This window comes from Legionella gratiana (assembly GCF_001467695.1).
In the GTDB taxonomy this organism is placed as follows: Bacteria; Pseudomonadota; Gammaproteobacteria; order Legionellales; family Legionellaceae; genus Legionella; species Legionella gratiana.
In genome coordinates, this window is record NZ_LNYE01000022.1 from 493,484 (window position 1) to 551,154 (window position 57,671).

Genomic DNA, 57,671 nt, shown 5'->3' on the forward strand with positions numbered 1-57,671 from the left:
ATGCGTATCAACGTTACCAAGAACGATATAGCAAAAAGAAAAATTTAGAAAAAAAAGAATAAATAACTTTTGTACCAAGTGTAACTGATCATAAGCTACAATTAAGGTAAGCGTTCACGCAATATCACGAAATGGTGTCAACTTAAGGATGAGGTTCGGATCAACTTTAAGTTTTGGAAAGAACATCGCCTTCCTCCGTTTTCGCGAAGGGTGACGATATGCCAAGAGGAGAAGATTCGTCCTTAAATTGACGCCATAGAGCGTTCACGCCTCATGTACCGAAAGGCGGCATTTAGCACATCTTGCACGAAAATACCATCTTTCATCAAGAGGCAAGCAATACGAATTAAGATTTAATAATCTTTAAAATGATTAAGCAAAGGAATGAATCATGCGTATCAAATTGGCTCTTTTTCTCTTTTGGATGTTCTCTTATGCTGATGCAGCTGATCAAACAAACATCGGAGCTTGGACGCAAAACCTATTAATAGAAACGCTTTCAGCAAGTTATAAAGATACTCCTTCTGAAATTATGGCGGTACAAAAAAATTATCTTCCCTATGCATGGGGTCCTATGCATCAATTTTTTCTCGATAAGCGTGTTGAGATCAATGAAAAAATGCTAACGTTACATCCAGAGCCTTTAACCTCTCCCCAAATAATAGAAAATAACGATTGTGAATCATCCCCTTGTTGGCGCGTGATTCAATCGTTTAATATCCCAGAATTATCGCTTAATATTGACTTATCACTTCAAGTTATTCCAGGAAAAATTGTTAAAGGGTCGGATTCTCCTTATGTTGTTCAAAGTCTCTCGATGATTCTACGTCATTATTGAGGATGACATCATGCTTTATCTCTGTAAAGCTAATAAATAATTCACTTTTAAATCAGTTCCCAATGATGCTTTTCTTAAAAAAGGGTTATAATCCATTCCTTTCATATCAATCAATTTAAATCCAAACGAACGAGCCATAGCAAGTAATTCACTAGGCTTTATGAATTTCTTATAATCGTGTGTTTGTTTGGGTAATAAATTTAATAAATATTCCGCAGCAATGATTGCAGTAACATATGCTTTAACTGTTCTACTAATTGTTGATACAAATAAAAAACCCCTTGGTTTAAGCAGTCGTCTGCAATGTTGCAAAACCAGCTCAGGGTTTTGTACATGTTCTAGCATTTCCATACAGGTTACTACATCAAAATGTTGATCTTCATATGCTTCTACAGAAGTACAAAAATAGTCAATGTTTAGATAGTTTGTTTTTGCATGCTCCTGCGCCACAAGAATTGTATCAATTTCAGCATCAATACCCGTAACTGTTGCTCCGGCATTTGCCATAGCTTCACAAAGAATACCGCCACCACATCCCACATCTAAAACAGTTAAATTAGCCAATTGAACGTGTTGCTGTATAAAGTCAAGACGGACTCCATTGATATCATGTAATGTTTTCAATGGACCTTCAGTATCCCACCATAATTGAGCATGTTGGGCAAACTTATTGATTTCTTCAGGATTAACAGTTGTTTCTATAGTACTCATGATGTAATAAGTCCAGCGGTTTAAAAAAATGAATCACTTCGGGATTAGTAATAAAGCTGACATTATAGGGATGTTCAGCGATAAGACCTATAGGTAATTGATCAGGAGCAACCGTTTTTGCAATTTTACCGAACAAAATCAGTTGAATATCTGGTTTTATTAGTGCCAGTTGTGCAAAAAGACTTTGCATAAACGGCATCCACTTACGTGCATGATAAGGAACCCTTCCTTCACTATAAACTAAACAAGCATTAAGTAATAAAATACCTTTTTGCATCATCCTTTCAAACAGTTCTTTTGCGGTTTGCACCAATGAACTTTTGTCAAGCAGGGCAATACTTTTTTGCGATGTATCGTCTTTGAGATCGCCACGTGCTCTTAATAACATTTTAATTATATTACGGAAAGAAGTTGCTCTATTCACCGTTTTGCTAAGTCCATTTAAGCTCCATAAATTTTCGACCGAGTTATCCCAAAAAGCATATCCATTTGCTGATTCCTGCCGTGGATATGGGGACTCTCCAAGCAAAATATATTGTGTTTTTATAAGTGGCAAACTAAACGCTGCAAATAATCGCTCTTTTCCAGGCAACCAATCTTTATCATCCATAAGTTGATATAAATAATCTTGATCCATAGTTTCTAAAGCATTAATTAGAATCTCGTACCATTCAGAATGACAATTACGCAAAAATTGACTTTTCACCTTTTTATCCTGTAGCGAGAAATCAAATAACACTTCCATCATGACTCCTTTTTAATTACAATGTCAATATATTAAACAATTCCTATGGAAGTTATGAGCACTAAAGCAACACTTCAAACACCATTCACTAGTGATGTACTCCATAATCGTAACTGCTATGCCTATTTTCTTCAATTAAAACCAGTTATTAATCGACAAATTAATGGTTTATTGCCTGTTTTTGCCGAATTACAATCAGTAATGAATCAAGAATATAATGACAGCTATCCTTACGGCGATTTATATTCTTCCTGTATCGCGTCCCTAGAAGAGTTTATCGACACTAATTCAATTGAAAAAGTAAAAATTCTTGATAATTTAGTTCAGGCCATCTATCACAATGATAATCATATTCTTGAAGAGTCATCGGGATGGATAAATGATATTAGTGCAAAAACACGTCCTCAAAATCCCACAGCTAACAAAATTAAACAAACAATAAAAGATACTCACAACAGTATTAATCAGCAAACTCCAAATGACATGGGCGGTTTTTTAAATCGTTTATATTCTTTATTCGCAAGTAATTTTAAACCTCAATATGGAACGAATCTACCGACAATTAAAAATTATTCTTATAAAAATACATTAGATCCTATCGAATACCGTTTCAGTACCCAGGCGCAACGTCATAATGGCAAAACCAGAGTTAGCCCTCTTTTTAAACGTTGGTTACAAATAAATGCGGAAAAAAGCAGTTCAAAACAACCAATATGTCATATCTATTTTAATAATCTTGCTTTAGATCGAGGCGATCTAAACATAGCGGGTTCTAAAGAAAAAGAGCTCACTCTTGAACTTCATAAACTTGAAAAAGACCCCAAATATAAAATTTTAGTGATTACTCTTCCTGCACATAAAGGTTTAATGGATTCAAACCATTATAAAGTCAATAATGATCAACTTCCCACTCTCTCTGTATTTAATGAATTTCTCGAAGTAGCAAAAGGGAAACAACATAAAAGTGGGATTTCTGATTTTAGGATGAGTCGTGAAGCACAAAAACTATTATTTGGTACTTCTAAAAATAAAGAGCTAATCTTAAAAAGGTTACTTAAAGAAAGTTTTAAAGCACAAGGACTTGATAAGAATCACTTTATAACCACAGCTCAACAACAAGCAATTTGGGTGCATTTTATCAAATACGAACTCACAAGATATATTATCGATACAATTCAACCTAATAGTTTTAATTTTTCATGTAAAGATGCTATAGATCGTGGTGCACTCTCTTCCTCTTATTATAATTTAATTCGATCCTTTGAGTTAAACAAACCTATAACTCGAGAAGAGTTTGAGCGCTCTATAGATGCTGCGGCTGCAAGTACCAAAGGACGTGGCATGAATTTTCATAGAAAAATTATTTGGAATGCATTAAATGTCTACGTTAATGCAAACTATACAGAACTGCTGGCTAATCATGAAAAATCATGGTTGATTTACTGGCGTGATATGAATTGTCCTCATAGCCAAGCAGAGAGATTACTTAAAATGAGACTCAAACAAACAATTCAACAATTAAAACAATTACCCGAAGATGAAAAAAATAAGAATCCCAAAAGATTAGGTCTGAAATTGTTGTATACTGTTCATGAGTTAAATGAACAAAAAGCCAGTGGTAAACGTCTCTTACTGGAAGCAGTCTCTCGAACTTCTGAGTTAATTCATTCCTCATCAAGAAAATCAATAAATGAATACAAAAGCTTAGCAAATGAGCTCAGAATAAACCATCCAGTTTTATATGTACTTGGTGGTCTCATGGAGCTATTATTAGGTGTGCTCGTCTACATCCCCTCTTTAGGATATTCGCAAAAACTGATTGATCATGGACGAGCTACAGCGAATACTGGTTTTTTTGCCCATAACCGAACAAAATTAAGTGATGAAATACTCGCATTTTCCTTGTTGGAAACTCACCATCCTAAAAGCAACCAGGATGAATTATCAATACCTCTTATTAAAAACAGATCTGATTGTATTGTATAGCTCCAACTCCAACCCTGAAAATCAGTCTCTAAGTGTTGTATTAAATAATTCCAAAAAAACAAACTTTTTACTTGCTTATTCATTCTTTGTGGTTAAAAATAGAATCCACAGGGAGATTATTAAACACAGGGAGTGCGCATGTCTAGTAATGAACAAGAGCTTCAAGAGAACTTTAAAACCGAACCAAATTCACCTACCAAAAATAAAGTCCTTGTTGAAAAAGCATTAGCACAAATGAATTTTTCAAATGCGGCAAAACAATTATTATTAGATCCTAATAGTCCTACAACAGACTTGAATAGCTTACAAAGTATTGCATTAACCCAAGAACACTTAACACAGGTAAAAAAAAGTTTGGGCGCAATTGTAGACAGCTTGCAAGAAAACCCGAGCCTTATTTCACGCGCTGCCAAATTTTGGGGTGAGATCCCCTTATGGCAAAGAATTTTAGGTGGTGTTGCTATATCCGGACCAACATTTTTAATAGGGGCTGCTGCCCATATTGGCTTTTTAGTCACAATTAGCGGTGTAAGTGCCTTAGCTTATACCACAAGTGGTATTATTCTTGATGATCATCATTATCATAGCAAAAGTATTGCTCAAAAATTAAAAGAAGGAATTTTTGGTGTTGCCGAAGTTCTCGAATTAACTATTGGCGCATTAGACTCAATTCGAAAAAAATTAGCTATTGAGGTGGAACGATTTAAAGAAGAAAATAACAAGCTTGCTAATAATATTACTCAATTAAATGAAGAAGTTGAAACATTGAGTATGCAGGTAGAAACCTATGTTAAAACCGAAGAGTTATTGCGAAAACAAAAAACAGACCTTGAAAATATAGCAATAGGATTAAGAAAAGACATAGAAAAACAAGGACAACTCTTTGAGGCGAATCAACAAGAGCTTGCTAAAGTTAAAGAATGGCATGAAAAAAGCGTGTTGCAACTTTCTCAAAAAGCTTCTGAGTTGTCTGAAGTAAGAAAATCGATGAGTACTGAAATAGAAAAAGCTAAAAAAATCGCCTCTACTTTAGAAAAAACCGTGAAATTTTTATCCAACACAGGAATTAATGACTCCAGTCAACGAGAAGAATTTCAAAAAAAACTCGATAAATTTTTATCAGAAAAAAACACCAGTTTTGATGAAATTACAGAACGAATGAGTAATGCTGAAAAAGAACTTTCAGAAGTTAAATCTGAATTAAAAGCCAGTAATGAACGTTATAAACTACTGTTAGACCTTCAGGAAAAACTAATTTGTCGCCTGGAACTCCTTGATCAAAGTGTGGACTCAAGTATGAATCCAGAATCAATCCCTGTACCCAATCAAGAACAAGTAACAACTGGAGGACTCCTGAGTGTTTTTGGATTTTTGGCGAGACCACTGTGGTCAGGAAATACACCTAAAACAGAACAAAAAGATCACGAAATCAGTGAAGACAAAAAGCCCAAGGAAGATATAAAAGAAACAAAATTTGCCCAATCACTATAAAACTTTCAAAGAGACTTACGATTCCCTCGAATCTTAGATGCGAGGGATAAAAACTTTAGAATTATGAGTTACTTGCCTCCACATACACCAAACACATTGTGAAGCATCCTAATTTAAGCTATTGTGTATTCTTTAGTTTTAAATCTAAAAATCATGATAAATACCTATAAAACACTAATAACTGCAATAAAAAACAGTCAACGAACTATGGTAGAACAACTCCACCAGTTTTGTGAGATTAATTCTGGCACATCAAATTTGCCGGGATTAACACAAATGATTGATGTTTTACATACCGCATACAAGCCAATCGCAGATACTATTCAGATAAAAAAGCTTCCTCCAATCCCCGTTATCGATATGTCCGGAAATACTCAAGCAAAAATCAGCGGCGATGCACTATTTATTAGCAAAAGACCTCAGTTAAAAAGACGTGTATTGCTTAGTGGACATATGGACACTGTTTATTCTCCTGAAAGCTCTTTTCAGAAATTAACGTACATCAATGATAATTGCATTAACGGGCCAGGTGTTACCGATATGAAAGGAGGACTTATTGTCATGCTGCATGCCCTATCCGCTTTTGAACAAAGTGATAACGCAATAAAGCTGGGCTGGGATGTTCTGATCAATGCGGATGAGGAAATTGGCTCCCCTGCATCAAGTGTGCTTTTTGATGAATTAGCCGCACGTTATCAGGCCGCCTTAGTTTATGAACCAGCAATGACTGAACAAGGAACTTTAGCTAAAAATCGTAAAGGAAGCGGCAAGATAACGTTCATTGCTACTGGGAAGTCTGCACATGCAGGTCGTGATTTTTCGGCAGGTCGTAATGCAATTTGTTATTTAGCTGAGGCCGTATGTGCCATTAACCTACTTAATGGAAAGCGCGAGGGAGTGACCATTAATATCGGTAAAATTTCAGGAGGCCAAGCCCTTAATGTAGTTCCTGATAAAGCCGTAGCTCAGATTGATATTCGCATTAATCTACCCGAAGATGAGCTTTGGGTACGAACAGAGTTGGATAAAATCATTCAGCAACTCAAACGTCCAGATTACTCTCTGAATTTATATGGTAGTTTTGATAGGCCCGTTAAACGTATCAATTCGGGAACAGAACGTTTATTTCATCGTATTCAACACATAGGAAAAGAACTGGGCATTTCTATAGATTGGAAAGATAGTGGTGGTTGTTGTGATGGTAACAATTTAGCAAAACATGGGGTTCCCGTTTTGGACACACTTGGAGTCAGAGGAGGTAAAATTCATAGCGAAGAAGAATATATATTGTTAGACAGCTTACCAGAACGTGCTGCACTGAGCACTTTACTTTTACTTGACTTAGCGCAAGGTGGTTTAGAGGATCTAAAAAAATGATATTGTTTCGAAGCGCTCGTGATAATGATTTAAATGCCATTCACCGTTTGGCAGAAGAAAGTGGGATTGGAATCACTACGCTTTCTAAAGAAAAAGAAATTTTGCAAAAACGTTTGTGTTGGGCTAGTGATTCCTTTAAAAAAAATATCCAAGAGCCAAATAATGAATATTATTTATTTGTCTTGGAAAATCAGAATGCAGAAATAGTCGGTGTTTCGGGGATTGAATCACGTACAGGACATGATACACCTTTTTATTCCTATAAAATTTCCAAACGCACACGTGTTTGTCGTTCATTAAATATTAGAAGTGATTATGAAGTTTTGAGTTTAGTGAATGATAATCAAGGAAGAAGCGAAATTTGTACTTTATTTTTGGCGCCCCAATATCGCAAGAAAAATTACGGTTTATTGCTTTCTAAAGCACGTTTTCTATTTATGGCGCAACATACGAAACGTTTCGCGTCTACTGTAATTGCTGACATGCGTGGTATTTCTGATAAAAAGGGTATCTCTCCCTTTTGGGAAAACGTAGGGAGACATTTTTTCCATATGTCCTATGCTGAAGCAGATCGCCTCACCATAGCAACTGATAAACAATTCATAGCAGATTTAATGCCACGAAATCCTATATACATTAAATTACTTTCCGCAGAAGCCCAGGCAGTCATAGGTCAACCTCATCCTTCCACTGCTGCAGCCATGCACATCTTGCTAAAAGAAGGATTTAGATATAACAAATACATTGATATTTTTGATGCTGGGCCTACCCTTGAAGCCCCCCTAACAGAAATAAAAACTATAGAGTTAAGCCGGATTGTAACAATTAAAAGTATTAGCGATGAAGTGAGTAGTTCTGATTATTTATTGTCTAATACTCAATTAGATTTTCGAGCAACAGTGAATAGCGCGCTGGTAAATAATGAAAATGATAGCTGTATTATTAGCAAAAAAACTGCTGAATTATTACAGGTAACCTGCGGCGATCAATTACGCATAGCTCCTTTACAATTTGATCATGAGGAATAGGATGTCTAAAACAGCAATAATGCAAGGAAAAGGTCAATACATTAATGGACAATGGATAAGTGGAACTGGCGCCACTTTGGATTCGATCAATCCAAGTTATGGATCTTTGTTTTGGCAAGGAGTGAGCGCTACGGAGCAAGAAATTACTGCAGCCTCTCACGCAGCACATCAAGCACTTAACTCATGGTCTGCTCTTGATTTTGTTCAACGTGCGAGCTATACCCAAAAATTTGCCCAGCAAGTTGAAAAGAGTCGAGACCAATTAGCTTACTTGATTGCCTTGGAAACAGGAAAACCTTTATGGGAAGCCCACACTGAAGTTTCTGCAGTCGTTGGGAAAATTAATTTATCCATTCAGGCCTATCATGAACGTACAGAGAGTAAAATAAGCGAGGCACCTGAAGCAAATGCTTGTCTTCGTTTTAAGCCGCATGGTGTTGTGGCGATTCTTGGCGCATTTAACTTTCCTGCTCATCTCAGTAATGGGCATATAGTTCCTGCTCTATTAGCAGGCAACACTATTCTTTATAAACCGAGTGATCTCACTCCTGCTGTTGCAGAATTTATCATGCAGTGTTGGCATGATAGCGGGTTGCCTCCTGGAGTAATTAACTGTTTGCAAGGTGATGCAGCTTGTGGGAAAATATTGTTATCACAGGACATACAAGGAGTCTATTTTACAGGAAGCTATCAGACTGGTTTGCGAATACACCAACAATTTAGCAATAAACCTGAGGTCATTTTAGCACTTGAAATGGGGGGAAATAATCCTTTAGTAGTTGATAAAGTCGATGATCTCACTGCCGCGGTCTATCATACGTTACTGTCTACTTTAATTACCTCTGGTCAACGATGTACTTGTGCGCGTCGAGTCATCATACCTGATTCAGTTCAAGGCGATGAATTTTTAAAACAGTTTATTAAAGCATGCGATTCCGTTAAAGTAGGACCTTTTGATCAGCAGCCAGAGCCATTCATGGGGCCCATAATTGGTCATAAACAAGCGCTAAAACACTTACAAACGCAACAACAGCTTATTGAGTCAGGAGGTAAACCCTTATTGTCTATGTCCTTACTTGCTGAAAATACAGGCTTACTTTCACCTGGTATTATCGATATGACTTATTATTCTAATCCCCCTGATGAGGAAATTTTTGCACCATTGGTGCAAATCTATCGTTACAGTCATTTTGAACAAGCGATAGAACTTGCAAATCAAACACGTTATGGCCTAGCTGCAGGATTATTAAGTAATGATGAACAGCATTATCACCAATTTTATCAAAAAATACGCGCTGGATTAATTAATTGGAATAGACCAACTACAGGAGCTCCAAGCAGTCTTCCTTTTGGCGGGGTTGGTTTGAGCGGCAATCATCGACCAAGTGCTTATTTTGCCGCTGATTATTGCTCTTACCCAGTAGCCAGTATGGAACAAACTCATTTAACAAAGCCAGCTCAGATTTTACCGGGTATTGTATTAGAGTAAAAATTATTGATTCGCTTAAGCTCTGTCAACAGATCCTAGTTTCCTCTTAAAAAAGAGAAAACAGAACATGGAATATGAAAATGAATGCATATGAATTAAATTTAGACGGTCTAGTCGGACCTACCCACAACTATGCAGGTCTCTCAATAGGTAACGTTGCCTCTACATCTAATGCCTTAAGTGCCTCAAATCCTCAAGCAGCCGCGCTTCAGGGGTTGCAAAAAATGCGTCTGCTTCATGAAATGGGTTTAAAACAGGGGTTGCTCCCACCTCATCAACGTCCTAATCTCGAAGTACTTCATCAATTAGGTTTTAAAGGCACTCCTAGTGAACAAATTAATAAAGCATATAAAGCGGCTCCAGAGCTTCTAAGTGCCTGCTATTCAGCGTCAAGCATGTGGACAGCTAATGCCGCTACCGTTTCTCCCAGCATGGATACTCAAGATAATAAACTTCATTTTACAGCAGCAAATCTTATATGCAATTTACACCGTCATCATGAAGCTGATTTTTCAAAAAAAATTCTCGAGATGGTTTTCTCTAATCCTCGCTATTTTCACCATCATCCGATTTTACCGCGATCATTGATTACAGGAGATGAAGGTGCGGCAAACCACAGTCGTCTCTGCCAAAACTATGGATCATCAGGAGTTCATCTTTTTGTTTACGGGAAAAAAGCTTTAGGAACGAATAACATTGGACCAACAAAATATCCTGCCCGACAAACTAAAGAAGCATCTGAAGCTATAGCTCGCCAACATCAACTCATGTCACATCAAGTGGTCTTTGCTCGCCAAAATCCAGATGCAATTGATCTTGGTGTTTTTCATAATGATGTGATTTCAGTAGCTAATGAATCGGTTTTTCTTGTTCACGAACAAGCATTTGTGGAACAAGACACTGTATTAAATGAATTACGTGAAAAAACTAACTTTCCATTAACAGTTATTGAAATTGCTCAAGATGAACTGAGCATCCGTGATGCTGTTGAAACGTATTTATTTAACTCACAGATAATTAGTTCAGGTGAGCGACATTCTATGGTGCTCCTTGCCCCTTATGAGTGTCAAACCAATCTCCGCGCTCACGCCTGTATTGAACGAATACTCTCTGAGAGCAGTAACCCCATCAACTCCGTTCATTTTCTTGATCTCAAACAAAGCATGCGCAATGGCGGCGGTCCGGCTTGTCTTCGATTACGCATTCCGATTAATGAGGAAGAACTTCAAGCCATGCATCAGGGAGTTTTAATTAATCATGAATTATTAGATGTTCTCGAAAAATGGGTAGTAAAGCATTATCGTACTGAACTGACTGCGAACGATTTAGCAGATCCTAACCTGATCAATGAGGTCTTTTATGCTTTAGATGCATTAACACAAATCTTAAAATTGGGTTCAATCTACCCCTTTCAATTAGAGAAGACAAGCTAAAATGTGGCAAACAAAGATGGGGACTTGCATTTATACCTCTCCTTCTGGTTATAAAGTATATCAAAATTTATTTTATCGCTGGTTAACTTTGGGAAGCGATGCATTACAGACTGTGATCAACAGACGTAATCCTCATAAGCCTATTTTATATTACCTTCCTGCCCTAACTTTAATGGCGCGCACCAATCCTGGAACCATTTGTCTTTTAGGACTTGGAGGTGCAGGAATTCCATTAATGTTACACGATAGGTCTTTGATTGCTGTAGATAATAGCGAAGAAGTTATTGAGATTGCAAAACGTTTTTTTTGGACAGATCACTTAAAGCACTTAACCATTATCCATGAAAATGCAATGGACTACGTACAAAATTGCAAAACAACCTATTCGCATTTAATGGTTGATCTATATAATTCGAATCATTTTCCGCCTGAGTGTGCTCATGAGGCATTTTTTAGTTCCTGCAAAAGAATAATCACCGAAAATGGTTTTTTTGCGATTAATTTAGCTAATTTAAAAGAGCAATATCCTCTTTTTCAGCTGCTTAAAAAACAGTTTAAAAACACCTTTATTATACCCATAAAAAATAGTGCCAATATGGTCATTTATGCAGTAAAAAGCGGCAACATGGAATCATTTATCAATAAAATGGAACAAACAGCGGCATTTAAACGAATCATTTGGGTCGACTCCTGGGGTTATGTAGGGGATTATAAATAGCAACTTACCTCATCTGGGACCACTACTAATATTCAGACACTCATTTATAGTCTCTAATTGGCTCTTTCTTAGCTCTTTTACCTCATTCTTGTAACGAGATGCAATGATAACAGCGGGAATTATACCAATAATCGTTGCAGCAAGGGCCACGCAGGCTATTTTGGTTGCGGTCGTTAAATAGGGTTGCTTTTTAACATCTTTAGCATATTCTTGATACAGTGCGTGTTTTTCTTCAGGTGAGGATTCTGCTTTTTCAATAAATTTTCGGGTTTTTTCCAAAAAATTAGCCGGATTTTCAAGTAACTTATCAGATAAAATTGTATCTCTCAATTTTTTTAGTGGTTCGGATTTATTAGGCTCCTTTTTATAACTATCTATCAGTCTTTGATAATTATTTGTCGCTATTTCTAATGAATTTGAAAAATCAAATCGACGTTCAATAGATTTAGAATCCATTAGAAAGGGAGCAAAGCCCTGTGAGTTTCCAATTTGGCCGTTAAACATGACACAACAATCCGTGCACGAATCGGCATGATAAATTCTTTGGATCACTTGTTCATTCTCAAACTTTCTCTCATGCAAAACTCTTTCAATCTCGGCGACTGACGCACCTATAGAACTATAACCTGGATAATGCACTAATTCCAGATTATCTTGAAAACCTTTATTCGTGCAATGAGTAATGAAATCCTGTAATCTTTCTTTTGTCAATCCACCTGCAAAATGCAGCATCGCAATTTTTGTGATCTCTCCTTTATCATCTCTTTCAATCATCGCGAGTGCATGACATTCACTCATACCTCCTGTATGTAAACCTGTAATCCTATCCTCTTTCTTTATAATGACACAATCATTCTCATAGTTAGGGTCTAAACCTGTATAATGCACCGACTTGAGACGAATCTCACCTTCCATATCTACAACAGGCATTTCCGTATTACAAAAAGATAAAGGGGGTAATACTACCCCATCTTTTGCTTTAACAAACTTTGGCATCGCACTCTCCACTTATTATCTTTCCTAAAATAAATATCGCATGTGGAGATGATGACAAGATTAGGTCACCTCATCGTATTTTGTATAGCCTCCGCAAATCATGTTTATAAACACGGGAAAGTTTAATATGAGATCAATATGATAAATGTTTCCCAATAGGTATCTTGACAAGCCCATTATGATTCACAATAATGTTTATTGCTTTTTTAGTAATCAATCCGCTGCAAGGATTGCCGGCACTAACTGGAAAAAATATGAATAATAAAATAGTTATGTTGGCTCTAATCTCTTTGGCTATTATTTTCTCTCATAACTCTAATGCTGCTAATTCCCCTATTAAGGGCTTGTCAGTGAGTACTTCCGTGGGCGTTTTATCAGGTAAAGCTCAGGAATATGTTTATTATCCAGGAACAGATAGAAAGTTAAGTCAACTCGATTGGCGCATAAAAAATGCTGCCATACTCAATGGGGAACTAAATTACAGCTTTGTAGATTGGCTTGGTGTTGTTGGTAGAGGCTGGATTACGCTCGCAAAAAATACTGCAGCTATGGATGACTATGACTGGCTTAACCCATATCAAAAAAACTGGACACACTGGTCTCATCATGAAAATACACATCTTAATTATGCAAATGAGTTTGATCTGAGTTTAAGAGCTTGGTTGCTCCAAAAACAAGATTATAAGTTAGGAGTGGCTGCTGGGTATCAAAGAAATTCTTTTAGCTGGCAAGCAAATGGCGGGTGTTATCAATATGATAATGGTACGCACGTTGGTTGCTTTCCGAGTAGTGAACCCGGAATTGGATACCAACAAAAATTTAATACGCCTTATGTGGGTCTAACCAGCAAATATTCTATCAATAATTTTGAGTTTAATGCCTTTATAAAATTTAGTAATTGGGTTTCAGCCCGCGATCATGACGAGCATTATGCGCGCAACTTAACGTTCAATGAATACGGAAATAACGCCAGATATTATGCTGCAACAATTAATTCAGGCTATTTTTTAACAAATAACGCTAAAATTTTTGTTGAAGCATCCTACAATCATTATTCACGAGCACGGGCTGATAGTGAAGTAATAGATAATGATACTGGCAAACATGTCTACGACAGTGATTCATCGAGCTTATCCAATAAAAATTATACCGTTGCCCTAGGCTTGCAGTATCTATTTTAGAAACTGTTCAATGATTTTTTCATCACTATGGACTATTATCTTAAGAAGAGTTCTCTATTTTAGAATTTTTGATAGGTTAGTGATAAGAGTTTTCAAACTTCGTAGCTAATAATTTTCCAAGAAAAAACCCAATACAAGTATTTTATTAGCGAATTATTGGGGGATTGAAATGCAGATTGACTTTCTTAATCGTGAAGAGTTGCAAGAATTTATTTTTCAATTTGAACAAGCTCTTTATAACCATCAACAATGGTATAATTCAATTATCCGTTCTCTTGTTTGCAGATTACCCTCTGATCAACATGATATTAGTGTTAATGCACATAAAGAGTGTCGTTTTGGTCAATGGTATTATGGACCAAGTTCTCATAAACTCAAACAACATCCCGCATTTATTGCACTTGGAGAAGAACATCAGTACATGCATAAAGCGGCAACAACCTTATTGGTTTCAATAAATAAGGACAATAATATATCACCCCATGATTATGACATTTTTTCAAATAGCATCGAAAAATTACATTTAGAGATATCGGCTTTGCAGCGAGAATTGAATGAGTTACTTTATAGCCGCGATCCACTTACGGGGACTATCAATCGCAATAACATGCTACCTGTTTTACGTGAACAACAAGAACTCGTTAAGCGACAAGTACAATTATGCTGCATAGCAATGTTAGATTTGGATAAATTTAAAACTCTTAATGATCAACACGGCCATCCTGCCGGTGATTGTGTATTAGCCACTATATCACGATTTGTTATTGAGAGTATGCGTCCTTATGACAAAGTTTTTCGCGTTGGTGGTGATGAGTTTTTACTCTGTCTTCAGAATACTAACACCGCTCTTGCTTTAGAAATCATCGAACGTATTCGTAGTGGAATCGCAAAAATGACCATTAATATTAACAGCCATGAGTCTGTTCATATCACTGCATCCTTTGGTCTTACATCACTTAAAGCAGACATTTCAATTGAACAAGCTATTGATCAGGCGGATCAAGCGCTTTATAAAGCCAAAAAGGAAGGAAGAAATTGTGTACGAATTATTTAATCTAAAACTCTAGAATTTTCGTAACCCCCACAAATTTTGTGGGGATTGCTTAGGTCGTGGGGAGTTTTTCACTACTCATTTCCAATTATGCCATTCAGGCAAAATTGGGAATAATCTTTTGAACTGCAACCTTAGCTAATAAATACCTAATGTTTAGAATGCACTGTTTACGTTCTTGTGAAGCAGGCACTGTAGCGGTTTCTGGTTTTTTAGAAAGATAATCATAGTGCTTTAAAATAGGGAAAGAACTATCTGATGAACCAGAAAGTTCACATATAGTTTCTTGCATCTCTTCATCGCTCACATGAAGCATATCCACAGGCCTTCTTCCTTTATAATCAAGAGCGTCACAATCAGCTCCGCGCTTTAGTAATGCTTTAATCAATTCAGGAGAGTCACCTCTTAAGCAAGCGATATGTAACGGGGTCATTCCATTTCTTAAATGAATACAATTCACTTCAAGCGATTTTTTAGCCAGTAACGCTTCAATAATTGGTTTTTGAACTAAGGAGTGCTTCCTAGAATCAACATGATTCCACCCTTTGCATAAAGCAAGTAAAATGGGTGTATAACCAAACTCCATATTGTAATCGTTAATATAATCACCATCGTTTATATAATGGAGTGCGGTATTAGTCCGTGAATTAGCTATATAATATAAAAGCTCGGTTTGTGAACTGATAAGACCTGCGCTCAAATTGTCACGTTTAAAACAGCGTCTAGGTATCATTAATGAAGAGTTTCGTATCAGCGGCGGATGGATGATGACGCGTTCATCATAAACATCGCATTCGGGTTGACTGTTATCCTTAATACCATGGAGTCTTATTTTCTTGAAATTAGAATCATATGTTGTGTGCACAATATTTACTTTTTTATTTTTTAATAAATTACAAAAATACACATAATGCTGATAATCCCTTTTAACCGCTTGATAAAATTTCTCTAATGTAGCGTCTGGTATCAAATCTTCGTTGATCTGTTGCATGTAAGGAATTACACGTTTTATTTTACGAACATATTCTCTTTCACTAAGTATTTTATAAAATTGACTTAGCAATTTATCAGAATATACTTCTGCTTGCTCCTGGCTCAGGATACTGCTGAACTGAATTACCTCATTCCTAGTTTCCATCTTATTCACCTTAGTAAAAACATTTATGTAACTTCAACTATTTTTTTGATATTGCCAAAACTCTTTATTGAATCACATTATGAGCATTACGATTACTATTTATCCAATTCATTATTTTTATATATCATATTAAATATTCAAATAACTTATTACTTTCAATTAGTTAAATAATTATTTCGTCACCAATCAATTGACCTATTACTCTGAGAACTTCATGCAATTCATCGAAAATTCACGATGCATTTCCAAGTTCTTAATTAATTTTATCAAGTCAATCTTAAGGAAAGTTGTTTCAAAAAATCGGATTTTGCATGGGTTATTTAAATTTTGAATAACCCAGATTTTTGTTACTACTCGCCTAATTTATTCACATTAGTAAAGACCTTTATATAACTTCAACTATTTTTTCTCATACTTTCATTATAAAAATTTATAATTAAAATAAAGTTACTTCGGAATGAAGAGTTGGAATAGAGTATTCCTAATAATAAGTAGATTCGACATAAAAAGCTTAGAAATGCCTTTTATGTCATTAAACGAACGTTAGTTGACAAAAGAACTATAACCGAATTTCACGATTCCAAGACGATACGTCGGCAGTAAACTCATTAAGTGCGCTCATTTCCTTTGATGTTTTAAATAAACCATATGCAGTGATACCCCCAGCTGCTACACCAATTGTTATGCTTGACGCAGCAACAGCTACTGCAGCACTATAAGCTCCAATAAAACCTGTTACAAAAGCTCCAGGCCCTGTCCAGCTCCCAAGGAAAAAGCTTATGCTAAAACCAATAAATGCAGCAGCAATAGTTACCGCTGCAGCAACAGCAACCGTAGTCACGGCTTTAAAAACATTAGGATGTTTTCCTTCCAAAATTGTTTTACAATTATTTGTAAAATGTTCAATTGCATCAGTCTTAGTTGATGAAACAACTCCAAGCTCATCAGATTTAGCTAATAGTACTTTTGATAACTTTTCTAATTCTGCTTTGATTAGTTTTTCCTTATTAGGGGGTAGTTCATTTAAACTAACTAATAAATTCTGAACTGCTCTATTCCATAGAGACTCGTTTAAACCTTGACAATGTTTGGTAATCTCCGCATAAAGCTCATCTATTCCAGTTTTTTCTTTTGCTGAAGTAACAATGTAATTGCTGAACAGTTCACTCGCGATGTTCTTTTTAAATAGCTCTATATCTTTGTGCGGTAAGTCTGATTTTGTTCCTACTAAAATAATAGGCGCGTTTGGGCAAATATCACGAAATAATTGCACTTCATTATTAATTTGATCTTGGTCAATTTCTCTTGTTAAATCAATGCAAAGTAAACCGAGAATCGCACCTCTATAGTACGAACGATATAATTTTTTATAAATCTCGCTACCTGCAATATCCCAAACATGGAGTACATGATTATCCTCCATTTTTCGACTTAAATATTCAACACCTACTGTTGACGAGGCATTTTCTTCATAATTACCTTTTAAAGCAACCTGATGACTTAGTTGCGTTTTACCACTACCTTGTTTACCAAAAAGCACTACTTTAAATCTTGCCATAATAATCCTCTCAATTTTAGGGGGCGCATTTTTAAAATAACTCATGATCAGAAATTATAAAAATGTTAGATTTTATTCTTAAGTATGAAGAGGAAGCCCTTTCTTAATTCTCATTTATAACTTAAATGTACACGGAATAAAATAAAGAGATTGGTTTAAACTAAAACTACTGGGTTTAGATCAGCTAGATTCCGGTAAATAGTACTTGTTGCACTTGAAAACTTGATTTTGTCAGCTAATAAGCTTACCAGAACTCTGCTTACTTTTTTTACTGGCTATTTTTAAATGATTATGTTCTAAATCTATTGATTACATTGAAACTTATATAAATGTGTTTATAATTTCAACTCTTTAATTAATAACTGAGTACTAATAATGAAATTCGAAAAAATCGAACAATTTCTTCATCAAGCAGGATTCCAGTTTATTCAGGAAGGCATAGGATTTGGAGCAGTGAAAGGACGTCCCTCTTATCTCTATCAAAAGAATATTTCAGGTAGTACCCCTCAAATGGTTCAATTAGCTACCTCAAGCGAAAATAAAGACGACGTATATCCAATTTTTAGCATCAACGTACCTCAGAAAGTCCGTGATTCAATTTATAATATTCTCAATGATAAAGTGATAGAACAGGAACATATTATGGGATTTAAATAATAGGTGTAGTTAGCCCGGTTGCTCACAACCGGGAATGGTGTCCAACTTTGAGCTTATCGAATCCAACCATGCTATTAATTCGAGTCAATTAGTCAGTAAAACTCATCTTTGTTTCTATTTAAAGTCCACCCTTTATATGATCTATTTGTTTCACGTTCTCGACAATAAATCCTGAAAACTTAACTTATAAAAATGATTTGCGTAAAGGCTATACAAAGTCCAGTGAAACGCCCTAATCTTCTCATCATCTCCACATGCGATATTTATATGAAAGAAATACTATAGGAGTTGTTATGTCGTATGCAAAAGTTGACGAATTATTTATAGACGCATTTGTGAAAGGCTTTATTGCTCATTTAAAAATTCCTTATGACCCATTAAAAAATGATGAAAATTCAGCCCAAGGAATGATAGCACAAGACTCTCCTGGAGATTATGGCAAAATTTCTCGGGTCTTTGATCAATTAGCTTATTTTCCTTCAATCACTATGGATGAATTTATACAAAGACGACAAGAAGCAGGAAGCATTGAACAATACATGAAGCCTATAATGGACCAAATTGCACCGTATTTAATGACAGACGATCAAGCTAAGCTTAAAGACGAGGTTATCGAGGCAATTGGAGTTGCTAACTATTGTCGTTTAGTTAATGGAAAAAATATTGGCAAGGATCCCGAAATTAATATTGTAACAAACCAAGAGCCATTAGCCGAAAATCCTACAAATGAAGAAATAAGACAGTTTCAAGAACAACAAGAAGAATTCCAAAAAAATGAAAAAGACTTAGCTCAACGCTTTCTTCAAGCTGTTTTGACTTGTTATTCAGCAAGTTTAATTGCACATAATATACCTGAACAAGAAAAAGAACGAAAAAAGCTTAACGAAATATGTACCCCTCTTATGAATAAAATACAAGAAATTGATGGTGTAAAAGGAGATTTTAAAGTTGATAAGGATATTGTGGCACCGTCCTATGAAGAGATTACCATTGATAATTACAGTGAAAAAGCACAGGAACTTACAGAAGAAATTCAACATGCCTTGCAAAAAGAAGCACCTGATAGAAATGAACTCATGAATTTGTATGTAAAGGCTAATGCCTTAGATCAAAGAGGTTCACAACTTCCTCTTATTAAGGACTATACCAATCAAATAAGAACAATTACCGTAGAAATCGAAGGTATATCTAACCAGATATTAAAAGGTGAATATTCAATAACTGATCTAAAACCTAGCGTCAGCAATGCTGACTCTGGTAAGAGTTTACAGCCTCTAAAAGATAAAATTGATTCTATGTATGATCTATTGGAAAACGTGCATCTAATTAACGGTAAGACTCAAGAAAAGTTAAATGAAATTAAAATAACTTTATCTCAGACTAAGGAGGATCTTAATCTTTATATTGAATTGGAAGTTTTACCTGCTAATCTTAAAAGCGAAATAGAAGATACATATGATACTGCTCTTCAAAATCTTAATTCCGCTATAAAAGACGCAAATCCTGGTGAATTATTTGCTCTAAAGGAAATTATTGAATCGCTCCATTTTGCCCCTTCCCAAGAAATAGTACAAGAGAATAGCCCCTTTAAAAGTATTTCTGAGTCCATCAAGCAACTCAATGAGCTTTTGAACGAAGCAGAACGATACCTCACTGGCACTCCTGCTGCACGACAGGTGGCTCAGTTTAAACAAGAATTAAATCAAAATGTATCGTATCCTATATCTTTTTATGAACAAATGGGATTTACAGATGATAAAATAAAGGGAGTAGAAAAAAAGTACGAAGAGGCTACTAAAACATTCCTAGGTTCTATTGCAAACGCATCAACATATGAAATGAGTCGCTTAAAAAAAGTTATTAATTTCCTCACTTTTGGATTAGCTTATTCTGCCGATAAAGCCAGACAAGAAAAGTGTAAAGAAATAAAAGCTGAATTATTAACTATTAAAAGTCAGATAAATAGTGACAATCAGATACAACAAGACAGTATGCGAGAACTTAGCGAACAGGAGCATGAGAATAGAATACCGATGTTAGCCCCCGCTAAATAAGTGTATTTTTCCCTTTATAACTTTGTATTACTTTCAACTCATTGGTAACACTTGTTACCTTTTCGTTATTTCTGCACTGTTGATAAGCTTAATTTTTCCGTATAACTACTGTAAATGGCATGAGATTGATGTTGATTGTAAGCCCAATAACGATCCCCATAAGACCAGTGCCAATATTCAGTAGGGTAATTGACAAAACCAACTCGACTTAATACCTCACTCATAATATGCCGATAATACTTTGCTTTTTTTGAAATAATATTGGAATTTGTCAATGATAATGTGCCATTTAAGTCAGTCATCCAATCTTTAGGATGAATTCCCATATCTATCTCCTCCTCTTTGTCGTTGACTAAATAGACATCGATGGCACCACCTGTGGAATGAGGCGGAATATTTATTGACGAATCCAAATTAATAACTGGTGAGACCAATTTAGTGGTTTCATCAAACAACTGTTGATGCGACCAGGAAGGATGCTGTGTTTTAACTTTTGCATATCGTGCATCAAATAACATTTTTTGCAGTTGCAAGCTTCGATATCCTTCATACAAACGAAAACGTAATCCTTCGGGTAATAACGTTTGTGCTTGTTTTAATTTTTCATAGACTGTTTTTCTTAATTTTGTGTAATCCGTATTATTCGGAATTTCCGGTGATGGACCGTAAGCAATCTCACGTTGGTCTTTTAAATCAATCATCGTTTCGTCATTATCTATGATGGGAATAGCAAGTATTTTGGGGTCGGCAATTAATAAAAAGGTGTTTTGAACAGCATTGCTTGGCATCATAATTCCCCATAACACACTTATTACTACATATTTTATTGCACCAAATTTCATTTTTCTATCCCATTGTTTTAGAGTCAATTAATTGAATTAAAAAATACACAATTATGCAATGGAGTAGTACAATCATCCAAGGAAGGAAAAATTTTCAGAGAGTAGAACGATAATGTACTTAGAACAACATACGCTAATGCTGAATACAACAGGTCGAGGTACTTTTGACATCACGGACAAAATCAATCTATTGTGTGCAAATTTTTCTTCTCCGAATGGACTAGGTCACTTATTTCTACAGCACACAAGCGCGTCCTTAATGATCTGCGAAAACTATGATAAACAAGTTCGCGAAGATTTGGAAAGTTTTCTGAAGAAGCTTATTCCCGATGGCGATCCCTTATTCAAGCATATCGTAGAAGGTAAAGATGATATGCCAGCCCATATTCGGACTATATTAACTCAAACAAGCCTGAGTATTCCTATTCAAAATAACAAGCTTGCATTAGGAAATTGGCAAGGAGTATATCTGTATGAACATCGCTATGCACCACAGCAACGTCATCTGCTCATTACATTAATGGGATAAAAATTCGTCCTGACAGGCACTCGAACTTAAAAAAAACCGTAAAATCGATTGGCATTACATTTTTTACCTCACATCGAAAAAAGAACTATTTTTCATGTTCATTCTTTAAAGTAGATATAAATCTCATTTACGATTATCAATAGGTACAATTTGTTGTATTTTACCACTAAATTTAGCCCCTAAGGTTAAAAGAGTGGGAAACTGTTGAATGAGAGGCAGTAACAATACCCTTCCCCATGGCTTTATCATTGCCAAATGTGCAAAAAAAGCAGAAGTACGGATTCGAGGAGCAAAATATTTATGCCATTGCTGTGTATAATATTCTCCGACATCGTTTTGATTTTTATTTTGTTTTATATTGAATTGAATCAAACTCTGTGAAAGCAGCCATGCAGATTGTATTGCCATACTAATTCCCTCAGCAACAATTGGATGAGCTTCGCCAGCAATGTTACCCACAAAAAAAATACCCTTTTTATAACAGTTTCGAATACCAGGCTGGATTGGACCTGAGGCCAACCATTTTTCTTCATTTTGTGCCTGATCAAATGCTTCCCGAACCCCATGGCAATGAGTCTTAATGTACTGAAACACTGCTTCACCAGCGGGTAAATCAGGAGATTTCAGTCGCAAATTTTGCAAAGTGTCTCGCCGAATACAACATGAAAGCGTAACTTGTTGCTCAGTACTATGCACCATTCCTCCATAGCCCCCAGGGAAAGCCAATAAGGGCATCAGATTCGTGGGTAAACTGCAATTGTTGAAATGTGTTTTAAATGCTAAAAGATCCGATGATTTATGTGTTTTGACATCTGAAGAATCAATTTTTTTGCCCCAAGAACCATGGGCTATAATAACAAGTGACGAACGAATAAGATCCAACGTTTTATTCTCTTTTTTAATAGTACAAAAAAATAGACCCTGTTTATGCTGTACGTCGATTGCCTCACAAGGTTGCCAAATATAGACTCCATTTAATTTAGCTTTGTTGACTAATGCCGTATCTAGATATTCACGTCCAAATGCCCTTCCATATGGGTTTGTTGCAGTTAGGCGTGGCATATTAGCCGTTAAAATTACATCACCAGCATACAATCCTACCTTGGTTACTTCGGGTCCACCATTTTCAGAGCAAAATTGCTCCAGTCCTAGTCTTTGTAACAGTGGTAAGCTGGTAGCAGAAATGAATTCTCCGCAAACTTTTTTACGTGGAAATTCTTTTTTTTCAATTAAACCTACGGACCACCCTGCTTCGGCAAGTAAAATAGCGGTTGTAGCGCCAGCAGGCCCTCCTCCAATAATCAGCACATCCAATGTCATCGATTTTAATCCTTACTCTTTTAAAATAAGAATACTCCACCAAAAGGGAAAGTGCCATTTGATCCGGTAATTGTTAATATTTGCTTGTTTCAATAAAATTTTTAACTCTTTTCGAGTAAAGCCTTTCTGAATCGAAATAAGTCCATCATGAGTAATTAAACGATTATTAAAGAGTAAGGGACTGACGATTTTATAAAACCAATAAGCAAAAAAATTTCGATGCAGATCATTGATTATTACAGCATGACGAACCGCATTTTTTGCCTTAATTAAAAAATGAGTTAATTCTTCATCATCTAAATGGTGGCATACCAAATTGAGTAAAATGATATCCACGCTCTTTGACGCCAATTCTAACTCGTGTTGCTGCTGTAACTGAAATTCAATAAAAACATTGCCGTTTAATTGCTGCCAATTCTGCAATTCATCTTGGGCCAGTTGAATAGCCTCTTTAGAAACATCTATACCTAATAAACTCATATTGGGATAATATATGCCTAGATTTAGCAAAAATAACCCGCCACCACATCCCACATCGACTAATACAGCATTAGGAGCAAATTGCTTTAGCAAATGGATTGTATTTTTAAAAACACCCATTAGTTGATTAATTTTAAATAGTTTCTTTAATGATTGGGTGTATTCCTCTGGCGTATAATAGTCTTGGCCTAGATCAATTAATTCCTTCTCTTTTGATCGTTTTGTGAATTGAGTCATATTATTTTGACAATAGGTAAATTTTCATTTTGCAATGAATAAATAAATAGTGCAATTACCCTTCTTTCTCATAATTTATGATATAAATTTATTTATCTCAAGGAACTATTTTAAAAAGGGAAAAATGCAATCAAAAATTACCGCCATTGGCATAGCAAACCCGCCCTTTAAACGCACTCAGGGGGAAGTCGCTACACTGATTGGCGAAGCATTCCATCTTGATGAAAACCAAAAAAAAATAATGCAAAAAATTTATAAGTCATCAGGAATTAACACTCGATATAGCATCTTAAGCGATTATTGCAGATCACCGGGGGAGTTCGAATTTTTCCCAAATGATCTCAAAGATCATTTTCCTTCAACAGCAAAGCGAATGGATTTATATAAAACACACGCGCTTCATTTAGCCCTCGCTGCAATCGAAAACTGCCTAAATAGCATCAAATTTGACAAAAATAATATCACTCATTTAATCACAGTAAGTTGTACGGGCATGTATGCTCCCGGAATTGATATTGAAATTATTCAAAAGCTCAATTTGAATCCCTCTGTAAAACGCACAGCAATAAATTTTATGGGCTGTTATGGAGCCTTTAATGGCCTAAAGGTGGCAAATGCGTTTTGTCAAACGGAACAAAACGCCAACGTATTATTAGTTTGTGTGGAACTATGCAGTATTCACTTCCAAAATAGCTTTAATCTAGAGCATGTTGTTTCCAATGCACTTTTTGCTGACGGTGCTGCATCTGTGCTAATTCAAAATCACTCGAATTTAGATAAATACTTCCATATTCAATCGTTTTATTGTGATCTGGTACCACAGACCAGTCAAGAAATGGCATGGAGTATTGCTGATTACGGGTTTGATATCGTCTTGAGTTCTTATATACCTGAAGCGATTCAATCAGGCATTTTTATGTTTACTGAAAAATTTCTAAAACAATCGCATTATTCATTTAATGATATTCATTATTATGCCATTCATCCTGGCGGTATTAAAATCCTGCAAGCATGCGAAACTGCATTAAAAATCTCTGCTCAAAAGAATGAGTATGCTTACGAAGTCTTGAGAAATTATGGGAATATGTCTTCTGCAACTGTATTGTTTGTTTTGAAAAAAATTTGGGATAACTTAGATGTTAAGGACACTAATAAAAATGTTTTTAGTTGTGCATTTGGACCAGGCTTAACCCTAGAGGCGATGATATTAAGAACATATTGTAATTAAAAAAGGAAGCCTAGAACTAATGACTTCCATATCGATAAAATTTAACTTTTTGTCTCAGTTTCCGCATCCTCTATCACTCTGATGGAGAATCATGATCTAGCATTTGCAGTCTGCGAAAAGAAGTAATTCAATGAATAGTTCTAACTCCATGATACGCTCTTCTATAGAGAGTATTCTTTAACTGTCTAATTGAATGTTAATATCGCGAGCATCAGATTGACCCTGATTATCGACTGCTCGAACAACAAACTTACCGGGCTTAGCTTTCCATAAATAAGACTCCCCGGCTTTAGTTTTTGCAATGAATGTTTCATTGATAAACCAATATACATAAGCAACCCCCGCATCCGTCACAGCAGTAAGAGGGATAGTATTATTTTGCTGAGAATCAGCACGAATAATATAAGTAATTCCATTTTGAGGGGAAGTTATATGTGGATTAATACTCGTATTTCCAGATAACATGCAATCAGGTTCAAAAAAAGGGGGTGAATGTCTTTGGATTCCAGCTTTCTTAAAGATATTAAGTAAATCAGAAGGCCAAAATTCAAAAATTTCGAAACGAGTATTTTCATCAATATGACACGTTCGTAAACCTGTTTTGCTATTAATTGCAACCTCTCGATAAATGGTGTCAGTCTTTATTGGTGATGTTCCTGGAATAAACCAACTCCATTCAGTATCTTGACAATAACGCGTTGGCAACATTCCAGAGGCTTTACAAATTTCAATTTTTTTTAGATTCATTTGTTCTGGTTTTTTATCGAATACAAGCAATGGTCCTCGCTCTTGTCTTAATGCATCGACAAGTTCAAAAAACAATGGAGCAGCAATATCTTTACCAACAAATGCAGGATTAGCTTTATTATCAAAATTTCCTATCCATACTGCTAAAACATAAGGACCAAATACACCCACTGTCCACGCATCCCGATAACCTGATGATGTTCCGGTTTTCCAAGAAACTGGTAACTGCGTCGCTCCTCGAGATAGATAATCCAAATGCGGCGTATTTTTTAGCATATCTAATACAAGAAAACTCGCCTCAGGACTTAACAAACGAATACCTTTAAGTTTTACTTCATCTTTTTTAATACTGCGAATGGGATACCAAAGCCCATCATTAACCAACATGGCGTATAGTCCAACTAATTCCTTCATGGTTAGCTCAACACCGCCTAAACTTAAAGAAAGACCGTAGAAAGATTCTGGTCGAAGTTGGCTTATTTGTGCATTCTCTAATAATTGATGCAGCGTTGGATTACTCAATTGACTCGAAAGATAAATTGCAGGGATATTACGACTGAGAACCAATGCATCTTTGGCTTTAACCGGCCCCATGAAATCATAATCAAAATTTTCCGGATTATAACCATTAAAGCTATGAGGTACATCTTTTAAAACAGTATTTGGATGAATTAAACCTTGATCTAAAGCCAAGCCATAGATAAAGGGCTTAAGCGTCGACCCCGGTGATCGTTTGGTTTCTGTACCATTAATTTGGCCACTAATGCTTTGGTTGAAAAAATCAGCTGAACCCAACATCCCTTTAATCCCCATATCTCGGGTGTCTAAAAGTAAAATAGCCGCATTATTAACGCCCAAGCTCTTTTTTCTCGCAAGATAATGGCGGGTAATTCGTTCGATAATCATTTGCGTGCGATAATCTAAAGTTGTATTAATATCTTGCTGCTTGAGCAATCCATCTTGTAATAGAGTATTCGCAAAATGTGGGGCATGAAACGGGAGTGAACGGATGTTTTGCATGACTAAAGGTAAATCAAACATCCCCTTTTTATTGATATCCTCAGGATGTTTCTTTAACCAACGCGCTAATAGATGTGCCCTAATTTTTCGCAACTCTTTATTGTTTGGTGTTCTTTTACCTGGGTTTTGAGGAATGATACTCAAAGTTAAAGCTTGTGGTAAAGTAATTTTATTTACTGAAGTTCCAAAATAAACCAAACTTGCAGCACCTACTCCTTCAATATTGCCGCCATAAGGCGCCAAATTTAAGTATGCTTCTAATATTTGTTCTTTGCTATAATGCATTTCAATTTGTAGGGCGCGAATTATTTGTACTAATTTCCCTGTTATTTTTTTTGAATTTAAACCATACTGCATACGTGCAACTTGCATCGTAATAGTTGAAGCACCGATTCTTCGTGATTGCACACCATAAGTTTGCCAAATTGCTTTTATTGTCGCCCAGGGGTTGACTCCATAGTGCCAGTAAAAATATTGATCCTCTTGTAATAAAGTCGCATCAATGAGTTGTTTTGAGATTTGTGGTAAAGGTGTAAAGAGTCGATATTTCTCGTCTTCGCTTAAGGTCAATCTTAATAATTGATGATGATCATCATAAACTGCTCGCGAAAAACTGGTGCCTTCCAACAGCATCGGTTTGGGTAAAAAAAATATTATCAAATATGCACTGACAAATAGCCCAACAAAGATTATGCTAAAGAGTTTAAATGTTTTATTCATAGTCGCTATTATGCACTAAAAAGTATAAAATAGATGCAAAAATTTTCAATCAGTTTTCACCATATGGGATAAACTATGACTAAAAGTCCACTCTCTTTAATTCTAAATGCATTTTCATCTGTATTTGGCAAATTAAATTGGCGAAGCCCCCCATGGATGAATTATCTATGCAATAAGTCAAAATCATCGCCTAAAATGTTTTGGGGAAGTAGTCTTATAGTAATTCTCATTTTAATTGCAGCGGGCTATACAGTCCATTGGTATAATAATTTACCCAAACCCATTTATACTACGGCACAAATTACAGTACCTGATATCACACCAAATACTGAAGAACAATTAGTACCCAATAATTTAATCATTGATTTTGGAATAAAAAACAATGGATTTATTAATCAATCTGTTGCGCCTCTCAGTCAAATAGGCAAAACAGTCACTCGAGGTATAGAAATGACTCCCAATATTCCAGGAACGTGGACTTGGAATACAGACAGTCAATTAGTCTTTACCCCCTCTGAAGACTGGCCTGCAGGACAGAAATTTACGATTCATTTTGCATCAGATTTTTTTACGAAAAATGCGAATTTAGAACATTATGATTATTCATTTTACACCCATCCTTTCAAAGGAACAATTATTGAATTCAAACTTTATCAAGATCCAGTGCATGCTGAAATTAGAAATGCGGTAGCTGCTATAGAGTTCAATTATCCAGTAAACCCCAAAACCTTAGAGAAAAATGCGTCACTAGTGTACCAAGCTAAGCCTGGCTCAACTGCTGCCAAGCTGCCCTTTACTTTGACTTATGATCAAAATAAGCGCGTTGCCTACCTACATTCCGAAACAATAAAAATAGATAATGTCGCCCGCTACTTACGTTTAACTTTAAGTAAGGAAGTTACATCCTCAACTGACTCCGCTCATTTACAACAGGAGCTCACTCAAAATCTCTTAATACCTAGCGCCCAAGATTTCTTAAAAATTATCTCTGCATCTGCTTCAATTATTCGCAATGACAAAGACAGGCCGGAGCAAGTTCTCACAGTTGAAACATCTTTAGGCATCAATGAAAATCAATTTAACAAATCCGTGCATGTTTTCTTACTCCCTAAAGACAGACCTGCAACCGTTTCAGAAGAAGCAAAAGAAAACTATCAATGGCAAAATCCAGGCGAAGTGACCCAAAGCGTACTTGCTTTAGCGACTCCTTTAAATAAAGAAGCTATCCCTTCAGAACAGAACTACTCAACGCTGCATAGCTTTAAATTTAAAGCCGAAACACCACGGTACATTTATATAAAAATTGATAAAGGAATGTCAGGATTTGGGGGCTTTACTTTAGGAAATGAATATGCCGCAGTCATTCCAGTTCCTACTATTCCTAAAGAAATTAGTTTTTTACATAAAGGGTCATTATTAGCCTTAAATAGTGAGAAAAAACTTTCAGTACTGGTTCGGGGTGTACCCGCTGTAAAATTTGATTTTGCTCGGGTTTTACCTGAAAACGTCAATCAATTAATCACTCAAACTCAAGGTGATTTTAATAATCCCTACTTCATTAATCCCACCTTTAATCAACAAAATATCAGTCAAATTTCTTCAGAAATCCAAGAGTTTGATACTTCTGATTTAGCAAAACAACAGTATACTGCTCTTGATTTTAATAAATATCTCACAATGAGCACCAATACCCTTGGCCCACAAGGGCTCTTTTTATTACAAGCGACTGGATGGGATGTTGCGAATAAGACCACTTTAGATGTAAAAGCAAGTCGCATGATACTGATTACCGATCTAGCATTGTTGGTAAAAGATAATAATGACGGTAGTCATGATGTTTTTGTTGACTCTATAACTCAAGGAACGCCTGTTCCTAATGCCACTGTGACTGTTTTAGGTAAAAACGGTTTACCTATCTTGTCTCGCGTAACAGATATTCAAGGTCGTGCCACCTTCCCATCACTAAAAGATTTTGTTGATGATAGGGAACCAACCGTCTATTTAGCACAATTGAATAATGACGTTTCGTTTATTCCTTATAATAATGCAAATCGACAATTAAATTTCTCTAAATTTGATATTGGAGGACTTTATACTTATAACCAAGAATTACACAGTTTAAGTGCTTATCTTTTTTCGGATAGAGGTATCTATAGACCAGGTGATACCGCTCACATTGGCATGATAGTAAAGCAAGCTTATGCACAACCCCAACCCGCCGGATTACCTTTGCAAGTTACCGTAGTTGACTCCAGAGGAACCACCATAAAAGATGAAAAAATTACTCTCAATGATTTAGGTTATATGGATCTTGATGTGTCAACCAGTGCTAACTCTCCTACGGGTCAGTATATGGTTAATTTATATTTAGTCAAAGATGGTTATTCGCAAAATCTTCTCGGTTCAACAAGCATACGTGTTTCTGAATTCCTACCCGACAGGATGAGAATTACCACCCAGTTATCTCCAAAGCCTTCTTTGGGATGGAGCTCACCTATTGGATTAAAAGGTGAAGTTAATCTTTGGAATTTATATGGTGCGCCGGCTGCTCAGCGAAGAATAAGTGCTAAAATTTTACTCGTACCTCAGAAAGTTGAATTTAATGAATATCCTGATTATGTCTTTATTGATCCCTTATTGGATCCTAAAAAGCCTCCTAAAGTATTTACGGAAACTTTATCCGATGCTACAACAAATGATAAAGGTGAAGCCGAATTTGACTTAAACCTTGACCGTTATGAACAAGCAACTTATCAACTTACTTTTTTTGCAGAAGGTTTTGAATCAGAAGGTGGCCGTAGTGTAACAAGCCAAGCAAAGACATTAATTAGCCCTCTACCCTATTTTGTTGGATACAAACCTGATGGTGATTTATCATTTATCAAACAAAATAGTACGCGTAGTGTTCATTATATTGCGGTAAATCCCCAATTAAATAAAGAAGAAGTAACCGATTTAAAGATCCAACTCATTTCCTTACAGCCTATCACAACTTTAGTTAAAAAAGCTGACGGAACCTATCAATACCAATCCGTTATTCAATCTAAAGTTCTAAATACCACTCCATTTAACATTGCAGAACAAGGCACTGACTATAGTTTACCCACTCAACAAATTGGCAATTTTTCTTTAAATGTATTAGGCAAAGATAATACCATTCTTAATCAATTAAAATTTAGTGTTGTAGGAGCAAGTCAACAACCTTTAGCTAAGAATGCAGAGCTATCGATTAAATTAAATAAACCTGAATACCAAGCCAATGAGAACATCGAAATCCAAATCACGTCCCCCTACACAGGATCAGGTTTAATTACAATTGAGCGTGATAAAGTTTATGCAGCACAATGGTTTAAAACGGATACAACCAATTCCATACAGACTATTCATATTCCTGCTGATTTCCAAGGAGATGGATACATCAATGTTGCTTTCATTCGCGACTGGAACTCACCTGAAATTTTTATTAGCCCACTCAGTTATAATGTTGTTCCATTTACTGTCAATCATGACAATCACGATATAAAAATCGAGTTGCTTACCGAAAAAGTTGCTCGTCCTGGCGAGCCTTTTACCATTAATTATCATACGGATAAACCTGGAAAGATTATTGTTTTTGCAGTAGATGAAGGCATTCTCCAAGTCGCACGCTATGAAACCCCTGATCCATTAGCATTCTTTTTTCAAAAACATGCACTTGAAGTTTTGACGCAACAAACAGTAGATCAAATAATGCCCAAATTTATTCAAGACCGAGAGATCTCTGCTGTGGGTGGTGATAATGGTGAAGAAGGCATGGCAAGCCGCCTTAATCCTTTTAAAAGAAAGACTGAATTACCTGTCGCTTATTGGTCAGGTATTCTAGATACTGACTCCAGTAAGCATCAATTAGATTACCAAATTCCAGATTATTTTAATGGTACATTACGAGTTATGGCTGTTGCTGTATCCTCCGACTCTGTTGGTTCCCAAGAAACTTCCGCCGAAATACGAGGGGATTTTATTATTAATCCCAATGTCCCCACGTTTGTGGCTCCAGGAGATGAATTTGAAGTATCTTCATCGATTGCTAATAATGTCAAAGATTCAGGAGCACATGCATCCATTCGTGTTGACTTAAGCGCCTCACCTGAAATCAAAATTATCGGCTCAACGACACAAACTTTAGAAATTGCTGAAGGCCATGAACAAACGGTACATTTTAAACTGAAAGCAACATCTCAATTAGGCGGAGCAAAGCTCAACTTTAAGGCGAGTATGGGCGATAAATCCAGTACAATGAGTGCTACACTTAGTGTTAGACCTGCAATGCCTCTCAGTACCTATATCGAGAGCGGCAAATCGACAGAAAAGCAAAAAACACTCGATATCATGCAAACCCTGTATCCTGAATATCGTAAAGTGAGTGCTACTGTTTCGACAAGCCCAATGATTCTGGTTTTTGGATTACAACGTTATCTTGATAATTATCCTTATGGCTGCACAGAACAATTAACCAGTAAAGCTCTGCCCTTGTTGGCCATGAATAACCAGACTGGATTTGGTGAAGAAACAAAACAAGTGCATGAAAAAGTAAATGCCACTGTCCAAATGTTAAGCCAACGCCAGATGTCTAATGGAGCGTTTAGTTATTGGCCTGGACTTGGTGACAATCATGGCAACGACTTTTCAAGTGTTTATGCAATGCACTTCCTCACTGAAGCAAAAACTCAAGGATTTAACATCCCCAGTGATTTATTCTTTAGCGGTATTAATTATCTTAAAACATTAGCAAGCCAAAATGTTGCCGATATGGAAGCTGCTAGAATTCAAGCTTATGCCATTTATATTCTAACGCGTAATGAAATTGTCACTACAAATTTTCTAGCTAACTTGCAATTATATTTAGAAAAAGATAAAACAAAAGCATGGCAAACAGATATTACCACAGTCTATATTGCTGCTTCTTATCAATTACTACAAAGTCATGACGAAGCAAATCAATTGATTGGTTTGTATAAACCGCAGAACAATCAAGCATACATGACTGATTTTTACAGTAGTGCCATAGCTGATGCTCAATATTTATATATTGTAGCGAAACACTTCCCTAATTTATTGCCACAAGTAGGTGAGCAATTATTAATGCGATTAATTGAAGCCATTAATAATAATGAGATCAATACCGTATTGTCCGGCTATACAAGTCTTGCATTAGGTGCTTATCATCAAAACCTATCTACGGAAACCGCATCTGCTTTGTCAATGACAAAGATTATGGCGAATAATCAGGAAATGAATGTATCCATTACTAACACAAATTATCAAAAAACTGAAATTGGGGATGACGTACAAAAAATACGCTTTGATAATCCTGATAAAAAACCATTTTTCTATCAATTGATGCAATCTGGTTTTAATCAAGTCATTCCCAATACTCCTTTAAAACAAGGCCTGGAAATCTTCCGGGAATATAAAGATAGCAAAGGAAATGTAATTAATTCAGTGACATTAGGAAGTGAGATTGAAGTACATATCAAAATTCGTGCTTTAGGTAGCGATTATTTATCCAATATTGCAATTGAAGACCTTTTACCGGGGGGATTTGAAGTAGTAAACGACTCTGTCAAAAATAATACTATGGACTATGTAGATGTACGTGAAGATCGGGTAAATTTCTTTGGTGGCATAGATTCTTCTGCAAAGGAAATTGTGTATAAAATAAAAGCAGTTAACATTGGAAAATACATTGTTCCACCTGCTTATGCAGAGGCAATGTATAATCCTAATACGAAAGCTCAAGGTGTGTCTTCAGTAATTACAGTTACTGAAACAACACCTTAATGTGATTACAACGGCTTCATATTTTAAAGTGAGAGCGAGCTTTCGGCTTCTTGAACTGAATGTTCAAGAAGCTTTTCTTCTGAGGTTTTCATACCAATTGTTTCTTGAATCTTTTGTACTAACTTAGAAAGGAAGGTAAAAAACCATCCATCATTGAAAGAATGAACCTTCAAAGCACTTCGTTTTCCAGAATCATCCATATATTCAGCATGATCTCTTCTATTTTCTGAATTTGCTTCAACGTCCAATATGGGGTTTATCTCATTAAGCAATTTAGTCAATACGTTACCACACTCGCCATCTGATAAAGTGCTGATGTGACTTTCAAGACGTCTAATTTTTTCTTCAGCGGTACCAATAGGAAGATACTTTTCTTGTTCTTTTTTCTTTGAAAGGGAAAAAATTTCCTTAGCAAAAGTTTGAATCAAGCTATCTATAACCGCTTTTTTTGCCCTCAAATTTGTAACGTCCGAATTACTTAAAAAAAGCGAACCTGCAAAATTTCTGTTAGTTATTATGCGTTCTTCATACTCAAGCCCAGCTTGAGCTATCAAAAAATCACGAGCAATTTTCTTTAAACATTCATCTTTAGTCATAACACACTCAATATTTAGGCATTTAGATTATATTATAACCTAAAATTATTAAGGTAATATGATCACCCCCCTAAACTACAATTTTTGTTTTCTTAAGCCAAGCTCTAACTTAGATTCAAAGATTCGGTTTGTGTTGGTCCATCTTGTTCACGAATATTTTGCAAAACATCTCGCATTGATTGTTGCTTTTGAAAAAGTACTGGTGTGGCATTTTCTTCATTTTCAGCATCTTGGATCTCTTGTTGAATAGTAGCACTATCCAATTGATCAAAACCGAAAGTCGCGTCAGTCTCTTCTGAAGATAAATTAACATTTTGCTCCGTGTCAGAACCAATTTTGTTCTGAATCTCACTATTTGAACTCATTTCCTGGATAAATAATTGCTTAACCATAGGCATTGATTCAATTTTATTTAATACAATGCGTTCCTCTGCTTCACTGAGTCGCGAAAAAAGCCCTTTGGTGCTCGGACCAAGTACATCGTTATCAAAAAGATTAGTTTGTTTTGTAAAAATAATATTTAATACCTGCTTAATATGTTCTTCATCTGTATTGCTTTCCAAGAAATTAAGAACTAATAAAACATCTTGCGCAGTGATAGTATTGCCATCATTTATGGATATAACATCAATGCTATCTATATTTCTGAAAAATTGCTTCTTCTGTTCTAAGGTAAAATCTACAGGATTGATAAATTCCAGAGCTTTAAAAAGATCACTAGTATCTAAAAGCCCCATTTCGTCTTCACTATTAGACCAACTACTTGTTCTCAGAAACGACTCATTCAATGCTAATTCTGGAGAAACAGTTAGCTCTAAGTGTGGGTGCGCATACTTTAGTGAGATAATTAGCTTATCAACATCAACTGGTTCTTTGTTTGGGTTGACTTTGTGAATATTATCCTTAATATTTTCTAATATTTGAGCAACTTCTTCCTTACTGGCAGCAAATAAATAAGGTTCTAGATGTTTCATGAGCGCGTATTCTGATATCCATATATCTCTCGTCTGAATTGAGCCACAATCTGCAAAAAAATCTTGATTTAATATTAAGTGGTTTAAAAAAACATTAAATCGCTCGCGCAAACTTAAACGTTCAATGTAATCAATACAACCACCTATGTTCTTAGATATATCTTTAGACTCTAATAAATATTGTCTAAAAAGTTCCATTTCCTCTTGTAATTTGGTTTTATTTTCTCTGAAAAAGGCAGCTACTTTTTCTGGCGATGAGTCACGCTCTTTAAGTAACGAAAACCAAATATTCAAAGCTGGAAATTCTTGTGTCGCGTTGATTAATGAATCATATAATTTTACATGCCAAATAACCGCTTGATAAAAGGGAATTTTTGCTAGAGAAAGACCCTCTGAAAAACTTTGATTACCTGTAAGCATACAAACTGGCTCGGATGCCTCCATCAATGCTTTCATGGATTGTGGATTAATGGGAAAAGGATTAATAACACGAATCACTTTGTTTGCATCGCTTTTTTGCGCCTCAAATTCCTCTTTAGAAAGCGCTTTGGCTACATACTCAGTACCTTCTTGCTGATACACATAATATTTAGGTTGCTCAGAACTACCCGAATGAGAATAGCAAAGCAATACAGTGCCACAGCTTTTTAAGTTATTTCTAAACGATGGGGACATTAATACATCAATTGTATTTTGTCTAGCCACGTTTTTTTGAGGTTGAGGCATCAGTGGCATGACCACATCAATATATTTCATTTCAGGATTTTCATGTGCAGCATAAGTAACAAAATTAGCAGGACTTGCACCATTTCGAGTTTGAACCAATTTATTAAAATATCCAAAATATAAACCGCTATTTGGAGTTAAATCCTCAGGAAACTTGTGCCTATCATCCGAATGAATTCGTGAGAGTAAATCCTCTTTATTAGCCTTCTCCTCTTCAATATAAATCCCAATATTATCTCGTCCAAATCCGGTACTTATAAATATTGTACCAGGAACTGTATTTATAAATTTATTTTTACTCTTCTGATTATGAGCCACATCATGTTCATACTCCGGCATAGAAAGAACTGGTTTTTGAGTAGCTCCAATGAGATTTGCTGTCTTCGCAGTCATAAAGTGCGGGGTAGGATAAAGTAGAATAAAATCCGCATCGCTCATGGCGTCCTTTAATTGCTTCTCTCCTTTATCTGATTCATATCCATCTATGAGTTTATGATCGCGTTGTTGAAATAAAGCGTGTACTTTTTCTTGATGAGGACATGATTGCACGTCAACAAGTACCTCTATTTGGACTTCCTCTCCCTTTTGTTTCGCTTGCTGCAATAAAACCTCTTGTAGCTTCGCTGCAGAACTAGGATCACCTAAGGTTCCTTGAGGGGCATGAGTAAGAATTACAACCTTTTTCATATACTACTTCCAAAAATCAAAATGATTCATTAGGAATATTGTATGATTGACAACATTAAGTATTCCTTAGTGCTATTCATCAAATTTTAGAGTCACACCACAAAACGCTCATAGAGAAATAATGAATGGATATCGTAGTTGGAAACAAGTCTTAGGCAGATATTGCCCGCGCAATAATTACACTGGGTTTGCTACTTATTTTGTTACCAATCGTAAAACAAACTATTGTTCAGCCTGATTTTAATGACAACAACACATTGCCACTGCAGGGGATTGTCACGTTTGAATTATACGTTATAAGAAATATAAATTAATATTCACTGGTCTGTTGATTTTAACTTTACACTGACCATAATAAGCGAATATATTATTCAGAATCAGTTTGATCAAAAGATCACTCATTGTAGTTGATCATGAAATTCAAGTTTAATCGCTGAACCATCAGGTGTATCAATCATACCCACCGACTGGAATCCTACTTTTTCATAACAGCGTTTGGCACGTAAATTATTTGGATCAACCTCTGTAATAATTTTCTTAATCTCAGGATATTGTTGACATAAGAACCTTATAAATTGTTGAATAAGCAATGTGCCATAACCTCGGTTTAGCCAATCTTCTTCACCAATGAATTGATCAATACCTACTGTATTCTTATCCTCATCTGGCCACCATCCTTCCCCCACTTTATTTGCCCAATAGAATTGAATAAATGCAATGGGTATCCTACCTAAATATGCAATGAACGGACAAACAACTGTATCTCCAATACGTTTGCCATATTTTTCCTCGATCTCATCGGGCTTAAGCGCATCCCCCCACCATTCTCGTACGTGTGGTTTAGCAAACCATTGACAGAGTAAATTGAGATCAGAGTTCTTCAATGGCTTGAAAACAAATTGCTTCATTAAATATTCAGTGCGTTTTAGTCGGTATAATGCATGTCTCTCGAGTTTATGTCCTGAGAGCTTAGGGTGGTTAAAATCATCCTTTGGATCATACTGTAACCCGATTTTTTCCATGACTCGGCGAGAGGCTACGTTTTTTTCTGTCGTGAAGGAAACAACCTCCTCTAGTCCTAAAATGGTAAATGCATAATCCAAAACAGCCTTTGCCCCTTCTGTAGCATATCCCTTATTCCAATGTGACGATGCCAAGCGCCAGCCTATTTCAACAGCAGGAGTGAAATGAGCCTCAAATGAGGGAGTGATTAGTCCGACCCAACCAATCATTTCATGGGTAACTTTTAGTTCGACAGCGTAGAGTGAATAACCTTTTTGCTGCTCATGACTCATAATGCGCTGTATGCCTGCAGTAGTGTTGTCACGTGTACCAAGAGCAGGCAAGAATTCACAAACTTTAGGATCTGCATCAATAGAAGCCATAGCGTCTAAATCGGTCATTTGAAAGGAACGTAAAATAAGATGCTTGGTTTCTAGAGTTTTCATAGGGATATATTGACGCTATCAATTTTTTAAAGAAAATTTGGCACTATCGAATAGACAAAACTTGGTCTCTTTTTTAGATGCTACATCCAAGCTCCACCTGTACTTCATAATTTGAGTTTCAAGCTTAAACAGACTCGAAGAATTGTTATTATATCATTTACGCATGAAGATATAAACAAATGCTTGATTAATGTCCAGCTCTACAAATCAATGGTTTGATAAGTAAATACTCATTAGTTCTTTGCTTGAATCACATTCAAGTTTTTCTTTAAGTTGCGCAATATATACCTCAACAGTACGGTATGATATATCCATCTCGCGAGCAATTTCTTTTGCTGTATTACCCTTTGATAAATACTTTAAACAAATTGCCTGTTGCTCGGAAATACGAACAGGGATATCCGTATTGTATTTAAAATAAATTAGCTCTTTGTCTGTGAGACCTGTTGACTTAACTGGGTTGAGCTCATTCTGCTTTAGATACTCAATGACCATATCAATATGCCTATCGACATCTCCATCATCTGCTGGCAAAACAACATCACTTATTTCATTATAATAATCATCGCGATCTTCATGCAAAGTCTTAAATAAATCCTCATAGTTTTGATCAGCAATAAGCGGTTCACGAATTCCAGAGCGTCTGACTTGTGTCTCAATAGTTGTTTTTAGAAACACAACACACGCTTTACTTAAGTATTCATGTACCTTGGGTGTATTTCCAATGTAACAATCTAGCCCAACTACAATGCCAGACTGCTTGGACAATGTATCATATATTTTATCCTGTATTCGCTCATACTGTTCAAGCCCAGCTTGCCCAAGTATTTCCTTAATTGGTAGCCCTATTCTATGCTCAAAGCCCATATCAGCATCAATAAATTGATAGTCAAGTTTATCAGCTAAACTTTTAGAAAAAAAAGCCTTACCTGCGGCAGGATGTCCTAATACATAGATGCGTTTTACCTCGTTCATTATTTACTCCTAATTTTTTTATTTACATATAGTAGTATATTGTTCATATTGAACAAATGATATACGAATTAATACTTATATAATGAACAATTCTCGCTTATGTACTATCCTTTTTGCTCAAAAACTTATGTGTTTGCAATAGCAAACTCGTACACCGTTAACAAAGTTAATTTTTTTGAAGCATCATCATTTATTTTTGGATACTTTCTGCAATGGATCTGGCTAACCAAGCTAAGAGATAATTTTGCTTTAGCCAGCAATTTGCGAAAACCGATTAGTCCGTATATTATGGGTTAAACTAGTTTGACACTTTATTAAACGGAGAAATAGATGTTAAAGCATATAGTTTTATTACAATTTAAATCCGATATAACTCAAGAGGAAATTAATAATGTCTTTTTGGAAATTGCTCAATTGAAAAACAGCATCCCAGCAATGAAAAGCTACACTTATGGAGTAAATTGTAGTATTGAACAATTAAATAAGGGATTTACACATGGGTTCGTTATGGATTTTGAGGATATCATAGGACGAAATAATTACGTCAATCATCCTGAACATAATAGAGTCGCTCAACAGGTTATATTGCCAGTTCTAGAACATGGTTTTGATTCAGTAATTGTGCTTGATTATGAGTTTTAGGGCTTTAAATAATAAACTGATTGTAATAATTGAGTGCCCTTACTCTTGCCTCATGATGATTAATAATGGGCGGGGGATAATTTGTCTTTAAATAAAACCTATTAGAATCAATAGACTCCCAAGGAGCATGGATTGTTTGAATTTCTACTTGAGAAAGCTCCGGAACCCAATAACGAATATATCTGCCATCAGGATCAAATTTTTGACTTTGTAACACTGGATTGAAAATTCGAAAATAAGGTGCTGCATCTGCACCACATCCGGCCACCCATTGCCAACTTGCACTATTGTTTGCTAAATCAGCATCTACAAGAGTATCTAAAAACCAATCGGCACCCAGACGCCAATCAATGAGTAACCCCTTAGTCAGGAATGACGCGACAATCATACGGACACGATTGTGCATATAGCCTGTTGCCCATAACTCCCGCATCCCCGCATCTATTATTGGATAACCAGTGAAGCCCTTTTGCCAGCATGATAATAAATGCTCATCGTTGTGCCAAGGAAATGCATCAAACGCATTTCTGAAATTCTCAGATGGAAGTTTTGGAAAATGATACAGTAAATAAACAGAAAATTCCCTCCATCCGAGCTCCGAAAGGAAACATTCCACTGATGATAAATCACAGTTAGGATCACGCTTCGCGAGTTCAATGGCTCTTAAAATTGTCCATGGACTAATTTCGCCAAAATGCAAATGAGGCGATAAGCGTGATGTTGCATTTTTTATAGGAAAATCTCGATTTTTTTTATAACCATTAAGATGATGCTCGATAAATTCTTGAAGTTTATGTTGGGCACCACTCTCTCCTGGGGTCCAATAGTCGTTAAATCGTGCAGCCCAATTGATGGTGGGTAATAATTTCCACTCCCAAAGCTTATCACTTTGAACGTCAATTCCAGCTGGACGATGATCTAAATGCATTACCGGTTGAATATTAAGAATTTGTTTACAGTGTTTCCAGTAGGCAGTAAATACTTTAAAATAATCACCGCTTTTATTTCTAATCATCCAAGGTTCATGGAACAAACTTCCATTAGAACTATGGACTTCAATAGCCTGAGCCAACAAAGTAGCTTTTATCTTTTTATCACGCAATAGAGCAGCAGGCTCATAACAGCGATTCCAGTAGACTGAGTCCACAGAAATTTTCGTAACCAAGTCTAAAATAATCTCTAAGGGATCGCCCTTGCGAAGAGTGAGATATAATCCAATCTGAGTTAGGGAGTTGCTTAAAGAAGTAAGGCTATGATGAAGCCACCAGGCTTGTGCTCCTCCTAAAACACTATTTTTTTCGTCATAAATATATAAAGGAATTACGAACCGGTGATGTGAGCAAGCATCGATAAACGCGGGATTATCATTCAATCTTAAATCATAGCGAAACCAGACTAATGCAATAGTCATATAAATCTCAAGCAGAAAGTAAGGATCAAATTTATCAATTTATCTGATAAACTCATAGAAATGAGTAAGTAACGCCACCAAAACTAGCGCTACTATGCAAATAAATACAGAATCCGACTCAATCTTACTCATCAAAAAATAGGACTTCGCCAGACGAAACATCGTACAAACCACCAACTATTTTCATGGTGCCTTGATCTTTTAGCTCTTTTATAATACTACTTTTACCCTTTCGCAACAAATCAATTGCTTGGTCTGGGGTGATATTATGTTATTAATCCTCATCATCAAAAAGTATTGAGACTGTTAATAGGGATTATTTGCTCTAATTTCAAGGTGATTTTTAAATATTTTTAGGCAAATTACCATTCCATCATATCCATAGTAGACATTCAGAAATTATTACTCTTCATTTAAATTTTAACTCAGATTGATTTGTTAAATCAGGATTAGCAGCAGTGTTTTTAACTGCAAATAAACCAAATTCGCCTAAAGCAAAATAGTTCCCTTCCAATCTCCTAATTGCTGTGTCAGCCTCTAAATCAATTCGCATTTTACGATGCTCATAAGCCTCTTTAACTAAAGGACGAATATCAAACCAACAACGACGAGAATATATCTTAGTTAGCTCTAACTCCAACTCAAGACGATGGATTGTAACATCTTCTGGAGTCTTCAGATGATCCGCAAAAGATATTTTTATATCATTGATTTTTTTAATACGTGACTCGACTTCTTGCTTCTTAAGCTCTTCTAATTGTTGTTGAGCAGACTCTTGAATGATTTGATTTTGTCTATTTATGGCTTCTAAAATGACCGATAAATGTTGCCCTGCTGCAACACCTAAAATTTGCTTCGCTTGCTCTAACTTTTTAGAGTTTATAACGAATTTTAACAGATTTTCTGACAATTCGTGGGAGTGAGCAATAACATTTTCATGTATGGTAATATGATTAAATGCAACTGGAAATGCAGCAATTTCTTTAGTAAATTCGATAATTACGTTTTTAGCCTTAGTGATACGCTTATTTTGCGCGGCTTCTTTCACCTCATTTATTTTATCTAGATATGCTTTATCAACAGCAGGAAGAGACGGCAATCCTAGAATTTCTTTAGTTTGATACATGATTTGATCACTCACTATGCCATGGAGCTGCTTTAGTAAAAATTCTTCATATTTGTTTATTGAATCAATTGAAGTTAACTGAGGTGATTCAAAAGATATTACAAATTTATTAATTTGATTCACGTAGTGCGCAATAACCATGTTTGCTTTTTGTACTTGATCTCCCAAACTGGGTTCGACGGAAAGAAATGAACTAAGAAATGCATTCATATTACCATTAAAATTTAAAATGCATGAAAATACTTTTGCTTGTTGTTCAATAGGTAAGGAATTGAAAAAAACCGGTAGGAAATGCAACTGCTCATGCAACGTAACACAGTTTATAATTACATTTGGTGTCAATGCGCCAGAACCTTCTCTTATTTTAAGTAGCATATTAAGTAGATTAGGATCTGCAAATACTGCTTTTCCTATATGCTCATCCTGGCTTAACAAAGCACGAGTTAGCTCAGGTTGATAAGGATTAATACTAAATGTGGCGAAACGGCTTCTTCTTTGGATTAAGTCATTGATATTAAAAATTTCTCGCTTCTGATTGTCCCATGGATTAACTAAGACAACATCATAGCCTCCTGGACTATGAGCATTAGGAATAACTTTGTCTACCCTTAAAGCATGTGCCCCATGTCTTTGCCCATAAGCATCCATATCTCCCCAATCAAGAGCAATATAGACAGGCTCTTGAGGTGCAATGGTTTTTAGCTTCACAATGTCATAAATATTTATATAATCTTGAGCGCTAACACCTAGTAAGTTTGCAACAAATGCTGTTTCATATCCTAAGTGTCTGTAAGGGAGATTATGAGCCATAACACTTGCTGAGGGATCATGCGGATTCCAAAGATGATTTACATAGTAATAAGAACTGAGTCGTTCCAAAATTTTTATGGCAAGGGAGTTACTCACCACACCCAAACCTGGACGGTCAATATCATCAAGCCTTTTTCTATCCAGAAAAAACACATCTTGATTCGTCATTTGATCATAATAATATATAAATTTACCGTGTATCTTATCCATCTGGAGTAATTTACTTTGTTCAGTCCGCTTGATACGAACTTCAACACCTCCTGCTTTTTCCACAAATAATGATTTTAGTAATGCATATCCTCCTTGTCCCGAATTTAATAAACAGTCCACAGCAGCTAAAAGGTAACAATCACCTCCTCTGCCTTGTTTAATAGTAATAGAGCCATCATTAGGGGGAAATAAAGGAGTAGTCATAATAATACCAACCTATTTATATAAAATATCTTCACTTATTAGGATATCAAGCGAGTATTATCAGAGAATGAGTACTGTATTACATAAACGTTTACTGTATGCATAAGATGCATTATCAGGTGCTTTTTTACCTTAGTATCCAGGTGTCGTTCAGATAATCGGTTACTTTTAGGAATGATTGATGTATATCATGTGATTCCCAAGTACGTGTTATGTAATCAACACTTATTACGTGGATTAGAATCATAGTCTATAGCTGTCTTCATGTATTTTTTAAGGCTACTATTAAATGAATAAGTAAACTCAGGAGCGTTGATATATTCTCGTACATAAGTCAATTTATTGATCTGTTTCTAACCCGCTTTAAAACCATTGTTGTAGATCCAGATGGCAACAATCAACAAGCCATCCGCTGTTATAAAAAAGCAGGGTTTAAACATATAGGGCTTAGTCAAGATTCTAATCATGCTCCGCTCATTATCTTCGGCTATAGAAAATTTATATCATGGTTTTTAATAATATGGGATTATTCTAAAGTTATTATTATGATGATTTAAAGCAAAATTTGAACAACATGGATTTCAAAAGAATCCTGTTTTTTATTTTTGCGTCAAGAATTTCAGGCAACAACAGATGAAAGCCATACGGCAAAATTGTATTTAAGGAAAACGCTGTGAACATCAAAGAATTACATGCTGCTTTAAAAGTTGAGACAGCAACATTGGATGATTATCCTACTATCCAAAATATGGCACGATTTTATGTATACGACCTTTCGCGTGACTGTGGTTTTATTTCGGACGATTGGGCTTTGCCTGCCGATGGTTTGTACGAAAGCTTTGATTTTAAAAATTACTTTGAGGAACCGACACGAAAAGCTTTTCTTATCAAAGTAGGTAATGAATTGGCAGGTTTTGCCCTATTAAATCAAGAAGGACTTTATCCAGATACTGCATGGAATATGGGAGAATTTTTCATTATTGCTAAGTTTCAGGGCAAAGGTTTGGGGTATTTGGCTGCTTCTGAACTATGGAAAATGCATCTCGGATTATGGGAGGTTTCCGTAATTCCTGAAAACAAGCCAGCACTTGCCTTTTGGCGCAAAACTATTTCAAGTGTCACAGCCGGCAATTATCAGGAAGAAATAAAGACGATAAATTATGATTCTCATCAACCCTACCGGGTTATTTTTCGCTTTGATAGTACCGCACATGGATATATTGATCCTTTAGAAAACAAGAAAGATTATCAAATCCGATTTGTTGATGAGCTTGATGAAGCTACAGAAAATAGAATGACAAAAGGATTTGTTGCCTATGAGGCTCAACATGGTATCGATGTTAATTATCGGCGTTTTTCAGTAACCATCGCTTCAGCCCAAGGAAGTATTTTGGGTGTGATAAATGCCTATACGGCATTTGCAGAAATTTATATTGATGACATTTGGATAGACAGCGCTTATCGTGGTAAAGGATATGGCAAGCAGTTATTGCTTGCTCTTGAACATCATTTCAAAGGTCAGGGATTTAATAATATCAATTTAGTGACCAGTGCTTTCCAAGCGCCAGAATTTTATAAGAAATGCGGCTTCATGGCAGAATTCACAAGAATAAATAAAAAAAATCCCAAATTGAGTAAAACCTTTTTCGTCAAATTTTTTAACGAAGAATCAGAAACACAAGGCATTCTTAAGGCAAGTTCATCGTGAATAAAAATCAATTAAAAACAATCTGTAAAAAATTAAAGAGAAACCAACCTGGTGACTTGCCTCAAAAAATTTACGACGGCCTTTTACGGTCCTCCATAATTTTGAGCTAACTGAACAATACTTGGATTAATAATGACCACAATGTAGAAAATCAATCTATAAAGCCATACCTCTTAACATGAAACTAAAAATTTCTTTATCTTTTGAATCATTGAGTATTGACCCTAACGTTGCGTGATAGTTTAGAATCATCAATTAAGGAGATGATGCCTATGAAATATTATCAGATTAAAGAAATCAGCCAAATGACTTCCCTTTCAATTCGATCATTACAATATTATGATGAAGTGGGTTTGTTAAAACCAACAAAGCGTTCTGATTCAGGCTATCGTCTGTATTCTGAAGCTGATTTACTCATTTTACAACAAATTATCACCTTAAAATTCCTTGGATTTTCTTTATCTACCATCAAAGAAATCCTTGCTAATCCGAATTTTAATTTGGCTGAATCAATGAGCCTTCAAGCACGTGAATTGAGTGAAAAGGCTAATAAAATTAATGAAGCAGCTTCCTTGTTAACCTACATTGCCAGTCAACTGGAAATAAACCAGCCAATCAATTGGCAAAGTAGTGCAAAAATTATTGAAATATTGGAGTTAAATACTATGAACGATGCTGTATTAAAAAAATATCAATCCGTTAATAAGTCAGAGTTAGGTAAAAAATCGGACTATGATTCCACGTATAATCCCAATCGACTCTATCCTATTTTAAGAGCTGGCAAGCGACAAGAAATTGGCATTGATCCCGCCAATCCCCCTTTTGTTGGTTTCGATTGCTGGAATCACTATGAAGTCTCCTGGCTGAACGAGAAAGGGAAGCCGATGATTGGGATTGGTGAAATTTTTTATGATTGTAACTCACCAAAACTCATCGAATCTAAGTCATTAAAACTTTATTTTAATTCATTCAATAACACCCAAATAAAAAGCATTGATGAGTTAGAAAATACGATTAAAAAAGACTTGGAAGCACGGATTGAAGCACCAGTTTTAGTTACAATTTATCCTTTGCAACAAGCAAAACAATACTCTGTATCACAAATGCTGACAGGCGAATGCATTGATCACCTCGATGTCGAATGCTCTGTCTATTTAGTTGAGCCATCCTTTCTTAGCGTTCATGATGTGGTAGTGGAAGAGAGCTTGTACTCTGACCTATTAAAATCAAATTGCTTAGTTACTAATCAACCGGATTGGGGAAGCGTGCAAATTACTTATAAAGGGAAAAAGATTAATCGAGAAGGTCTATTAAAATACCTTGTTTCCTTTAGAAATCATAACGAGTTTCATGAGCAATGTATTGAGCGGATTTTTGTGGATATTATGAATTATTGTAAACCTGAAGTACTAACAGTCTATGGGCGTTATACTAGACGAGGAGGATTGGATATTAACCCCTACCGCTCCACAAAAAATAGTGCTTTTGATAGAAAAAATATCCGGTTAGTTCGACAGTAAATAGTAACTTATGGTTCTATCCAAGCTCTTAATTTTCCAGCAAATCGGCCTAGTCTCTGCAATATTATGGATGCGATGGGGGCGATGCTTTTTATGAGTAGGGCACTCAGTGCCCATTCTAGATGAGATTCATCATGGTAATTGTCTGTGATCCTTGATCACTTCATGAATCGTGCTCAATGCCCTTTTTGCTTCAAAATTCATATCAGTTTGTTGGATTTAGAATACTTACTCGTAAAAATTGTTCCATATTTTGTTTGTTATCTTAGCAGTGAGTCTGTTCTCTTATTAAAGCGTCATTGAAGTAATTTGGTCACTCTGCTCTAATAAATGTTCACCTCTCTTAGTAACAATATCTTGATATTCCTTTAAATATTTCATTTCTTTATCATCAACAGCAATAAGTTGGATTTCTTCTTTCAAAGCAGCGGCTAATTTGTCAATTAAAAGCATTAACCGTTTAGCTACTAACGACCTTGGCAACTTACATGTATCTGCAAAATCGGCTAATTGATAAGCATTGATATTATCCCCCTCAAATTCATCCCCTAATGCCATAGCCAAATCATGCTCAAATTCAGAATACATTTTTATATTAACTAAATCATAAAATGGAGCCAGCGAAATACCATTATTCCCAACAAAGAAACTTATGTTTTTACCATGAGCATCACAATTAAAAATCAAAATATTGAATAAAACCCAATCGAGTATTTGTTGCTTGGTTTTTGCGGGGTTGATACATTGATTTGCAAAGTCAAATAGTTTAGGCAAACTTACTCCATCCCTAATGTGAGCAACATCTCTACTATTTCCAAAATTTTGTTCATACTTATATTCAGGAGGCAAATTTAATGCCTGACAACCGTCTATTAAATGGCGTCTTTTCACTATGTTAGTAGTAATCAATTTCCTATCAAAACGCTCTACCAATAAAGCAGAATGCTGACCAAAATGCAGCATCTGAACGTTGGCGACACTCAATGCACAGCGCCTCGCAAGTTGCATGCTTAGATATTCATTTAAAACTAAATGTGAAAGTCTTTGTGTTTCAAATTTAAGGATATGGGTAGAACACAAACTACCTTCTCCAAAACCAAGATCCCCTTCTTTATTTAGTACTATATTAATTTTATCCTGTACCCCAGCAACTGAAAGTCGGGGTTTTCCATCCCAAACAATTAAACTATAAGAATCAGGATGATTTAATCGCTGCTCTAATTCTTCATTAGTTATTGGTCGAAAATTAGCTTGACTAGGAATTGGCTGATTAGATGGCAATATTACTAATGAACCAGCCATATCCAATCCTAAGGCTCTAATAAGCCCAAATGTATTAGATTTACTTATATGGAAGCTATCAACCAATACTTCTAGAGGCTTTCCTTCGGGTAATAAATTTCGTAGAAATCGTTGTACATTTAATGGTGGAATATCTTCATACAAAGGTATGTGTGGTGAAATAGCGTACCCTGTCTTTTGCCAATTCTCACTATAACTCCAATACAGCTGATCCTCGAGAGGTGTGATATTAGCTATTTGAATTTCTCCTAGATAAACATCCAAAACCTGCTTATCTCCAATCATTTTCATTCTCGCCATTATCCGCCCACGGCTTTATGTAAAGATTTATTCCTAAACCAGAACAAATTTGTAATACACTGGCCAGTTGACATCTTGATTGCCCATGCTCAATTTTCATAAAGGTTTCTTTGGCCACACCACATAAAGCAGCTGCATCCTCTAACCGCAATTCACTTTGAGTTCGACGTGCTTTTATAACTTCTCCCAACAACTCTGCAGTTAACGGCTGTTGGAGATTAGGAGTCTTTAATTTTTTAATTTGTTTAGCCATATAATCCTATTAGTACATACTTAATGTAAGAATTTCAATTTAACCACCAAATAATCCCACTATAGTAGGATTAATTTAAAAAAGCAACAATACTCTATTAAAATCCTAAAAAAATAGGATTTTAAATACAATCTCTAGAACCATCAACGAACTTCTATTTTTACATTAGGTTTGACAGAATATAAACAGAGTTATCCACAGAAAATGTGCATAACTTATGACTGTAAATTTTTATTCTTGCAAAGGAAAAGTCTATATAAGACAAGACGCTCTAAGTAAGCGGTACTTGAAGATAGAGTATTCGGTGATTTAATTATCCACAGGAAAAAATGTGGAACAAAGAGAAATGATACCTGGTTATTTTAAACAAACTAAAATTAAAAAAACAGTCTTGACTTCGACTATTTTTTTCTGCCTATTAACAATATGTCTTATCCTTAACCAATACTTATCTCAGTGCTCAATTAATGTAATATAAAAAATTAATTATTATAAACTTCATAGGATATCAATATAATGAATTGAAAATTTTTGATCCAAGGCCATTGAATCAAGTCATAAATAAATCTTAGGTTGAGTACAACTTAAAAACATGTACTCAAATACCCACAATAAGTTTCTACAACTAACAGAGGAATAAAGAAAATAAAACTAGTTATTATAAATACTGATGTTTTAATCCGAGTAAAGCCATATCCGTAATTCACAATAGCACAGGGGATAAAAGGAGTTAAACGACATAAGGCAAGAGATTTCCATCCGTAAGAATCTAGACGCTTTATCCAATTATCTAATTGTTGTCTTTTTTTAGCAGACAACCAACCAAGCCCTATATGACGACTAATCATAAATGCAATTGTAGCACTAAGTAAGGCGCTAAATAAATTCAGCACTAGTCCCCAATAAAACCCAAATAAAGCACCCGATGCAAGCATCAGTGGCATAATTGGTAAAAATAATAGTGAGACAAAACAATAAAGGAAGCAAAAACCAATAATAGCTGGATAACCTAAAGTACGTAACCAGTTTATCAGAACAGGAATTTGGCTCTGAAAAAACCAGACAATTGCAATTAAGGCAACGACTATGCTCCATTTAATCCATCTTTTATACGGCTGCATTGATTTTCATAAATGATGAACAATCATTATATCTAATAAAAATAAACAATTGTGTCAAGGACATTAGATTTCCAATTATGAGGATAATTAGTTTTTGTCAGCCGTTTTATTAAGTCAAAAGCTCAACCAACATTGTTATCTGCGGATAATCTCTGAGATTTTGGTGATAATAGGAAAAATAATCAAGATTATCCAGAATTGGGATTTGTTTTCAAGTACCACCTCCTCCGGATGGTTTTGAAAAGCAATATTGATGTGAAGTTTTCAGCACCTGCAAGCCCAGCAACAATTAAAATTAATAGTTTTCTGGAAATTGATATTAAAGCAGCAAAAATTAAGTTTCCGGATATTAAGTAGCTCGATCTGAAAATAATATGCACCAATTTAGTTTTTTATGCGCTATAGTATAAACAACATATATAATAGAGAGTGCTATGGCAGATATCATTAATCTTAATAAAAAAAGAAAGGCTAAAAACCGTTTGGAAAAAGAAAAAAAAGCTTCTGAAAATCGTATTAGATTCGGAAGGACAAAAAAAGAAAAACAGATAGCAAAACAAGATAATGAACGTAATGAACGGTATTTAAATGGTCATAAATTGGAGAAAAAAGAGAAAAAATAAAAGAGCCAAATCTTTTGATAATTATTTTCTTTAAGGTTTCATTTGAGAATGAATCAGATTTAAAAAAACTTTATTGCTAAGCTATTTGAAATAGTTTTTTATTCAGGAACTATTAATCAATATTTTTGCGCTATAATTGATATAAATCAATGAATATAAAGGTTCAAACATGAATAGGGACGCTGAGGTAATGGAAATTTATCATCGAAATATAAGTAAAGAAGAAAAAATTCGTTTACTTGAAGATATTGCTCTTGATTTACAAAACGAAATGGAAGCACAAGACCAAAATATGCGCCCAGAAATTCATAATAAATTAGCCGAAGGATTGCGATTAGCAACTAATTTTATCAGAGAATTGCATAATCAAAATTAAAGCATCTACTTCTTTGACAGAAAATACTAAAAATAAAACATAAGAGATGATAATTCAAAAGTTATTTATTTTTCAATTTTAGTTGCTTATCCATATAATTTCTATTTTTCGGTGCTACACTTTAATGAAACATTGAAAAAAGCATTATAGAAAATGATTGTACTATTTTTTAAATACAAAACTGCACTACTTTTTTAAATGAAAGAAAAAATCGTTTTAAAAAAAACAGTTCTATATAATCTGGTTGTTATTTTTTTCTATATTTTAAGTGGTTTTTTAGGACTAATGCTTGCCGTACCTCCAGGTTATGCAACCACAATTTGGGCATCATCGGGAATTGCGCTTGGTTCTGTGCTTGTTTGGGGTTTACGAACTTTACCTGGCATTTTCATTGCTTCATTTATCCTCAATGTTTACATAACCTCTAATAATGTTGGTGAGTTATTTGATTTTTCAAGATTATTTCCCGGATTAATAACAGGAGTTGGTGCTTTACTTCAAGCATTATTTGGTTGGTGGCTTGTCAAACGTTTTGTCCGATTAAACAATCCTCTACATTTCCCTAAGGATATTCTTATTTTTGCACTTCTTACAGGTCCAGTTTCTTGTGTTGTTGCTGCAACTATAAGTAATGTAGGCTTATATTTACTAGGAGTAATATCCTCTGAAAACATCTCATTGAGCTGGATTACCTGGTGGATAGGAGACAGTATTGGCGTGCTAATTTTTACTCCTGTTTTTCTGATTTTATTTGCCAAGCCCAGAAAACTATGGCGAAGCAGAATAGTACCCGTCCTAGTCCCTTTATGCTTGACATTCATAATCGTGATTATTGGTCATATATTTTATAGACACACAGAATTCAAACAAGTTCAATCAAAATTCGCTAAAGTAACTCAATATAAATTTAACCTGCTAACCGAAAAACTTAAATTAACAAAAGAAATTGCTCATACAATTTCTCTTTTTCTTGCTACAACACCTATCATAAATAAAGAAAATTTTCAATACCAAGGAACTTTATTGTTACAAAAAAACTCAATCATTCAATCCATACAGTGGGTGCCTAAAGTAATCAATAAAGAGGATTTTGAAAAAAAATATAATCTTGAAATTTTGGAGCAAAATTCTAAAAATTATTCATCTTCAAAGACAAAATCGGTGTACTACCCTATTCTTTTTACCGTTTCAAAAGATCACAATACTTTTCCTAATGGTTATGATTTATCATCAAATCCCAATCTCATTAATAGATTAAGCGATGCACCTTTACTCTTAGGGAGTGATGGAAAAATTGACAAGATGCTCGTTATTTCCAGAGTCTATCGATCGAATCAGCTTGCAGGATTTACTATTTTGCAAATTAATTTTATTAAGTTATTCAATCAAGTCTTTGATAATTTTTTAAATTACTCAAACCTCACGATCCAGGTAAATTCACCTGATTTAAATTTCCCTATTTTTGAGGTTTATGATAAAAAATTACAATACAATCCTGCCGAATTATTTAATATTCATTACACAAAATATCTTGCAGATTTAACATGGAATATTACTGCTACTTTATCCCCGTATTTTGTTTTTAACCAATATCCCTGGCATGTATGGTTAGCCTTAACAACAACTCTATTTTTTTGTGTTTTGATGAATATCATTTTATTTATTCTCTACGGTCAGCGCTATTTAATCCAATATCTTGCCGATTCAAAAACGGTACAACTAAAAACAGAAAAAGCAAAAAATTTATTGCTATTAAATGCTGCAGGTGAAGGCATATTCCGGATAGATGTCAATCATAAAATCACGTTTATTAATCCAGCCGCGCAAAAATTACTAGGCTACTCAAGTAACGAATTAAAAAATGAATCCATAATTAGAATTCTGTACGAGAAAATAACCTCTCTTAATCAAATTGAAAGCTCATTAATTTATAAAGCCATCCAAAAGAAAACGATAATTAGAGCAAAAGAAGCTGTATTCTGGAAAAAAGATCATAGTTCCTTATCAGTGGACTATACCTGTATCCCTATCATTATAAATCACAAAGTTATAGGAGCCGCCATTATTTTTAGTGATATTACTGAAAGACTGGATAATGAGAAAAAGCTAATAAAAATGGCTCATTATGATCCTTTAACCAAATTACCCAATCGACAGAGTTTTTTTGATTACCTAGAACATGCCTTAGGCCGAGCCCGAAGGAACAAAACTCAATTAGGCTTATGTTTTATTGATATTGATAATTTTAAAGTAATTAACGATACTTTTGGACATGTCTATGGAGATAAATTATTAATGATCTTCCCCGAAATTATAACTCCTTATTTACGGGGAATTGATTATTTTGCACGAATAGGAGGAGATGAGTTTGGCTTGATTTTTGAACAAATTTATCAAGATAAAGATTTAATTAAAATCTTCGAACGCATTTTATCCGCTTTTCATAATCCGATTCAAATAGATGATCAATTCATCAAAACATCCATCAGTATTGGAGTCGCAATGTTTCCTAAACATGGTTCAGATATACAAACTCTTTTTATGAATGCTGATATTGCCATGTATCATGCAAAAGCAAAAGGCAAAGCAACCTACTCTTTTTTTAAGCGAAATAGTCACTAACAAGGATTGCAATGATTAAGATAAATACAGCAAGAATTAGGTTTTTTCTTTGTAATACAGTATCTTGTATTTCCTTAATAGCTTTAGCCTTTAATTGCACCTATGCTGCAGATACCGAGGAAAAGAAAACTATTATCACGGTTATAGGGAAAGAGTTTCAGGTAGATGGAAAGAGAAAAAAAACAAAAGAATTTCAATTAATATTTACTCACCCTGATGGCAGCAAAGACAGTAAAGGCTATTTTGGTAATAAAGGAGATATGTTTAATGTTATGGTTGAAAACAAAACCTCTGTACCAATTACAATTCACTGGCATGGATTGATTGTTCCCAATAATCAGGATGGCGTACCAGAGGTTACACAAGTTCTGATACAACCCGGTCAAAATAAACATTTTAATTATAAATTAATGCAATCAGGTACTTACTGGATGCATTCTCATCAAAAATTTCAAGAACAAAATCAATTGTCAGCACCATTAATTATTTATGATAAAGAGGATAAATACAACGGATTGCAGGAGGTGATTATGTTTCTCGAAGATTTTACTTATAATGATCCCCAGACATTATTTGACAATTTGAGAAATGCCAAAATGGCGATGAGCAACAAGGTAAGTGGAGATGATTTAAATGATATTGATTATGATGCATTCTTAACAAACAAAAAAACATTAAATGCTGCAGATGTTATTCCAGTTCAGTCAGCAAAAAAAGTCAGAATTCGAATTATAAATGCTTCTTCTGCGACTAATTTTACAATTGATACGGGTAAGCTGAAAGCAGCATTAATCGCTGTAGACGGTGAGAATGTAGTGCATCCTGTGCATGGCAATTCGTTCCCTATAGGTATTGCTAATCGCATCGATTTAATCATGGATATCCCGGAGTCAGGTGGGGTTTTCCCTATCAAAGCTCTAGCTGAAGGAACTGATAAGCAAACAGGTTTATTCCTCAAGGCTGGTGATGTTAAAATACCCCAACTCGCCACTAACTCCGGTAAAAAAATGGGCCGAGTTGATTACTATGCTTTAGAAAAAAAATTAACAGGGATGAATTCACTCCCAAATAAAAGAATAGATAAGCATTTACATTATGTTCTTGGCGGTAAAATGCAAGGATATATCTGGACTATAAATAATCAAAGCTGGCCAGATATTACTCCTAGCGTAATTAATTTTGGTGACCGAGTGGAAATCACTTTTGAAAATAAAACTCCAATGTCTCATCCTATGCATTTTCATGGGCATATATTTCAAGTAACTGAAATCAATGGCCAACCATTTAAAGGAGCAATGAGAGATACAATATTGGTACAACCTTTTTCTATTGTAAAAGTCGAGTTCGATGCGTTAAATCCTGGAGTATGGGTTAATCATTGTCACAACCTCTATCATTTAAATGCAGGGATGTTGACAACAATAGAATATGAGCACTATCCGAAGCCAGATTTTTATTTACAAACAATTAGACAAGAACAAAGTAAAAAACGAGATTAACAGTAAAAATAAGATCAGATTAATTTTTAATTTCCATTATTTTTACAAACTGAACTATTTTTACATGAAATAAAATTTATGATAGCGTCAGATGACGTGCTAATAAATTCATTAGAGGAGACGAAACTGTACGCGTCTCCACCGTTAGATTGCTTGAACACGCTCATGGGGTTGCTACGGCTTCAAACGCAGCAGCTTCGCTTGTTTGATAAAAGGGATTTATCACTTCGCTGCGCTCACTTCCTGAGAGCTTAATGCAACTGAGAATGTCTTGGGGCATAAAATGTAACGCCATCAAATGACCTTTACCAATGCTTTTGCTCTGGTTAAGCGTTGCCATTTGTGTCGCATTAAGCATTACCTTATAACAAGAGATTGTTGTCCTTCCTGCCTCCAGCGCTTCCTGTGCAAACAGAGCATCAGTGGAGGTATAGAACATCCGGGACACCAAGGGATTTCTTGCATAGTTCCATGCGCTTACCTGTTTCATATTGCCCATTATTTCAACAATTGGAATATAATAGACTTTCAGATCATTTCTTTTGGTTGGAGAAGTTTCCTTTTGCATAAAAAAAGTTGTTTGTACCATTTATTATTCTCCCTATGTTTATCCATTTATTAATTAACGTGAGTTCGACAGCTTCCCACTTCACTAAGAACAAGCTTTATCTGTATCTTTTATGTCAAGTTCACGTTAATTAACTACTTTTATACGCCAATTATGGTTTATTAATAAAGTCTTAATTCTTATATCATATAATTTGAACATCAACCACTCACTTTTGATGATTTATGAACGAACTTGTCAGTGCAATTACAAAAGCGAATGCAAAATTAGCTCTCTTTAAAGAACATGCTCGTAAAGAAAGCATGAAATGGTTTCATGATGATTCACGTTATCAGTTTATTAGCGACATCGAAAAAGGATTAGCACTACATGATCATATGACCATTAGTGAGTTAGAGAAGGCCATTCGTTTTATAGAGGAAATGAAGATCTATACCGAAAATAAAAAAACAGAGAGTTTCAAAAATGTACTTTCTCAAGATTTTCATTATCGAACTCTAGCTTCTTTTGATATTGATAAGTTTACAACTAGAGAAAAAAGACCTCAAAAACTAGAGCCAAACGTGCTTCTTAGTAAAAAAAGCTCTTTATGTGGTTTTCTTACTGAAATCCATAGTACACTCATTGGTCACTATGAACTCTCTAAAGCTCATGCGGAAGGACATATTCCTGTAAGCAAGATCCACTACACCTCTGATTTAATAAAACAGACACAAATGGCACAGGATCTTGAAAATACAACAAAGAATGCTAAAACCATTGATGACTCAACGTCGGTTATGGATATTCGCCGTGGAGGAACTACCTTTTATGGAGTAAAAATAGACACAGGAAAAAACGATGTCTATGCTCTCTCTACCATCGAAAATTTTGCGGGTGATAAAATTGATGTCCTTGGATCCAAAGCCAATAAAATTTTTCATTTTGGTGGTCAAGTACTGCAAGGGATAATTTTAGATGAATTTGAAAACTCGATGGAATTGATCGATAACGATCAACATTTGACTGAGGGCTTAAAACCCACGCTTACGCGCGGAAGTGTCAATTGGTCGAAAAATCCAGAAACAGGTCAAATTTATGCAACAGTAGAATTGAAAATCCTTGCATGTGCTTTTATTGATCCTATCGATACAAGTAAAATGCCGAAACATTTTGCAATAAGAAGCGATGGCACCACTTTAGACACAATTGATGAAAACATACTTCCGCAGCTCAATAAAGTAGCTGCTCAGGATGAGAATGATATTGTACCTATTTGTACTTTTAAAGCCAAATTGGATCTGACCCTAGATGAAAATACTCAGGAGCATTATTTAAAAATGAATGAGTTCGTTGTGAAAATAAATACCCCTGAGATGATTTCTCGTAAAGATCCTAATCACCAACCACAAGTTAGCTGCTATTACGATATTTAAATCACCACTACAGATACTATTACTCCGATCTCATTGGCTCAAAATATTAATCTATATGAGTGTATTTGTATTGTCTGGAAAATTGCTCATAACATTTGCTCTAATCCACGATTTCAATTCAATTGTGCCGACTTCTGATACCAAGTTTATTTCTTCTGAATTAACATGAGTTTCGGATAAAGAACGTCGTTTTATTTTGAATAGTCCGGGCTGAGGCGACTGGATCTAAATAGATTCTTTATCCGAAACTCACCTTAATTTAATTTAATTTGATTTGATCTGCTGGAACACATTTTTAAAACAAAACTAGTTAGTAAGCAAATGAGAATTCAAATCGAATTAATTTTATCGATTACGGAGCCCTTTGAGTGAACATCTTTAAAGCCTCTTCACCTTTCGTCAACATGGTCTGGTATATTTGCTTGAATTTATTAGTAGGTAAGCAGGGTTGCATTTCCGTCTTCTGCTCCGGCTCTTTATCAATACAATACTCTAGTTCGTCGCCTTGTAGTTGCTCCCATTTCATCCGAAAATCCATTTTTTTCTCTTCCATAGCTCTTAAAAAATCACACGAACCTTTTGGAGGAGCAACCAAGCTTGGCGCAGGAGCTTTGATATCATTCAACATTCTCACTGTTTCCGCGAAGGTCTTCAGAGGTTTCAGAGATTGCGGTGCAGGATCTGCTTGAAGTGTTGGCTTAATTTGTATCTCAACTGGTGACTCATATAACGCATTCCATGCTTTTTTTATCCCATTTATTAACTTAGGACCAACTGCCGCAAGACTACTACTAGCGATGAACCCACCAACTGCAGATACAGCAGCAACTACACCAACTTGCGCTATTAAGTTAGCCCCAGCTAGAGCACCAAGAGTAAGACCATAGGCACCGAAACTCAGAATAGCTGCTGCAACAGCCGGCCAAGCAAAAAAGGCAACTGCACCTAACATACCAGCAGCCAACACAGTAGCACCTAAGGCAATAATCGCAGTTTTATGTTTTTTGATAAAAGATTCTTTCGATTTTTTTATCACAAATGTAAGCACTTGAGGCTCTATCTCTTGGCTTATTCGTGAATCTAATGGTGGCGGTACTATTACTTCATTATTGCTTTTGTTTTGAATTGGCATGTTTTACTCCAAATATGTCCTAGCGAAAG

At 35.4% G+C, this 57,671-nt stretch carries 44 protein-coding genes (1 of these 44 cut by a window edge); 24 read left to right on the top strand and 20 right to left on the bottom strand.

The features are described from left to right. Both Lgra_RS09980 and Lgra_RS09985 read left to right on the top strand, forming a co-directional pair. On the top strand, window positions 1-62 hold the end of the coding sequence (locus Lgra_RS09980; protein WP_058499101.1) for a ProQ/FINO family protein. It extends 310 nt beyond the left edge of the window; only the last 62 of its 372 coding nucleotides appear in the window; the start codon falls outside the window, past its left edge; its stop codon occupies window positions 60-62. Between the two features lie 329 nt (window positions 63-391). After that, window positions 392-838, top strand: coding sequence for a hypothetical protein (locus Lgra_RS09985; RefSeq protein ID WP_058499102.1), 447 nt, complete (start codon window positions 392-394; stop codon window positions 836-838). A 15-nt stretch (window positions 839-853) separates the two neighbouring features. On the opposite strand, the gene ubiG is transcribed toward Lgra_RS09985, so the two are convergent. Together ubiG and Lgra_RS09995 are read right to left on the bottom strand one after the other, a co-directional pair. Then, complete coding sequence (gene ubiG / locus Lgra_RS09990) at window positions 854-1,549, bottom strand: bifunctional 2-polyprenyl-6-hydroxyphenol methylase/3-demethylubiquinol 3-O-methyltransferase UbiG (RefSeq protein ID WP_058499103.1); 696 nt, start codon at window positions 1,547-1,549, stop codon at window positions 854-856. Then, a complete protein-coding gene (locus Lgra_RS09995; RefSeq protein WP_058499104.1) occupies window positions 1,524-2,294 on the bottom strand; it encodes a uracil-DNA glycosylase family protein in 771 nt (256 codons plus the stop codon). Before Lgra_RS09995 ends, ubiG begins: the two co-directional genes overlap by 26 nt. A 54-nt stretch (window positions 2,295-2,348) precedes the next feature. Between Lgra_RS09995 and Lgra_RS10000 the strand changes: the two genes are divergently transcribed. The 7 genes from Lgra_RS10000 (at window position 2,349) to Lgra_RS10030 (ending at window position 11,816) form a co-directional block, all read left to right on the top strand. Then, window positions 2,349-4,280: a hypothetical protein gene (locus Lgra_RS10000; protein ID WP_238584417.1), complete on the top strand. Its 1,932-nt coding sequence runs from the start codon at window positions 2,349-2,351 to the stop codon at window positions 4,278-4,280. Window positions 4,281-4,418: 138 nt separating this feature from the next. Further along, window positions 4,419-5,771: a LegC2/C7 family Dot/Icm T4SS effector gene (locus Lgra_RS10005; protein ID WP_058499105.1), complete on the top strand. Its 1,353-nt coding sequence runs from the start codon at window positions 4,419-4,421 to the stop codon at window positions 5,769-5,771. A 153-nt stretch (window positions 5,772-5,924) separates the two neighbouring features. Further along, a complete protein-coding gene (locus Lgra_RS10010) occupies window positions 5,925-7,148 on the top strand; it encodes a hydrolase (protein ID WP_083502892.1) in 1,224 nt (407 codons plus the stop codon). Further along, window positions 7,145-8,176 (top strand): arginine N-succinyltransferase, encoded by a 1,032-nt coding sequence (locus Lgra_RS10015; RefSeq protein ID WP_058499106.1) that lies wholly within the window; start codon window positions 7,145-7,147, stop codon window positions 8,174-8,176. Before Lgra_RS10010 ends, Lgra_RS10015 begins: the two co-directional genes overlap by 4 nt. Window position 8,177: 1 nt before the next feature. Continuing rightward, complete coding sequence (gene astD, locus Lgra_RS10020) at window positions 8,178-9,665, top strand: succinylglutamate-semialdehyde dehydrogenase (RefSeq protein WP_058499107.1); 1,488 nt, start codon at window positions 8,178-8,180, stop codon at window positions 9,663-9,665. Between the two features lie 80 nt (window positions 9,666-9,745). Beyond that, window positions 9,746-11,098: an N-succinylarginine dihydrolase gene (astB, locus tag Lgra_RS10025; protein ID WP_058499108.1), complete on the top strand. Its 1,353-nt coding sequence runs from the start codon at window positions 9,746-9,748 to the stop codon at window positions 11,096-11,098. A gap of 1 nt (window position 11,099) precedes the next feature. After that, window positions 11,100-11,816, top strand: a complete 717-nt coding sequence (locus Lgra_RS10030) for a spermidine synthase (RefSeq protein WP_058499109.1) — start codon at window positions 11,100-11,102, stop codon at window positions 11,814-11,816. Between the two features lie 9 nt (window positions 11,817-11,825). Here the strand turns inward: Lgra_RS10030 and Lgra_RS10035 are convergent, their stop codons facing one another. Further along, window positions 11,826-12,812 carry a hypothetical protein gene (locus tag Lgra_RS10035; RefSeq protein WP_058499110.1) on the bottom strand — a complete coding sequence of 329 codons (987 nt, stop codon included), beginning with the start codon at window positions 12,810-12,812 and terminating at the stop codon, window positions 11,826-11,828. Between the two features lie 254 nt (window positions 12,813-13,066). Between Lgra_RS10035 and Lgra_RS10040 the strand changes: the two genes are divergently transcribed. Both Lgra_RS10040 and Lgra_RS10045 read left to right on the top strand, forming a co-directional pair. Continuing rightward, complete coding sequence (locus tag Lgra_RS10040; protein WP_058499292.1) at window positions 13,067-13,993, top strand: omptin family outer membrane protease; 927 nt, start codon at window positions 13,067-13,069, stop codon at window positions 13,991-13,993. 169 nt (window positions 13,994-14,162) lie between these two features. Further along, the gene (locus Lgra_RS10045; RefSeq protein WP_065231755.1) at window positions 14,163-15,047 is read left to right on the top strand and encodes a diguanylate cyclase; all 885 of its coding nucleotides are present in this window, start codon (window positions 14,163-14,165) and stop codon (window positions 15,045-15,047) included. Window positions 15,048-15,141: 94 nt separating this feature from the next. Here Lgra_RS10045 and Lgra_RS10050 read toward each other — a convergent pair whose 3' ends face one another. Continuing rightward, window positions 15,142-16,182: an ankyrin repeat domain-containing protein gene (locus Lgra_RS10050; RefSeq protein WP_058499111.1), complete on the bottom strand. Its 1,041-nt coding sequence runs from the start codon at window positions 16,180-16,182 to the stop codon at window positions 15,142-15,144. Between the two features lie 559 nt (window positions 16,183-16,741). Continuing rightward, window positions 16,742-17,740 carry a Rab family GTPase gene (locus Lgra_RS10055; RefSeq protein WP_058499294.1) on the bottom strand — a complete coding sequence of 333 codons (999 nt, stop codon included), beginning with the start codon at window positions 17,738-17,740 and terminating at the stop codon, window positions 16,742-16,744. A 375-nt stretch (window positions 17,741-18,115) separates the two neighbouring features. On the opposite strand from Lgra_RS10055, the gene Lgra_RS10060 reads away from it, so the two are divergent. Further along, window positions 18,116-18,397 carry a hypothetical protein gene (locus Lgra_RS10060; RefSeq protein ID WP_058499112.1) on the top strand — a complete coding sequence of 94 codons (282 nt, stop codon included), beginning with the start codon at window positions 18,116-18,118 and terminating at the stop codon, window positions 18,395-18,397. A 293-nt stretch (window positions 18,398-18,690) separates the two neighbouring features. Beyond that, window positions 18,691-20,451: a hypothetical protein gene (locus Lgra_RS10065; RefSeq protein WP_058499113.1), complete on the top strand. Its 1,761-nt coding sequence runs from the start codon at window positions 18,691-18,693 to the stop codon at window positions 20,449-20,451. Between the two features lie 65 nt (window positions 20,452-20,516). On the opposite strand, the gene Lgra_RS10070 is transcribed toward Lgra_RS10065, so the two are convergent. Beyond that, a complete protein-coding gene (locus tag Lgra_RS10070) occupies window positions 20,517-21,293 on the bottom strand; it encodes a M15 family metallopeptidase (RefSeq protein ID WP_238584418.1) in 777 nt (258 codons plus the stop codon). A 112-nt stretch (window positions 21,294-21,405) separates the two neighbouring features. On the opposite strand from Lgra_RS10070, the gene Lgra_RS10075 reads away from it, so the two are divergent. Beyond that, entirely contained in the window at window positions 21,406-21,822 is a 417-nt protein-coding gene (locus Lgra_RS10075; protein WP_058499114.1) for a secondary thiamine-phosphate synthase enzyme YjbQ, read from the top strand. 123 nt (window positions 21,823-21,945) lie between these two features. On the opposite strand, the gene Lgra_RS10080 is transcribed toward Lgra_RS10075, so the two are convergent. Further along, the gene (locus Lgra_RS10080; RefSeq protein ID WP_058499115.1) at window positions 21,946-23,142 is read right to left on the bottom strand and encodes an NAD(P)/FAD-dependent oxidoreductase; all 1,197 of its coding nucleotides are present in this window, start codon (window positions 23,140-23,142) and stop codon (window positions 21,946-21,948) included. A 12-nt stretch (window positions 23,143-23,154) separates the two neighbouring features. Beyond that, complete coding sequence (locus Lgra_RS10085) at window positions 23,155-23,859, bottom strand: class I SAM-dependent methyltransferase (protein WP_058499116.1); 705 nt, start codon at window positions 23,857-23,859, stop codon at window positions 23,155-23,157. 124 nt (window positions 23,860-23,983) lie between these two features. On the opposite strand from Lgra_RS10085, the gene Lgra_RS10090 reads away from it, so the two are divergent. Then, the gene (locus tag Lgra_RS10090; protein ID WP_058499117.1) at window positions 23,984-25,087 is read left to right on the top strand and encodes a type III polyketide synthase; all 1,104 of its coding nucleotides are present in this window, start codon (window positions 23,984-23,986) and stop codon (window positions 25,085-25,087) included. 177 nt (window positions 25,088-25,264) lie between these two features. On the opposite strand, the gene pbpC is transcribed toward Lgra_RS10090, so the two are convergent. Then, window positions 25,265-27,574 carry a penicillin-binding protein 1C gene (pbpC, locus tag Lgra_RS10095; RefSeq protein WP_058499118.1) on the bottom strand — a complete coding sequence of 770 codons (2,310 nt, stop codon included), beginning with the start codon at window positions 27,572-27,574 and terminating at the stop codon, window positions 25,265-25,267. A gap of 75 nt (window positions 27,575-27,649) precedes the next feature. Here pbpC and Lgra_RS10100 point away from each other — a divergent pair, with 75 nt between their 5' ends. Further along, complete coding sequence (locus Lgra_RS10100) at window positions 27,650-33,394, top strand: alpha-2-macroglobulin (RefSeq protein WP_058499119.1); 5,745 nt, start codon at window positions 27,650-27,652, stop codon at window positions 33,392-33,394. Between the two features lie 23 nt (window positions 33,395-33,417). Here Lgra_RS10100 and Lgra_RS10105 read toward each other — a convergent pair whose 3' ends face one another. From Lgra_RS10105 to Lgra_RS10120, 4 genes are all read right to left on the bottom strand, one after another. Further along, a complete protein-coding gene (locus Lgra_RS10105) occupies window positions 33,418-33,990 on the bottom strand; it encodes a hypothetical protein (protein ID WP_058499120.1) in 573 nt (190 codons plus the stop codon). A gap of 104 nt (window positions 33,991-34,094) precedes the next feature. After that, a complete protein-coding gene (locus Lgra_RS10110; protein ID WP_058499121.1) occupies window positions 34,095-36,377 on the bottom strand; it encodes a hypothetical protein in 2,283 nt (760 codons plus the stop codon). A 398-nt stretch (window positions 36,378-36,775) separates the two neighbouring features. Further along, window positions 36,776-37,825 (bottom strand): GNAT family N-acetyltransferase, encoded by a 1,050-nt coding sequence (locus Lgra_RS18525; RefSeq protein WP_083502893.1) that lies wholly within the window; start codon window positions 37,823-37,825, stop codon window positions 36,776-36,778. A gap of 207 nt (window positions 37,826-38,032) precedes the next feature. After that, window positions 38,033-38,800 carry a shikimate kinase gene (locus Lgra_RS10120; RefSeq protein ID WP_058499122.1) on the bottom strand — a complete coding sequence of 256 codons (768 nt, stop codon included), beginning with the start codon at window positions 38,798-38,800 and terminating at the stop codon, window positions 38,033-38,035. 330 nt (window positions 38,801-39,130) lie between these two features. On the opposite strand from Lgra_RS10120, the gene Lgra_RS10125 reads away from it, so the two are divergent. Then, the gene (locus Lgra_RS10125) at window positions 39,131-39,442 is read left to right on the top strand and encodes a Dabb family protein (protein WP_058499123.1); all 312 of its coding nucleotides are present in this window, start codon (window positions 39,131-39,133) and stop codon (window positions 39,440-39,442) included. 4 nt (window positions 39,443-39,446) lie between these two features. Here Lgra_RS10125 and Lgra_RS10130 read toward each other — a convergent pair whose 3' ends face one another. Next, window positions 39,447-40,853, bottom strand: coding sequence for a cryptochrome/photolyase family protein (locus Lgra_RS10130; RefSeq protein ID WP_058499124.1), 1,407 nt, complete (start codon window positions 40,851-40,853; stop codon window positions 39,447-39,449). A 409-nt stretch (window positions 40,854-41,262) separates the two neighbouring features. Beyond that, complete coding sequence (locus Lgra_RS10135) at window positions 41,263-43,203, bottom strand: hypothetical protein (RefSeq protein WP_058499125.1); 1,941 nt, start codon at window positions 43,201-43,203, stop codon at window positions 41,263-41,265. A gap of 673 nt (window positions 43,204-43,876) precedes the next feature. On the opposite strand from Lgra_RS10135, the gene Lgra_RS10140 reads away from it, so the two are divergent. Continuing rightward, on the top strand, window positions 43,877-44,911 hold the full coding sequence (locus Lgra_RS10140) for a GNAT family N-acetyltransferase (protein ID WP_058499126.1): 1,035 nt from the start codon (window positions 43,877-43,879) through the stop codon (window positions 44,909-44,911). A 272-nt stretch (window positions 44,912-45,183) separates the two neighbouring features. Beyond that, window positions 45,184-46,431, top strand: a complete 1,248-nt coding sequence (gene queF / locus Lgra_RS10145) for an NADPH-dependent 7-cyano-7-deazaguanine reductase QueF (protein WP_083502894.1) — start codon at window positions 45,184-45,186, stop codon at window positions 46,429-46,431. Between the two features lie 288 nt (window positions 46,432-46,719). Here queF and Lgra_RS10150 read toward each other — a convergent pair whose 3' ends face one another. The 3 genes from Lgra_RS10150 to Lgra_RS10160 form a co-directional block, all read right to left on the bottom strand. Then, entirely contained in the window at window positions 46,720-48,018 is a 1,299-nt protein-coding gene (locus Lgra_RS10150; protein ID WP_172468392.1) for a HipA domain-containing protein, read from the bottom strand. Next, window positions 48,005-48,286, bottom strand: a complete 282-nt coding sequence (locus Lgra_RS10155; RefSeq protein WP_058499128.1) for a helix-turn-helix domain-containing protein — start codon at window positions 48,284-48,286, stop codon at window positions 48,005-48,007. The genes Lgra_RS10150 and Lgra_RS10155 overlap by 14 nt, the downstream gene beginning before the upstream one ends. 584 nt (window positions 48,287-48,870) lie before the next feature. Continuing rightward, entirely contained in the window at window positions 48,871-49,407 is a 537-nt protein-coding gene (locus tag Lgra_RS10160; protein ID WP_058499129.1) for a TVP38/TMEM64 family protein, read from the bottom strand. Between the two features lie 434 nt (window positions 49,408-49,841). On the opposite strand from Lgra_RS10160, the gene Lgra_RS10165 reads away from it, so the two are divergent. From Lgra_RS10165 to Lgra_RS10180, 4 genes are all read left to right on the top strand, one after another. After that, window positions 49,842-50,030 (top strand): DUF4169 family protein, encoded by a 189-nt coding sequence (locus tag Lgra_RS10165; protein ID WP_058499130.1) that lies wholly within the window; start codon window positions 49,842-49,844, stop codon window positions 50,028-50,030. A gap of 169 nt (window positions 50,031-50,199) precedes the next feature. Continuing rightward, window positions 50,200-50,406 carry a hypothetical protein gene (locus tag Lgra_RS10170; RefSeq protein ID WP_058499131.1) on the top strand — a complete coding sequence of 69 codons (207 nt, stop codon included), beginning with the start codon at window positions 50,200-50,202 and terminating at the stop codon, window positions 50,404-50,406. 198 nt (window positions 50,407-50,604) lie between these two features. Beyond that, window positions 50,605-53,028: a diguanylate cyclase domain-containing protein gene (locus Lgra_RS10175; RefSeq protein ID WP_058499132.1), complete on the top strand. Its 2,424-nt coding sequence runs from the start codon at window positions 50,605-50,607 to the stop codon at window positions 53,026-53,028. 11 nt (window positions 53,029-53,039) lie between these two features. Continuing rightward, window positions 53,040-54,527: a multicopper oxidase family protein gene (locus tag Lgra_RS10180; protein ID WP_083502895.1), complete on the top strand. Its 1,488-nt coding sequence runs from the start codon at window positions 53,040-53,042 to the stop codon at window positions 54,525-54,527. A gap of 163 nt (window positions 54,528-54,690) precedes the next feature. Here Lgra_RS10180 and Lgra_RS10185 read toward each other — a convergent pair whose 3' ends face one another. After that, a complete protein-coding gene (locus Lgra_RS10185) occupies window positions 54,691-55,116 on the bottom strand; it encodes a hypothetical protein (RefSeq protein ID WP_058499134.1) in 426 nt (141 codons plus the stop codon). Between the two features lie 203 nt (window positions 55,117-55,319). On the opposite strand from Lgra_RS10185, the gene Lgra_RS10190 reads away from it, so the two are divergent. Beyond that, window positions 55,320-56,510: a hypothetical protein gene (locus Lgra_RS10190; RefSeq protein WP_058499135.1), complete on the top strand. Its 1,191-nt coding sequence runs from the start codon at window positions 55,320-55,322 to the stop codon at window positions 56,508-56,510. Window positions 56,511-56,862: 352 nt separating this feature from the next. Here the strand turns inward: Lgra_RS10190 and Lgra_RS10195 are convergent, their stop codons facing one another. Beyond that, complete coding sequence (locus Lgra_RS10195) at window positions 56,863-57,642, bottom strand: hypothetical protein (RefSeq protein ID WP_058499136.1); 780 nt, start codon at window positions 57,640-57,642, stop codon at window positions 56,863-56,865. Window positions 57,643-57,671 lie beyond the last annotated feature (29 nt).

What these genes read in the sequence shown, in the direction of transcription:
- pbpC (WP_058499118.1), bottom strand. Translation starts at nt 27,574, where the DNA reads ATGAATAAAACATTTAAACTCTTTAGCATAATCTTTGTTGGGCTATTT.
- Lgra_RS10080 (WP_058499115.1), bottom strand. Translation starts at nt 23,142, where the DNA reads ATGACATTGGATGTGCTGATTATTGGAGGAGGGCCTGCTGGCGCTACA.
- Lgra_RS10085 (WP_058499116.1), bottom strand. Translation starts at nt 23,859, where the DNA reads ATGACTCAATTCACAAAACGATCAAAAGAGAAGGAATTAATTGATCTA.
- Lgra_RS10190 (WP_058499135.1), top strand. Translation starts at nt 55,320, where the DNA reads ATGAACGAACTTGTCAGTGCAATTACAAAAGCGAATGCAAAATTAGCT.
- Lgra_RS10150 (WP_172468392.1), bottom strand. Translation starts at nt 48,018, where the DNA reads ATGATTGGAGATAAGCAGGTTTTGGATGTTTATCTAGGAGAAATTCAA.
- Lgra_RS10155 (WP_058499128.1), bottom strand. Translation starts at nt 48,286, where the DNA reads ATGGCTAAACAAATTAAAAAATTAAAGACTCCTAATCTCCAACAGCCG.
- Lgra_RS10035 (WP_058499110.1), bottom strand. Translation starts at nt 12,812, where the DNA reads ATGCCAAAGTTTGTTAAAGCAAAAGATGGGGTAGTATTACCCCCTTTA.
- Lgra_RS09995 (WP_058499104.1), bottom strand. Translation starts at nt 2,294, where the DNA reads ATGGAAGTGTTATTTGATTTCTCGCTACAGGATAAAAAGGTGAAAAGT.
- Lgra_RS10120 (WP_058499122.1), bottom strand. Translation starts at nt 38,800, where the DNA reads ATGAACGAGGTAAAACGCATCTATGTATTAGGACATCCTGCCGCAGGT.
- astB (WP_058499108.1), top strand. Translation starts at nt 9,746, where the DNA reads ATGAATGCATATGAATTAAATTTAGACGGTCTAGTCGGACCTACCCAC.
- Lgra_RS10005 (WP_058499105.1), top strand. Translation starts at nt 4,419, where the DNA reads ATGTCTAGTAATGAACAAGAGCTTCAAGAGAACTTTAAAACCGAACCA.
- Lgra_RS10160 (WP_058499129.1), bottom strand. Translation starts at nt 49,407, where the DNA reads ATGCAGCCGTATAAAAGATGGATTAAATGGAGCATAGTCGTTGCCTTA.
- Lgra_RS10130 (WP_058499124.1), bottom strand. Translation starts at nt 40,853, where the DNA reads ATGACTATTGCATTAGTCTGGTTTCGCTATGATTTAAGATTGAATGAT.
- Lgra_RS10050 (WP_058499111.1), bottom strand. Translation starts at nt 16,182, where the DNA reads ATGGAAACTAGGAATGAGGTAATTCAGTTCAGCAGTATCCTGAGCCAG.
- Lgra_RS10010 (WP_083502892.1), top strand. Translation starts at nt 5,925, where the DNA reads ATGATAAATACCTATAAAACACTAATAACTGCAATAAAAAACAGTCAA.
- Lgra_RS10060 (WP_058499112.1), top strand. Translation starts at nt 18,116, where the DNA reads ATGAAATTCGAAAAAATCGAACAATTTCTTCATCAAGCAGGATTCCAG.
- Lgra_RS10045 (WP_065231755.1), top strand. Translation starts at nt 14,163, where the DNA reads ATGCAGATTGACTTTCTTAATCGTGAAGAGTTGCAAGAATTTATTTTT.
- Lgra_RS10105 (WP_058499120.1), bottom strand. Translation starts at nt 33,990, where the DNA reads ATGACTAAAGATGAATGTTTAAAGAAAATTGCTCGTGATTTTTTGATA.
- Lgra_RS10100 (WP_058499119.1), top strand. Translation starts at nt 27,650, where the DNA reads ATGACTAAAAGTCCACTCTCTTTAATTCTAAATGCATTTTCATCTGTA.
- astD (WP_058499107.1), top strand. Translation starts at nt 8,178, where the DNA reads ATGTCTAAAACAGCAATAATGCAAGGAAAAGGTCAATACATTAATGGA.
- Lgra_RS10070 (WP_238584418.1), bottom strand. Translation starts at nt 21,293, where the DNA reads ATGAAATTTGGTGCAATAAAATATGTAGTAATAAGTGTGTTATGGGGA.
- Lgra_RS10180 (WP_083502895.1), top strand. Translation starts at nt 53,040, where the DNA reads ATGATTAAGATAAATACAGCAAGAATTAGGTTTTTTCTTTGTAATACA.
- Lgra_RS10110 (WP_058499121.1), bottom strand. Translation starts at nt 36,377, where the DNA reads ATGAAAAAGGTTGTAATTCTTACTCATGCCCCTCAAGGAACCTTAGGT.
- Lgra_RS10125 (WP_058499123.1), top strand. Translation starts at nt 39,131, where the DNA reads ATGTTAAAGCATATAGTTTTATTACAATTTAAATCCGATATAACTCAA.
- Lgra_RS10055 (WP_058499294.1), bottom strand. Translation starts at nt 17,740, where the DNA reads ATGGCAAGATTTAAAGTAGTGCTTTTTGGTAAACAAGGTAGTGGTAAA.
- Lgra_RS10165 (WP_058499130.1), top strand. Translation starts at nt 49,842, where the DNA reads ATGGCAGATATCATTAATCTTAATAAAAAAAGAAAGGCTAAAAACCGT.
- Lgra_RS10040 (WP_058499292.1), top strand. Translation starts at nt 13,067, where the DNA reads ATGAATAATAAAATAGTTATGTTGGCTCTAATCTCTTTGGCTATTATT.
- Lgra_RS10195 (WP_058499136.1), bottom strand. Translation starts at nt 57,642, where the DNA reads ATGCCAATTCAAAACAAAAGCAATAATGAAGTAATAGTACCGCCACCA.
- Lgra_RS10015 (WP_058499106.1), top strand. Translation starts at nt 7,145, where the DNA reads ATGATATTGTTTCGAAGCGCTCGTGATAATGATTTAAATGCCATTCAC.
- Lgra_RS09985 (WP_058499102.1), top strand. Translation starts at nt 392, where the DNA reads ATGCGTATCAAATTGGCTCTTTTTCTCTTTTGGATGTTCTCTTATGCT.
- Lgra_RS10135 (WP_058499125.1), bottom strand. Translation starts at nt 43,203, where the DNA reads ATGACTACTCCTTTATTTCCCCCTAATGATGGCTCTATTACTATTAAA.
- Lgra_RS10090 (WP_058499117.1), top strand. Translation starts at nt 23,984, where the DNA reads ATGCAATCAAAAATTACCGCCATTGGCATAGCAAACCCGCCCTTTAAA.
- Lgra_RS10075 (WP_058499114.1), top strand. Translation starts at nt 21,406, where the DNA reads ATGTACTTAGAACAACATACGCTAATGCTGAATACAACAGGTCGAGGT.
- Lgra_RS18525 (WP_083502893.1), bottom strand. Translation starts at nt 37,825, where the DNA reads ATGAAAACTCTAGAAACCAAGCATCTTATTTTACGTTCCTTTCAAATG.
- ubiG (WP_058499103.1), bottom strand. Translation starts at nt 1,549, where the DNA reads ATGAGTACTATAGAAACAACTGTTAATCCTGAAGAAATCAATAAGTTT.
- Lgra_RS10000 (WP_238584417.1), top strand. Translation starts at nt 2,349, where the DNA reads ATGAGCACTAAAGCAACACTTCAAACACCATTCACTAGTGATGTACTC.
- Lgra_RS10175 (WP_058499132.1), top strand. Translation starts at nt 50,605, where the DNA reads ATGAAAGAAAAAATCGTTTTAAAAAAAACAGTTCTATATAATCTGGTT.
- Lgra_RS10185 (WP_058499134.1), bottom strand. Translation starts at nt 55,116, where the DNA reads ATGGTACAAACAACTTTTTTTATGCAAAAGGAAACTTCTCCAACCAAA.
- Lgra_RS10065 (WP_058499113.1), top strand. Translation starts at nt 18,691, where the DNA reads ATGTCGTATGCAAAAGTTGACGAATTATTTATAGACGCATTTGTGAAA.
- queF (WP_083502894.1), top strand. Translation starts at nt 45,184, where the DNA reads ATGAAATATTATCAGATTAAAGAAATCAGCCAAATGACTTCCCTTTCA.
- Lgra_RS10170 (WP_058499131.1), top strand. Translation starts at nt 50,200, where the DNA reads ATGAATAGGGACGCTGAGGTAATGGAAATTTATCATCGAAATATAAGT.
- Lgra_RS10030 (WP_058499109.1), top strand. Translation starts at nt 11,100, where the DNA reads ATGTGGCAAACAAAGATGGGGACTTGCATTTATACCTCTCCTTCTGGT.